Origin of the sequence: Pantoea sp. B9002, assembly GCF_013385945.1 — a bacterium.
In the GTDB taxonomy this organism is placed as follows: Bacteria; Pseudomonadota; Gammaproteobacteria; order Enterobacterales; family Enterobacteriaceae; genus Pantoea.
Genome location: NZ_JACAPA010000007.1, coordinates 1 through 51430, shown reverse-complemented (window position 1 = coordinate 51430; position 51430 = coordinate 1). Strand labels below are relative to the sequence as shown.

52 protein-coding genes are annotated in these 51430 nt (G+C 55.3%); 31 read left to right on the top strand and 21 right to left on the bottom strand.

Annotation, left to right across the window (positions count from 1 at the left end; translation table 11 throughout):
* Nucleotides 1-64: 64 nt before the first annotated feature.
* The 8 genes from HX773_RS04795 to ssuD all read right to left on the bottom strand — a co-directional run bounded on the left by HX773_RS04795 (nt 65) and on the right by ssuD (nt 9538).
* Nucleotides 65-1285 (bottom strand): acyl-CoA dehydrogenase family protein, encoded by a 1221-nt coding sequence (locus HX773_RS04795; RefSeq protein WP_176970637.1) that lies wholly within the window; start codon nt 1283-1285, stop codon nt 65-67.
* Nucleotides 1282-2721, bottom strand: coding sequence for an MFS transporter (locus tag HX773_RS04790; protein ID WP_176970636.1), 1440 nt, complete (start codon nt 2719-2721; stop codon nt 1282-1284). Before HX773_RS04790 ends, HX773_RS04795 begins: the two co-directional genes overlap by 4 nt.
* Nucleotides 2722-2898: 177 nt before the next feature.
* Entirely contained in the window at nt 2899-3774 is an 876-nt protein-coding gene (locus HX773_RS04785; RefSeq protein WP_176970635.1) for a MetQ/NlpA family ABC transporter substrate-binding protein, read from the bottom strand.
* The gene (locus HX773_RS04780; RefSeq protein WP_176970634.1) at nt 3771-4469 is read right to left on the bottom strand and encodes a methionine ABC transporter permease; all 699 of its coding nucleotides are present in this window, start codon (nt 4467-4469) and stop codon (nt 3771-3773) included. The genes HX773_RS04785 and HX773_RS04780 overlap by 4 nt, the downstream gene beginning before the upstream one ends.
* Nucleotides 4466-5485 carry a methionine ABC transporter ATP-binding protein gene (locus HX773_RS04775; RefSeq protein ID WP_176970633.1) on the bottom strand — a complete coding sequence of 340 codons (1020 nt, stop codon included), beginning with the start codon at nt 5483-5485 and terminating at the stop codon, nt 4466-4468. Before HX773_RS04775 ends, HX773_RS04780 begins: the two co-directional genes overlap by 4 nt.
* On the bottom strand, nt 5482-6876 hold the full coding sequence (locus HX773_RS04770; protein WP_176970632.1) for an LLM class flavin-dependent oxidoreductase: 1395 nt from the start codon (nt 6874-6876) through the stop codon (nt 5482-5484). Before HX773_RS04770 ends, HX773_RS04775 begins: the two co-directional genes overlap by 4 nt.
* Before the next feature lie 74 nt (nt 6877-6950).
* The gene (locus HX773_RS04765) at nt 6951-8351 is read right to left on the bottom strand and encodes an FAD/NAD(P)-binding protein (RefSeq protein WP_370463586.1); all 1401 of its coding nucleotides are present in this window, start codon (nt 8349-8351) and stop codon (nt 6951-6953) included.
* Nucleotides 8352-8365: 14 nt separating this feature from the next.
* Nucleotides 8366-9538, bottom strand: a complete 1173-nt coding sequence (gene ssuD / locus HX773_RS04760; protein ID WP_101761167.1) for an FMNH2-dependent alkanesulfonate monooxygenase — start codon at nt 9536-9538, stop codon at nt 8366-8368.
* A 274-nt stretch (nt 9539-9812) separates the two neighbouring features.
* Here ssuD and HX773_RS04755 point away from each other — a divergent pair, with 274 nt between their 5' ends.
* The gene (locus HX773_RS04755) at nt 9813-11741 is read left to right on the top strand and encodes a sigma-54-dependent Fis family transcriptional regulator (protein ID WP_176970630.1); all 1929 of its coding nucleotides are present in this window, start codon (nt 9813-9815) and stop codon (nt 11739-11741) included.
* 448 nt (nt 11742-12189) lie between these two features.
* Here HX773_RS04755 and HX773_RS04750 read toward each other — a convergent pair whose 3' ends face one another.
* From HX773_RS04750 to HX773_RS04740, 3 genes are all read right to left on the bottom strand, one after another.
* Nucleotides 12190-13161, bottom strand: coding sequence for a ParB family protein (locus tag HX773_RS04750; RefSeq protein ID WP_176970629.1), 972 nt, complete (start codon nt 13159-13161; stop codon nt 12190-12192).
* Nucleotides 13162-13168: 7 nt separating this feature from the next.
* The gene (locus HX773_RS04745) at nt 13169-14368 is read right to left on the bottom strand and encodes an AAA family ATPase (protein ID WP_008109176.1); all 1200 of its coding nucleotides are present in this window, start codon (nt 14366-14368) and stop codon (nt 13169-13171) included.
* Nucleotides 14369-15997: 1629 nt separating this feature from the next.
* Nucleotides 15998-16927: a RepB family plasmid replication initiator protein gene (locus HX773_RS04740; RefSeq protein WP_007886110.1), complete on the bottom strand. Its 930-nt coding sequence runs from the start codon at nt 16925-16927 to the stop codon at nt 15998-16000.
* A gap of 481 nt (nt 16928-17408) precedes the next feature.
* Here HX773_RS04740 and HX773_RS04735 point away from each other — a divergent pair, with 481 nt between their 5' ends.
* The 4 genes from HX773_RS04735 to HX773_RS04720 all read left to right on the top strand — a co-directional run bounded on the left by HX773_RS04735 (nt 17409) and on the right by HX773_RS04720 (nt 22250).
* Nucleotides 17409-18785: an aldehyde dehydrogenase family protein gene (locus HX773_RS04735; RefSeq protein WP_176970628.1), complete on the top strand. Its 1377-nt coding sequence runs from the start codon at nt 17409-17411 to the stop codon at nt 18783-18785.
* 183 nt (nt 18786-18968) lie between these two features.
* Complete coding sequence (locus HX773_RS04730) at nt 18969-20243, top strand: nucleoside permease (RefSeq protein ID WP_176970627.1); 1275 nt, start codon at nt 18969-18971, stop codon at nt 20241-20243.
* Nucleotides 20244-20260: 17 nt separating this feature from the next.
* Nucleotides 20261-21283, top strand: coding sequence for an ADP-ribosylglycohydrolase family protein (locus HX773_RS04725; protein WP_176970640.1), 1023 nt, complete (start codon nt 20261-20263; stop codon nt 21281-21283).
* Nucleotides 21270-22250, top strand: a complete 981-nt coding sequence (locus HX773_RS04720; RefSeq protein ID WP_176970626.1) for a PfkB family carbohydrate kinase — start codon at nt 21270-21272, stop codon at nt 22248-22250. Before HX773_RS04725 ends, HX773_RS04720 begins: the two co-directional genes overlap by 14 nt.
* On the opposite strand, the gene HX773_RS04715 is transcribed toward HX773_RS04720, so the two are convergent.
* Nucleotides 22237-22977: a GntR family transcriptional regulator gene (locus tag HX773_RS04715; protein ID WP_176970625.1), complete on the bottom strand. Its 741-nt coding sequence runs from the start codon at nt 22975-22977 to the stop codon at nt 22237-22239. The genes HX773_RS04720 and HX773_RS04715 overlap by 14 nt on opposite strands.
* A gap of 154 nt (nt 22978-23131) precedes the next feature.
* Between HX773_RS04715 and HX773_RS04710 the strand changes: the two genes are divergently transcribed.
* Entirely contained in the window at nt 23132-23365 is a 234-nt protein-coding gene (locus HX773_RS04710; RefSeq protein WP_176970624.1) for a type II toxin-antitoxin system RelE/ParE family toxin, read from the top strand.
* 147 nt (nt 23366-23512) lie between these two features.
* Entirely contained in the window at nt 23513-23830 is a 318-nt protein-coding gene (locus HX773_RS04705; protein WP_176970623.1) for a DNA-binding transcriptional regulator, read from the top strand.
* 42 nt (nt 23831-23872) lie between these two features.
* On the opposite strand, the gene HX773_RS04700 is transcribed toward HX773_RS04705, so the two are convergent.
* Entirely contained in the window at nt 23873-24058 is a 186-nt protein-coding gene (locus tag HX773_RS04700; RefSeq protein ID WP_007886101.1) for a tautomerase family protein, read from the bottom strand.
* A gap of 167 nt (nt 24059-24225) precedes the next feature.
* Here HX773_RS04700 and HX773_RS04695 point away from each other — a divergent pair, with 167 nt between their 5' ends.
* The 4 genes from HX773_RS04695 to HX773_RS04680 are packed head-to-tail and all read left to right on the top strand — an operon-like array spanning nt 24226 to nt 28869.
* Nucleotides 24226-25752, top strand: a complete 1527-nt coding sequence (locus HX773_RS04695; RefSeq protein WP_176970622.1) for an ABC transporter substrate-binding protein — start codon at nt 24226-24228, stop codon at nt 25750-25752.
* Nucleotides 25752-26687, top strand: a complete 936-nt coding sequence (locus tag HX773_RS04690; protein ID WP_176970621.1) for an ABC transporter permease — start codon at nt 25752-25754, stop codon at nt 26685-26687. The genes HX773_RS04695 and HX773_RS04690 overlap by 1 nt, the downstream gene beginning before the upstream one ends.
* Complete coding sequence (locus HX773_RS04685; protein WP_176970620.1) at nt 26684-27469, top strand: ABC transporter permease; 786 nt, start codon at nt 26684-26686, stop codon at nt 27467-27469. The genes HX773_RS04690 and HX773_RS04685 overlap by 4 nt, the downstream gene beginning before the upstream one ends.
* Complete coding sequence (locus HX773_RS04680) at nt 27466-28869, top strand: ABC transporter ATP-binding protein (protein ID WP_176970619.1); 1404 nt, start codon at nt 27466-27468, stop codon at nt 28867-28869. Before HX773_RS04685 ends, HX773_RS04680 begins: the two co-directional genes overlap by 4 nt.
* Here the strand turns inward: HX773_RS04680 and HX773_RS04675 are convergent.
* Entirely contained in the window at nt 28866-29387 is a 522-nt protein-coding gene (locus HX773_RS04675; RefSeq protein ID WP_176970618.1) for a GNAT family N-acetyltransferase, read from the bottom strand. The two genes, HX773_RS04680 and HX773_RS04675, sit on opposite strands and share 4 nt — an antisense overlap.
* Before the next feature lie 196 nt (nt 29388-29583).
* Between HX773_RS04675 and HX773_RS04670 the strand changes: the two genes are divergently transcribed.
* Both HX773_RS04670 and nadS read left to right on the top strand, forming a co-directional pair.
* Entirely contained in the window at nt 29584-29913 is a 330-nt protein-coding gene (locus HX773_RS04670; RefSeq protein ID WP_176970639.1) for a type II toxin-antitoxin system RelE/ParE family toxin, read from the top strand.
* 28 nt (nt 29914-29941) lie between these two features.
* Nucleotides 29942-30238 carry a NadS family protein gene (gene nadS, locus HX773_RS04665; protein WP_176970617.1) on the top strand — a complete coding sequence of 99 codons (297 nt, stop codon included), beginning with the start codon at nt 29942-29944 and terminating at the stop codon, nt 30236-30238.
* Nucleotides 30239-30435: 197 nt separating this feature from the next.
* On the opposite strand, the gene HX773_RS04660 is transcribed toward nadS, so the two are convergent.
* Nucleotides 30436-30984, bottom strand: a complete 549-nt coding sequence (locus HX773_RS04660) for a helix-turn-helix domain-containing protein (RefSeq protein WP_061719009.1) — start codon at nt 30982-30984, stop codon at nt 30436-30438.
* A 102-nt stretch (nt 30985-31086) separates the two neighbouring features.
* Between HX773_RS04660 and HX773_RS04655 the strand changes: the two genes are divergently transcribed.
* Nucleotides 31087-31761: an AzlC family ABC transporter permease gene (locus HX773_RS04655; RefSeq protein ID WP_176970616.1), complete on the top strand. Its 675-nt coding sequence runs from the start codon at nt 31087-31089 to the stop codon at nt 31759-31761.
* A complete protein-coding gene (locus HX773_RS04650) occupies nt 31751-32071 on the top strand; it encodes an AzlD domain-containing protein (protein WP_008109204.1) in 321 nt (106 codons plus the stop codon). Before HX773_RS04655 ends, HX773_RS04650 begins: the two co-directional genes overlap by 11 nt.
* Here HX773_RS04650 and HX773_RS04645 read toward each other — a convergent pair.
* Nucleotides 32053-32595 (bottom strand): GNAT family N-acetyltransferase, encoded by a 543-nt coding sequence (locus tag HX773_RS04645; protein WP_176970615.1) that lies wholly within the window; start codon nt 32593-32595, stop codon nt 32053-32055. The genes HX773_RS04650 and HX773_RS04645 overlap by 19 nt on opposite strands.
* A gap of 93 nt (nt 32596-32688) precedes the next feature.
* Here HX773_RS04645 and HX773_RS04640 point away from each other — a divergent pair, with 93 nt between their 5' ends.
* Genes HX773_RS04640 through HX773_RS04630 form a run of 3 tightly spaced genes read left to right on the top strand, consistent with a single transcriptional unit; the run spans nt 32689 to nt 34912 of the window.
* Nucleotides 32689-33159 carry a GNAT family N-acetyltransferase gene (locus tag HX773_RS04640; RefSeq protein ID WP_176970614.1) on the top strand — a complete coding sequence of 157 codons (471 nt, stop codon included), beginning with the start codon at nt 32689-32691 and terminating at the stop codon, nt 33157-33159.
* 43 nt (nt 33160-33202) lie between these two features.
* On the top strand, nt 33203-34171 hold the full coding sequence (corA, locus tag HX773_RS04635; RefSeq protein WP_176970613.1) for a magnesium/cobalt transporter CorA: 969 nt from the start codon (nt 33203-33205) through the stop codon (nt 34169-34171).
* 51 nt (nt 34172-34222) lie between these two features.
* Complete coding sequence (locus HX773_RS04630; protein ID WP_176970612.1) at nt 34223-34912, top strand: DJ-1/PfpI family protein; 690 nt, start codon at nt 34223-34225, stop codon at nt 34910-34912.
* A 42-nt stretch (nt 34913-34954) separates the two neighbouring features.
* Here the strand turns inward: HX773_RS04630 and HX773_RS04625 are convergent, their stop codons facing one another.
* On the bottom strand, nt 34955-35686 hold the full coding sequence (locus HX773_RS04625) for an SDR family oxidoreductase (protein ID WP_176970611.1): 732 nt from the start codon (nt 35684-35686) through the stop codon (nt 34955-34957).
* Nucleotides 35687-35845: 159 nt separating this feature from the next.
* Here HX773_RS04625 and HX773_RS04620 point away from each other — a divergent pair, with 159 nt between their 5' ends.
* Nucleotides 35846-36778 carry an AraC family transcriptional regulator gene (locus HX773_RS04620; protein ID WP_176970610.1) on the top strand — a complete coding sequence of 311 codons (933 nt, stop codon included), beginning with the start codon at nt 35846-35848 and terminating at the stop codon, nt 36776-36778.
* Nucleotides 36779-37114: 336 nt separating this feature from the next.
* Here the strand turns inward: HX773_RS04620 and HX773_RS04615 are convergent, their stop codons facing one another.
* Nucleotides 37115-37819, bottom strand: coding sequence for an SDR family oxidoreductase (locus HX773_RS04615; RefSeq protein WP_176970638.1), 705 nt, complete (start codon nt 37817-37819; stop codon nt 37115-37117).
* A gap of 105 nt (nt 37820-37924) precedes the next feature.
* Here HX773_RS04615 and HX773_RS04610 point away from each other — a divergent pair, with 105 nt between their 5' ends.
* From HX773_RS04610 to HX773_RS04570, 9 genes are all read left to right on the top strand, one after another.
* On the top strand, nt 37925-38815 hold the full coding sequence (locus HX773_RS04610) for a LysR substrate-binding domain-containing protein (RefSeq protein ID WP_176970609.1): 891 nt from the start codon (nt 37925-37927) through the stop codon (nt 38813-38815).
* 249 nt (nt 38816-39064) lie between these two features.
* Nucleotides 39065-40255 (top strand): M20 family metallopeptidase, encoded by a 1191-nt coding sequence (locus HX773_RS04605; protein WP_176970608.1) that lies wholly within the window; start codon nt 39065-39067, stop codon nt 40253-40255.
* Between the two features lie 16 nt (nt 40256-40271).
* Nucleotides 40272-41120: a transporter substrate-binding domain-containing protein gene (locus tag HX773_RS04600; protein ID WP_176970607.1), complete on the top strand. Its 849-nt coding sequence runs from the start codon at nt 40272-40274 to the stop codon at nt 41118-41120.
* Between the two features lie 12 nt (nt 41121-41132).
* On the top strand, nt 41133-41852 hold the full coding sequence (locus HX773_RS04595) for an ABC transporter permease (protein ID WP_008109228.1): 720 nt from the start codon (nt 41133-41135) through the stop codon (nt 41850-41852).
* Between the two features lie 9 nt (nt 41853-41861).
* The gene (locus HX773_RS04590; protein WP_008109229.1) at nt 41862-42548 is read left to right on the top strand and encodes an ABC transporter permease; all 687 of its coding nucleotides are present in this window, start codon (nt 41862-41864) and stop codon (nt 42546-42548) included.
* The gene (locus tag HX773_RS04585; protein WP_176970606.1) at nt 42545-43321 is read left to right on the top strand and encodes an ABC transporter ATP-binding protein; all 777 of its coding nucleotides are present in this window, start codon (nt 42545-42547) and stop codon (nt 43319-43321) included. The genes HX773_RS04590 and HX773_RS04585 overlap by 4 nt, the downstream gene beginning before the upstream one ends.
* Nucleotides 43322-43605: 284 nt before the next feature.
* A complete protein-coding gene (locus HX773_RS04580; RefSeq protein ID WP_255433175.1) occupies nt 43606-44913 on the top strand; it encodes a sensor histidine kinase in 1308 nt (435 codons plus the stop codon).
* Between the two features lie 4 nt (nt 44914-44917).
* Nucleotides 44918-45529 carry a response regulator transcription factor gene (locus HX773_RS04575; RefSeq protein ID WP_176970604.1) on the top strand — a complete coding sequence of 204 codons (612 nt, stop codon included), beginning with the start codon at nt 44918-44920 and terminating at the stop codon, nt 45527-45529.
* An 86-nt stretch (nt 45530-45615) separates the two neighbouring features.
* On the top strand, nt 45616-46086 hold the full coding sequence (locus HX773_RS04570) for a heme-binding protein (RefSeq protein WP_176970603.1): 471 nt from the start codon (nt 45616-45618) through the stop codon (nt 46084-46086).
* Between the two features lie 92 nt (nt 46087-46178).
* Here the strand turns inward: HX773_RS04570 and HX773_RS04565 are convergent, their stop codons facing one another.
* The 3 genes from HX773_RS04565 to HX773_RS04555 form a co-directional block, all read right to left on the bottom strand.
* The gene (locus HX773_RS04565; RefSeq protein WP_176970602.1) at nt 46179-46934 is read right to left on the bottom strand and encodes a molybdenum ABC transporter permease; all 756 of its coding nucleotides are present in this window, start codon (nt 46932-46934) and stop codon (nt 46179-46181) included.
* On the bottom strand, nt 46934-47857 hold the full coding sequence (locus HX773_RS04560; protein ID WP_176970601.1) for an extracellular solute-binding protein: 924 nt from the start codon (nt 47855-47857) through the stop codon (nt 46934-46936). Before HX773_RS04560 ends, HX773_RS04565 begins: the two co-directional genes overlap by 1 nt.
* 115 nt (nt 47858-47972) lie before the next feature.
* Nucleotides 47973-48533, bottom strand: coding sequence for a thioredoxin (locus HX773_RS04555; RefSeq protein ID WP_176970600.1), 561 nt, complete (start codon nt 48531-48533; stop codon nt 47973-47975).
* Between the two features lie 280 nt (nt 48534-48813).
* On the opposite strand from HX773_RS04555, the gene HX773_RS04550 reads away from it, so the two are divergent.
* The 3 genes from HX773_RS04550 to HX773_RS04540 all read left to right on the top strand — a co-directional run bounded on the left by HX773_RS04550 (nt 48814) and on the right by HX773_RS04540 (nt 51390).
* Nucleotides 48814-49083: a hypothetical protein gene (locus tag HX773_RS04550; protein WP_101761136.1), complete on the top strand. Its 270-nt coding sequence runs from the start codon at nt 48814-48816 to the stop codon at nt 49081-49083.
* 122 nt (nt 49084-49205) lie between these two features.
* Nucleotides 49206-50222 (top strand): NAD(P)-dependent alcohol dehydrogenase, encoded by a 1017-nt coding sequence (locus tag HX773_RS04545; RefSeq protein ID WP_176970599.1) that lies wholly within the window; start codon nt 49206-49208, stop codon nt 50220-50222.
* A gap of 151 nt (nt 50223-50373) precedes the next feature.
* Nucleotides 50374-51390 (top strand): NAD(P)-dependent alcohol dehydrogenase, encoded by a 1017-nt coding sequence (locus HX773_RS04540; RefSeq protein WP_176970598.1) that lies wholly within the window; start codon nt 50374-50376, stop codon nt 51388-51390.
* Nucleotides 51391-51430 lie beyond the last annotated feature (40 nt).

Sequence of the window (51430 nt, the reverse complement as noted above, 5' to 3'; positions counted from 1 at the left end):
GGGGATTCATCAGCCCTACGATTCAGGGTTTTGTAGGGTGCGCATTAATGCGCACCGGGTTTTATCATCCCTCTCCGCTGCCAATCTGCCACACACTGGTCGGTGCGGTGCCATTCACTTTCCAGTCGCCGATATCACGCGCTTTGTACACCACCGGATTATGTGACGACAGGGTGCGCGCGTTGCGCCAGTGACGATCCAGCGCTTTGCTGACGCGCGTATCTGATGCGCCCAGTGCGTTAAACAGCTCGGTGGCGGCGCGCGTCACCCATTCGCTGGCAATCACCTGCGCCTGGCCCGCTTCGGCTTCGGCTTCGGCCAGCACATTCGCTGCGGCAATTTGCGCTTCATCGCTGCTGACGTGGGCAACATATGCTGATTGCAGTGAATGTGTCGCGCGGATCACCGTGGCTTCCACCGCAAACGCCAGGCTGGTAATTTCACCGATCACCTGCAGAATCTGCGCATCCTGACGCACAGCGCCGCCGTTGCCGTGGCTGTAAACCCGATTGCGCGCCGCCACCGCCTGCGCGCCATCGCGCGCCACCGCACGACCAATTCCCGCCAGCGTTGCCAGCAAGACATGCTGATAGAAAGCGGTTTGATAACGGAAGCGAGTGGCAAAATCGTAGACGTGTTCCTGCTCGACATGAGCGTTAGCGAAACGCGTGGTGCCGCTGCCAGTTAAGCGCTGGCCAAATCCGTCCCAGTCGTCCTCACGCGTCACGCCGGGTTGGTGAGTGTTCACCAGAGCGATAACGTCGCCCTGGTTGTCATTGCGGCGCGCATAGACATCAATCCAGTCGGCGTACAGCGTGCCGGTGCTGTAAAACTTCTCGCCGCTCAGCGTCCAGCCGCTTTCGCCTGGCGTGACGCGCGTGATGACATCGCCGAGTTTTACCGTGCCAATTTCTGTCCAGCCGCTGCCCACCAGCTCGCCATCAATAAAACGGCCAAACCAGCGATCGCGTTCCGCGCTGTCCGGCTGGTTCAGCCGATCTTCGACAAAGGCGAAATGGGCGCGCAGCGCCTGCGGCAGATTCGAGTCGGCTTCCGCCAGCTCGGTTAACAGCTGGAACAGCTGCGGCAGCGATGCGCCCCAACCGCCCTTCTCTTGCGGAATGCGCACCGTGCCGAATCCCGCCTCTTTCAGCCAGTTAATCGGCTGATGCGGCAAACTACGTTCCCGCTCGCGCGCCACCGTTCCTTCAGCGATGCGCGCGAAGATCGGCCGGAAATGCGCCGCCAGCGCCTCATAATCGGTGCCTGTTGCCAGTAAGCTCATGGTGACTCCTGATGTGAAAGATCGTCGATGTCATGCAGCGTGGGCTCGTGGCGCACTGCCAGCAGGAAGAAGATCGGGATGATCGCTGCCAGCGAAACCACCCAAAACATGTTGGTGCCGAGCGCGGCTTGCAGAAGCGGCAGGATGAACAGCGCTAACGCACTGCCGATGCCGGAAAGCGCGCGGCTGAAGCCCACGCCGGTGGCGCGAATCGAGGTTGGATAGGAAAGCGCTGGATAGACCATCAGCTGCGCGCCCGGCCCGAAGCCTTCGGCAAACAACCACAAGCCGAGCATCAATACTGCAAAGACGATTCCGGCGATGGCTTCCGGATGACCAATCAACGCCAGCGCGATTAGCGCAAAGAATTGCAGGGCAAAGCCAGCAATCGCGACGTGGCGCGACGGATATTTCCACGCCAGACGCATGCCAAGCAGGCCGCCGGTAAAGGCGAACAGCGCGTTGAGTCCCAGCGATGCCGAGATGGTTTCAAACACGCCCGCGCCGAGGAACTGCGCCAGAATCGACGGCAGGAAGAAAGCAATGGCGGTGTATTCAAACGAGATACAGATGTTCATCACGCCCGCGACGATGGTGCGTTCACGCCACGGTTTCTCAAACAGCACGCGGAAACTCACTTTCGGCGCCGCAGCAGCCGGTGGCGCTTCGTGTTCTGCCTCGTGTGCGTGGATGCCGTAGGAATCACGCAGGATGCGCACCGCGGATTTCAGGTCGCCCTGATTCGCCGCCCACAGTGGCGATTCGTTCATAAATTTGCTGCGCACCGCGATGATCAGCAGCGCCGGCACCGCACCGAACAGCAGCGACGCGCGCCACAGCCAGTCAAGATGCTCTTTCGGCAGCAGGAAGTAGAGCGCGAAGATCAGCAGGAAGCACAGCGTTGACGCGGCGTACCACATCGGGCACCAGGCTGCGAGTCGCGCGGCTTTGTTGCCTTTGCCGGCGAATTTGGAGAACTCCGCCAGATATGACATCGCCACCGGCAAATCGATCCCGACGCCAACGCCCATCAGGAAGCGCGCGCCAATCAGCACCCAAACGTTTGGCGCTAAGCCCGCCGCAATCGCTGAAACCACAAAGAACAGCATGTCGGCCATAAACACTGAATAGCGGCCATATTTATCGGTCAGCCAGCCGCCCACCAGATTGCCGACAATGGTGCCAACCATAATTGAGGAGGTGACTAAGCCGGTGAGCAGCGGCGAGAGTTGAAACTCGCGCACCACATCATCGATGCCGTACGACAGCGTGGTGAGATCGTAGGCGTCGAGAAACACGCCGCCGAGCGCGAGGAACACAATCATGCGCGCGTAGTTGTCATTTTTGGTGCGAGTGTTGATCAGCCTTGCCACGTCACTGACCGAACGTACCGGTTCGGAAACCGGAATGGTGTTTTCTAAAGGAAGAGAACTCATAACGCCTCACGTTGTTGTTTTGTAGTGCAGGTGAGGTTGTTATAAGCGTTTTTCTTGCTGCGCCAAAACAACAATTCTTGATATAAATTTACATTAAAATCAATTAGATAAATGGAGTTTTGCCAACACAAAAACCCGGACACGCCTGACGCGTCCGGGTGTTCAAACCGCAAAAATTTATTCGGCTGAGACCGGCACCAACACGCCTTTTACCAGCGGATCGTCGGTGGTCTTCAACCACTGCTGGACGCGCGGATCGGAGAAGGCTTTTTTCAGCTTCTCGATGTTTTCCTGGTCCAGATAAGGCGTGCCAATCACCAGCTGAGAGGCGAAAGTGCGCGGCGCAGACGGGAAGAGAATGCCTTTTTCGCGCGGCACTTTACCGGCATCAAATTGCGAGACGTAACCAATCGCCGCATCCACCGAGTTGAGCGCACGCGGCATGGTCAGCAAATCGAGCTCTTTAAACACGAAGCCGTGCGGATTGCCGACAATGTTCTTCAGTTTGGCCGTGCGCGGCTCGACGTTGGGATCGAGCGTGATTAAGCCCTGACGCGCCAGCAACCACAATGCCTGGCCCTGATTAGCGCCGTCATCTGGCACCACGATGGTGGCGCCCGGTGGTAAATCCGCCACCGATGTGTAGCGATCGGAGTAGATGCCAAACGCCCACTGGAACAGCGGCAGCGTTGAGGTGAGCGCAAAACCGTTGGCATCCACCACTTGCTTCAGCCACCACTGATGCTGATACACGGTGGCGGCATACTGCCCTTCCGCTACCGCGCGGTCGGCTTGCACCGGATCCTGCACGCCAACCGCCTCCAGCTTCAGGCCGTAATCGGGCGCGATGTGCTCGCCAACGTATTCAATCAGCTTCTGCTCGCCCGCCATCGCCGGTTCAAAATGCACCTTCAACGTGGTGCCAAATACCACCGCCTGCGCCTGTTGCCCGCGCCAGAACCAACCGCCTGCTGCAAGTACAACGACCACTATAATCAGTAGCAGCCACGGCCAGCGGCGGGTTTTACGCAGCTCGAAATCTTGTGTTGTCATAACGATGTCCCCTGAGGATGGCGTAATGCGGTGACCAAACGGTCGCCGAGAAATTGAATGGTTTGAATTAAGGCGATTAGCACCACGATGGTGGCGATCATGATGTGATTGTCGAAGCGCTGATAACCGTACACCACCGCCAGATAACCGATACCGCCCGCGCCGATGGTGCCGGCAATCGCGGAGTACTCAATCATTGAGATCAGGTTGAGCGTCACCGCCGCCACAATCGCCGGCAGCGCTTCGCTAAGTTGTGCCGAGCGGATGATCTGCCAGCGCGAACCGCCGCACACCAGACCCACCGCCGTGACTTCACCGGGCAGCTCACGCAGCGCGTTGTCCACCAGACGACCAAAGAACGGAATGCCCGCGGCGATCATCGGCACAACGGCGGCGGGAATGCCGATGGTGGTGCCGGTGAGCCAGAAGGTGAACGGAATGATCGCCGCCATCAGCACCAGAAACGGCAGCGAACGGCCCATGTTGACGATCCAACTCAGCACCCGATGAATGCCGCGATGGGGAAACAGGCCGCGCACCGAGGTGTTGAACAGCACCACGCCGACGATGCCACCGAAGGTGACCACGAACAGCATCACGATCGCCACCATCAATGCGGTTTCGCCCAGAGCGGGTAGCATTAACGCCGGGATTTCTGGCCACGGCGTATCCTGACTCATCACTGATACGCTCATACCGCCTCCCGCAATGGCAACACGCTGCTGGAAACGCTGGCAACTAAGCCCAGCTGTTCCAGCTGCGATAGCAAACGCGCCAACGGCACGCGCTCCTGCTGATAGTGAATGCCCACCTTGAGGCGGCCAGCTTGCAGACCATTCACCTGCTCGACGTGCGCGCCGAGCAGATCAATACGCAAACCAAACTGCTGGCTGAGGCGCGAAATCCAGTCGCTGGCGACTGGCACATCGGTGCGATAGCTCAGCTGCAACACCAGTTCGGCATCGCCCGCCTGCGCCGCCAGCGGGAACAGCCGCTGTCCCAATAGCGAATCGGGTTGTGCCAGCAGCGCTTTCACCACGCCGTACTGCACGATTTGGCCGTCGCGAATCTCCGCTACCGCATCTGCCGCCTGACGCACCGCGTCCATTTCATGAGTGATCAGCACAATCGCCAGCTTGTAGTCATCACGCAGTTTTTTCAGCAGGTCGAGCACGGTGACGGTGGCTTCGGGATCAAGCCCTGACGTCGCTTCATCCGCCAGCAGCACCGACGGGCGCAACGCCAGCGCCCGCGCGATACCAATACGCTGCCGCTGACCACCGGAAAGCTGGCCGGGATAAGCTTTGGCTTTGTGGCTGAGGCCAACACTGTCGAGCAGTTCGCCCACGCGCGCGGCGATATCGCGATCCACCACGCCAAGATAGTGCAGCGGCAAGGCGATGTTCTCCCACGCGGTTTTGCGTTGCAGCAGCGCGGAGGACTGGAACACGGTACCAATTGAGCGACGCGCCTGACGCAGCGCTTCGCCATCCAGACGAGAAAGATCGCTGCCGTTGACGCGGATGCTGCCAGCGCTCGGTTGCTCCAGCAGGCTAATGCACTTCGCCAGCGTCGATTTACCCGCGCCGCTCGGCCCAACTACCGCGGTGATATTGGCTTGCGGCACTTGCAGGCTGATGGATTTCAGTATCTCGGTGATGCGGCCGTCGGGCGCGCGATAGTGTTTACTGAGCTGATCTATTTCGATCATGAGACCTCCTGCGGCGTGGAGGATTTAACGCGATAGCCCGCGCCCGGATGCGGTGCCTGCAGCTGCGGACCGGCAGCGAATAACTTCTCGCGCAGCGTGCCCTGCGCGTACTCTTTTTTGTAGACGCCGCGCTTTTGCAGCTCCGGGATCAGCAGCTCCACCACATCTTCAAAGGTTTCATGCGTCAGGGCGTAGGCGAAGTTGAAGCCATCCACGTCAGTCTCTTCGACCCAGCTTTGCAACTCATCCGCGACGGTTTCCGCGCTGCCGACAATTAGCGGACCAAAACCGCCGATGCCAACCCAATCCGCCAGCGCTTTTACCGTCCACTGACGATCGGGATCGGCGGTGGAGAAGGTTTCGACCGCCGATTGGATGGCGTTGGTGTGGATATATTTCAACACCTGATCCGGCTGATACTGGCCGAAGTCGATGCCGGTCCAGCCCGATACCAGCGCCAGCGCGCCTTCGTAGCTGACCCATCCGGTGTACTCTTTCCATTTCGCCTGCGCCGCCAGATCGGTTTCGCCAACAATCACGGTTTGCAGATTGAAGATTTTGATGCTGTAAGGATCGCGCCCCGCTTCTGCCGCGCGGCGGCGAATATCGGCGACGGTTTTCTTCAGCAGCACTTTCGACGGCGCGGCAACAAACACGCATTCGGCATGTTCTGCGGCAAACTGTTTGCCACGACTCGATGCGCCCGCCTGATACAGCACCGGCGTGCGTTGCGGTGAGGGTTCGCACAGGTGAATGCCCGGCACGTTGAAGAAAGTGCCCTGATGATTGATGGGATGGATTTTACGCGGGTCGCTGAAGATACGGCGTTCGCGGTCACGCAATACTGCATCCTGTTCCCAGCTGCCTTCCAGCAGCTTGTACACCACTTGCAGATACTCGTCGGCGTAATCGTAGCGGCTGTCGTGATCGGTTTGGGTTTTATGCCCAATGTTGCGCGCCCCGCTCTCCAGATAGGAGGTGACGATGTTCCAGCCGATGCGACCTTTGGTCAGGTGATCGAGCGTGGATAAGCGGCGCGCAAACGGATACGGATGCTCAAACGACAGCGACGCCGTAAGACCAAAGCCGAGGTGTTCGGTGACCAGCGCCATTGGCGTAATCAATGCCAGCGGATCGTTGACCGGCACCTGCGTCGCCTGGCGGATCGCCGCATCGCCGTTGCCGTTCAGTACGTCGTAAACGCCGAGCACGTCAGCGATAAACAGGCCATCAAACTTGCCGCGCTCCAGCAGGCGCGCCAAATCGACCCAATACTCCAGATCTTTATATTGCCAGGAACGGTCACGCGGATGCGCCCACAGGCCCGGCGACTGATGTCCGACACAGTTCATATCAAATGCATTCAAGCGAATTTCACGTTGCGATGGCATAGCAATCTCCATAGCGAGGCCGTGATCGTGTTACGACCCGGCGTTCGTCAGTTAATTTTTAGGATGTTGAGAGATTAAAGCGCTGAAGGGGGACATCGCTCGGCGGGAGCGATTTGCAGTTCTTGTAAAATATGCTTCGCCACAGCGGCGGCGTGATCGGCAACCTGCGGCAATCCCATCAGTTCACCGAAGCGCGCACGCGCAGCGGGACCGACGACAAACAGTCGCGCGTTGGGCTGGCCGGTAACATTAAGCGTGTGCGACTGGCTGTCGACATCAATACCAAAACCGAGCAGGTCAGCGCGGATTAACCCTTGCTGGCTGAGCGAGTGCAGCAGCGGCTGGCTGGCGGTTAAGGCTTCATGGCCGGGACCGGTGGTGACAATCAGATGATCGAGACGATGGGTTTCGCTGGCGCCAACGCGCGTGCGTAGCGTGATGTCCAGCTGGTTGCCGACATCAGAGATTTCGCTAAGCCGCGCGGCCAGCACCTTCAAACTGCCCTGCTGACGACGTGCGCTGATCACCGCTGACACCTGCGGCGCGATGCGATAGCGATGCACATCCCACCACGAGCGCAAATGACGGACAAAACGTTGCTGCTCGCGCAGCGGAAGCGATTGCCAGATATCCTGACCTTGCACGCGCACCTGATCGAGCACGCGCTGCCACGGCAAATCCTGTTCAGCGGCACGCGCAACCTCGGCGCGGATATGTCGCAGCCACTGACGTGTGCTGGACGCTTGCTGCGGGGCTAACGTCCATTCCGGCCACTCACCGCTCAGGTTATCGCGTGAAAGCTGTCCACGGCGCGAGAAGGCGATTAACGGGCCACGATGCTGTCGGGTGCCCAATGAAGCCACCACATCCGCCATACTCAAACCGGTGCCGATAATCGCTACCGCGGATTGAGGATTGATGGCGTCCAGTACGCCGTGCTGCCACGGATTGGCAATCAGCGCCGGATGCGCCGAGAACGGTTGCAGCGCACGCGGCAATGATGGCGGCGGATGACTGATCGCTAACGCCAGCACATCACCTTGCAGCGTTTCGCCGTTGCTGAGCAACAGCTGCTCGCCTTCCCACGCCACGGCGCTGGCCTGAACGTGGCGCAGCGTGATGTGCGGATACGCCTGCGCAGCTTGCGCAAACTGTTCTGCCAGATAGCGACCGAACAGGCTGCGCTGCGGATAGACCGCGCCGTCTTCACAGTGCGCTACTGAATCCAGTGAACATTCCGGCTGTTGGCGATACCAGCGGTCAAACGCGCCCTGCTCTTCACCGCTTAACTGCATGCGCGAAGCGGGCACGTTGATGCGGTGCGCCGGCTCCTGCGTAGAATAGGCAACGCCGCCGCCGAGACGGGCGCGCGGTTCGACCACTGTAATCAGTAATCTGCTCGATGAGGTTCGTGCAAGATGAATCGCCAGCGCTGTGCCGCTAAAGCCACCGCCAACAATGATTACCCGAGCCATTGCCTTCTCCTGCATTAGCTGGCGCTCGTCTGTTTTGACGGACGCTTATCGCCACCAATGGTTTCACCAAACGGGCCGGTGTTAATGGTGCGTTCACGCTGCTGCTGCGCGTTAGCCAGCGGTAGCAGCGGTAACAGCAACTCGGCCACGCGATGTGCTTCTTCCAGATGCGGATAACCGGACAGAATGAAGTTGGTGACGCCTAACGCCTGATATTCACGGATACGTTCAGCCACTTGCTCTGGGCTGCCGACCAGCGCTGTGCCCGCGCCACCGCGCACCAGACCCACGCCAGCCCACAGATTCGGCGAGATATAAAGATTGTCACGCGAGCCGTTGTGCAATGCGCTCATCCGTGCCTGACCGGCAGAATCCATACGCGCAAAGATTTTCTGCGCCTGCGCGATGGTCTCTTCATCAAGATGACCAATCAACTTATCTGCCGCCGCTTTGGCTTCTTCTTCAGTCTCGCGCACAATCACATGCAAACGAATGCCATATTCCAGTTTACGTCCGCGCTGCTCTGCACGTGCGCGCACCACTTCCAGCTTCTCGGCAACCTGCGCTGGCGGCTCGCCCCAGGTGAGATAGGTATCGATCTGTTCCGCTGCTACATCAATCGCCGCCTCCGATGAACCACCAAAATAGAGCGGCGGACCCTTTTCCTGCACCGGCGGGAACAGCACTTCCGCGCCTTCAACGTGAATATGTTTGCCTTCGTAATCCACTTTCTCACCGCGCATCAGGCGGCTGTAAACGTCGAGGAACTCTTTGGTGACTTCATAACGTTCACTGTGGTTGAGGAAAATGCCGTCGCCTTTGTTCTCAATTGGATCGCCACCGGTCACCACGTTAATCAATAAACGTCCTTCAGACAGACGATCAAGCGTGGTTGCCATGCGTGCTGCCAGCGTTGGCGGCTGCAGGCCTGGACGCACCGCCACTAAATAGCGCAGACGTTTTGTGATGGGCGCTAACGCCGAGGCCACCAGCCAGGAATCCTCACAGCTTTTGCCGGTAGGAATTAATACGCCGTAAAAGCCAAGATTGTCGGCGGCTAGCGCCACTTGCTGTAAGTAGGGTAAATCGACCGGGCGTCCGCCTTGCGTGGTGCCGAGGTAGCGTCCATCACCGTGCGTCGGTAAAAACCAGAAGACATTAATTTTATCGTTCGCGGAATCGGCCATTATGCTTTTCCTATATAACTTTATTAAAAAATGATCATTTTGAACTGCTTATTTGGTTATATAGCTGTTAGCAGAAAGCGTGCCAGGTTGTTAACTGGCGCGAATCGCCGTATTTCAGAGGGTTAGCGTTGTTGCTTTCGTCATATCGAGTTGCAATTGCAACTCTGACGCAACAGCTATTGCTGCATATGCAACTGCTTATGCTTTTTACATGGTGTTAATAGTCAGCATGAGCATTTAGGTTAACGATATGCTCGTTACAGGACTCATTGCCATGTTAACCACCTATAGCCACACCGATTCACCGCGCTTAGTCGATCCCGCTTCTCTGGCGTTTCAATCGCTGCTGGATAAATTCGCGCCCACAGATGCCACCGTTCTGATTGTCGGCGAAACCGGCACAGGTAAAGAAGTGGTGGCGCGCTATCTGCATCATCACAGCCAGCGACGTCACGGCCCTTTCCTCGCAGTTAACTGCGGTGCTTTGACGGAAAGCCTGGCTGAAGCCGAGTTGTTTGGCCATGAGAAAGGCGCTTTTACCGGTGCGACGCAGTCACATCCCGGCTGGTTTGAATCAGCGCAAGGCGGCACTTTGCTGCTGGATGAGATTGGTGAGCTCAGCCCTTCACTGCAGGTTAAATTATTGCGCGTGCTGCAGGAGCGTGAGATTACGCGCGTGGGCTCGCGTAAAGCGATCAGGGTGGATGTGCGGGTTATCGCGGCTACGCATGTGGATTTGGCGCAGGCGATTCGTGAGCGACGCTTTCGCGAAGACCTGTTCTATCGCCTGAATATTGCGGTGGTGCCATTGCCGCCGCTGCGTCAGCGTCGTGAAGACATTCCGCTACTGGCGCAACACTTCCTCGCCCTCTACGCACGACGTTTAGGCCGTCCGGCACGGCGTCTTTCGCCTGATGCGCTTGAAGCGCTGCGCGAATACAGCTGGCCCGGCAATATCCGTGAACTGGAGAACACACTACATAACGCCGTATTGCTGAGCCGCGAAGAGACGCTGACGCCCGCACAGCTGCGACTTGCTGGTTACAGTGAACATGGTTTTAGCGAGTCCAACGATTCCACGCTCGACAGTTTTCTTCAGCAGCAGCTAACCAGCCAGCCGCAACAACTGTTTGATCGCGTTATCAGCAGCCTGATTAGCAATGCGCTGTCGATGACAGATCAGAATCAAACCCAGGCCGCGGCGCTATTAGGTATCAGCCGCCACACCTTGCGCACGCATCTGGCGAATCAGGGAATGATTAAAGGAAGGCGCAAAGCGCCGGTAACTGCATCAACATCCAATGTGCACGGGACGCAGGAGCGTGAGTTGCGGATTGGCTATCAGAAGTTTGGCAATCTCGGGGTGTTAAAAGCCCGTCAAAGCCTCGAACACTGTTTCGCTCAGCAAGGCATTAGCGTGTTGTGGAGTGAGTTTCCCGCCGGGCCACAGCTGCTGTATGCGCTGCAAAACAACGAAATCGACTTTGGTACGACCGGCGAAGTGCCGCCGATCTTCGCCCAGGCGAGTGGCAATGCGGTGACTTATATTGCCTGGGAGCCGCCAGCGCCGAGCAGCGTTGGCATCGTGGTGCCGCATGACAGCGATATTCGCACCATCAGCGATCTGCGCGGTAAGCGCATATCGGTTAATAAAGGCTCGAACGTTCACTGGCTACTGCTGCAGTTACTGGAAGAAGCGGGCATTGGTCTGGATGAACTCAAAGTGGTGTATACGCCGCCGAAATATCCGCTGACCGCCAGTGATTATCTTTCGGTTGATGCCTGGATGATGTGGGATCCGTTGCTCAGCGCTGCAGAGAGCAATCCCGAGCTGCGGGTTTTGGTTAATGGTGAAGGGCGCGTACGTAATCATCAGTTCTATCTGGCGCGGCGTGATTACGTTGAACAGCACGATGACATCCTCAGACAGCTGGTGGAAAGTTTGCAGCAAACGGGTTTGTTCATCGATAGCCATCGCCACGAAGCGTCTATGTTATTGGCTCAGGAGCTTGGCTTGGAAATCGCATCAGTTGAACGTGCCTTGACTCGTCGCAGCCACAAAACGCGTGCAATGGCCTTCGAAGTGATCAAAGAGCAGCAGACCATCGCCGATCGATTTTATGCGTTGGGGCTGATTAATAAACCGGTGCGCGTGCGCGATGCGGTCTGGCAATTTTCATCAGCGCTAGCGTTGATTGAGTAAGGTTAGTCTTGAAAGTTATCCACGTTTTCTGTGGATAAATCATTGAATATCATCTGGCTAATCTCGCTTAGGGACTTTTGATGATGGCTGAAATTACGGACTTTATTGGCGATTTCAGCCTGAAATTTTATCTAAAACTCCTTATGTTTCATATTAATAGAGATGAAATCGCTTAGGCGAGCAGATGAAATTTCATTCGGTGGTTTGACGGTATTTCTGCTTTGACTGGCTGTTGCCGCTTTAGCGCACAGCTGGTTAAATTGGCTGCAGTTAGTTAATCGGCATTGGTGATTTATTAACGAATACTTTGGGCTGCTGGCTGAAACTGTGGCGATTTCAGGCTGAAATTTCCGCAGCGACAATCGATATTTCATACAGTTAGCGATGAAATGGCGCTGGCGAGGCAATGAGAAGGGCATAAAAAAACCGCCCGGAGGCGGCATTTCACTTACTGATTAAGATACTTATTGAGCGTCTCGTTAATCACCTTATCCAGCTCTTCCTGCAACTCTTTTGACTGGCGATTAAACTCGTAGCTGAACATGCGTCCTCGCGTTTTCTTACGCGCAAAACGATCTTTATCGGCGAAACTCCATAATGGCGTCGCCACGGTTTTGTCTTTCGCCGGTGACTGAATCAGCGTCTGGCTGCCGTTACGCACTAAACGCAGAATGCCATTCTTCACTTCGTCTTCGGCCAATCCATCGCGCGCGCATACAGTATCAACATCCATACCGATAGTATCGATCAGGGCATCAACGGTTTGTCCGGTTTCCTGCAGCTTCTCATACGCCTGCAGCAGCGATTTATAGTCAGGATAGGTCAGCTCAGAATGATTCGGGAACAGCGTCACCAGCTCGAGCGGCACGCTCGCCGCCTGCAATGCACGCGTTACTTTGGCTTGTGATAAGCCTTCAGTTTGCGCAATCTCTTTCTGCGACAATCCACTCTCTTTAAGCGACAGCAAACGCATGCCTACTTCACGCAGATTGTGCTCACGTGCGGTCTGAATATCCTGCGCTAAACGACGCGCTTCTTCCGCCGAGATAGCGACGTCAGTGACCAGCACATCCAGCCCGGTTTTGCAGTGCAGAGCCGCTGCACGACGACGTGAACCATCGAGAATCTCAATGCGGTCGTCACGCTTTACGCCAATCGCCGGGAAAAATTGCTGCAATTTGATGGTGCGAATGATATCGCGCAGCGATTCTGGCGTCAGGCCAGACTGATCGCGGCCATTGGTTTCCATCTTAACGAAGGTTTTCTCTTCAATTTCCTTCGCCGGGATGTGCTCCAGCGTGAACAGGGCGCGTTTACCCGTCGCCAGAATAAATGTCTGAGAATGGCCATCGGCGCTTTCCTCAGTTTGCAATGGTGTCTGGCTGAAGGTTCGGCCAATGGTGATTCTTTTTGCGCTCATAGTAACCTCAGTTCAGGCGAATGAATTCAATACGGTCAAATACGGCTTTCGCGAAATCTTCCGCCGCTGAACGCGCATTCTTTAAGGCTTCAGTGCTGCCCACGTAGGTTGATGGATTGGCTGAGATAACCGTATCAAACGACTCTCCGCAGCGCTCAAAGCCATCCAGACGCGGCAATGCAGCATCAAGCATATCGCCGCCAAAAATCTCTTTCGCCAGGCTGTGACACAGCTTGTGGTCCGCTTTATTCGACAGTTTAGACATAAAGCCAATGTTGCCCTGCAAACGGCAGGCTGCACCCGATTCTTCAATGATGCCAATCAACTCCGGCAAACGCGTTAAGTACTTCAGCGTGGAGTGGAAATCCACCTGCGCGGGCGGCACCGGCGTCATCAGTAAGTCTGAAGCTGCAATGGCATTCTTCAGGAAGGCATCAAGATGCGGGCCGCTGTCGATAAAGATAAAGTCATAATCTTTCTTCAGCTTGGCCACCACGTTGTCATACAGCACCGCGTGGATGTTCTGATCGGGCAGGTGAGCGGCACACAGCTCTTCCCAACGCGAGGCAATAAAGGCGTCATCAATTGACGCCGGCAGCACATCGACGCCCGGAATAATTGAGGAAACGATAAACTCGTTGAGCAACTCTTCGCGGCTGACGTTCTGCAGCATCGCCTGTGCGGCGGTCGCTTCCACTAATCCCACTGAACGTTGATGGTTCAGGAACATGGTGGCGGAAGATTGCGGGTCCAGATCGATGACCAGAATACGTAAATCTTCAAACAGCAGATGCGGATGCGCACGTAAGGCATGTGCCAGCGAAACGGTAGAAACCGTTTTCGAAACGCCGCCCTTGAGATTGCCAACAAAGATGCTGAAGGCTTCATGGTGGCGATCGCGGTACTTAGGAACACCGCGATGGTGATAGATATCGATGATGTTCTGAATCGACATCGCATACTTGGTTGAGCTGCCCGCTGCACGTTTATCGAACGGATAACCGTTCTCTTCCATCTCGTTGACAGCGTAATCCACGCTCGCACGCGTCAGTTTAGGCAGTTTGGCTAACGCCGCTTTAGCGTAAACCTGATAGAACGTGTTTTCCCGCAACTCTTCTTTCTGCGCCTGAATCTGTTCAGTCAGGCTCATCAGCATTCTTTCTGAACGTTGTGCAACCTTCAGAACTTGCTTCTCATCGTTAGCCATACTTGCTCCACACATGTAGGATTTATGACTTTATACATAAATCCAGCACACGAGGCAAATATATATCTTCTACACAGGAAGAATAAGTTATGTGAAAACACCTTGATTAAGAGCGGTTTAACGCAAAGATTCACTGTAATCAGCGATCGTAATTTAGTCATTCCGTTTTTTTGTACGATTTTGCACCGCCGATTTTATGTTCATTGGGACAAAGATTCACTGTAGTCAGTAGCGGATTTCTATTCTGTATGCTTTTAAACAGAGAAAGGAGAAGGGTGATTGCGGCTGAAATTGCTGGAACATTCACTGTAATCAGTTAGCCGATGAGCGTCGATGTTCAACATTCACTGCAATCAGTAAAAGGTTCACTGTAATCAGCAAGCAGTGGCTGAAGATTCACTGTAATCAGTAGATGCTGTGTGGAAGTAAAAAGCAGGCGAGATAATAACGGTAAGTATCAGGCTAGTGGATGTTCACTGTAATCAGTAAATCCCGAAGACTTTTTTACGTAACGCCAAACGTTCACTGTAATCAGTAAAAGCCTTGTACTCTTCATCAGCAAAGATTCACTGTAATCAGCAGAGGTTATCGCGCTTCGATTTACCGTTCACTGTAATCAGTAAGTCAAATCGGCCAGACTGAGAGAACATTCACTGTAATCAGTAAAAGTTATGACGCTGTGCAGAACGTTCACTGTAATCAGCAAAGCCAGGCAAGCATGTTAAGACAAACGTTCACTGTAATCAGTAGAGCGTCATTTGCCGACAAACGGATGTGCCTGAAATCGCCATAAGCGATACAGCGAAATACCCAGAATGTTGTCTACAACATTCACTGTAATCAGTACACGTATCACGTTAAATGGCTTGCTTGATTACAGCTGAGTTAACGTAATGTTCACTGTAATCAGTAAAAACACACTGCAGATCTAAACGCCCAACGTTCACTGTATTCAGTAAAAACGACGCGTTGAGCGAGTTTGTTTCATGCTGCAAACTCGGCAGGGCAGGGGGACGAGTTGGTAACGTTCACTGTAATCAGTGACAGCGTGACGTGCGCTTCAAGCAGCATATAAGCGTCAGTACAGACGTCTCTCGCTACCATTCACTGTAGTAAGAAGACAGGCCAAACGTTCACTGTAATCAGCGTTGTGACCAACCCTGTCACTTTTACTGGCTGTATTAACAGTTAAACTGCTGATTACAGTGAATCACGTTAGAACCGGCTTTGTTGATACTTATAAATCATGAAGTTGCATTTGATCGTTCACTGTATTCAGCACGCAGCGCTGAGATTAGCATTCACTGTAATCAGTGAAAGCGATCGCTCGAACAAACGTTCACTGTGATCAGTAGAAAGGCGGTGAAAAGGGAATCAGAGTGAAGAGTTACCGCCCTTGTAAGTACTCACTATCTTTATAAGTAGCTAAGAAAGGCTACCACGTGGTTGAAGACATCACAGAAGACATGACAAAAGCAGAAGGCTTCTGATTACAGTGAACGTTGCTGATTACAGTGAATTACGCGAGGACAGCTGATTGCAGTGAATGTTAGCGGAACAGCATGTGTCACTTTTGCTCAAAAAGTGACACAGCTTGAAGGGGATTACTGACTACAGTGAACGGCAAAATCACTCTTCAAACTCGATATCTTCCAGCGAATCGATACTTTCAAGATTGCTGATGCCGTCGAGTTTTGGCGTCCTGCTGTGGATGATGAAGAACACCGAGCGGCCGCGTTTCACTTCCGAATAGTCGAGATAGCCGATCTCTTTGAGCTGTTCCATCGCACGTCGCACCACGTGGTTTTGCGTGGTGGTTTTCGAGCCCAGGTTTAAACGCATACGCAAACGCGCCAGAGAAATGGGTGCCGGATTCGTTGGCAAACTTTCGAGATAGGTATACAACGCCTGAGCCGATTCTTTACGCTTCAAACGTGAAATGGCTCGCAGCTGAAGTAACACTTTATGGTCGAAATTATAGAGCTCGAACAACTTCGGATCGGCCTGGATGCGCACCAGATCCTTTTCACGATCGTAATACGCCGATTGCACAAGGTGAGTGTGATAGGCTTTGCCATTACCTTCAAAGGACAACGTATTGGTCGCAATGCGTCGCAGAGAGGCATCTAAGCGCTTACGTAGCGCAGCCGAAGAGTTTGCCGAAGGGATCCCGCACATCTTAACGAAATCGATAAACGGCAGCGTCACGGTGTCGCCCTTTGACGGATAACGCGAGAAAGACTGAATAATACCGGCCCAGGTTTTGAAATCATTATCCATGTCCAGCCTTGCGCCGGTAATGGTAATTTTTTCATAGCCTTCCGATTTCACTAAAGAAAGGTTCTTCAGCTCTTTCGTTGCATCCGTCGATGCCATCGCGCCTGACTTACCGCGCGCGGTGGACTTCAATGTAGGAACAAACAGACCAAGGCGCATTAAAGCGACCGGTTGTACGGTGTTATTTTTATTGGGGTGGAGTTGAATAACTTCACCGCTGTTTTTTGTCACCGACAGAAAAGGCTCGAGTAACGCCTTGTTTTCACTCTCTTTATCTGCCATAGCCTGAGATCTTCATTCTGTGGATGAAAAGGGTCGTTTTCTGATTACAGTGAACATTAACACTGTTTATAGTGAACATTCTACTCTCTATAGTGAATAAACTACTGACTCCAGTGAACACTTTACTCATTATAGTGAACGCGATCACCTTCTGAGCCCTTGTGGGGTGCGGCCTGCGACGATCGGGGATCTCTTAGGATCTCTTTAAGATCTCTATATGATCTTTCTTTAAGATCTAATCACTGTATAACTTAATAACGCCAGGACTGAAGCGGCTTTAGACCGGCAAAATGTTTAAAACAGCCCTATCGCAATAACATCCTGTTTGATCCCACCAAATCATCAGTTATAGGCGATCAGGATCCTTCAACTTCTCCATAAATGAACAACTTCCTCATTATTATTCATTTTTAAGAAACTATATCCCGGCGTAAAGTGACCTTCATCGAACATCACATCACTTATGACGAGGACATCATTCATGACTGACAACGTTATCTCCCGCAATCCTACTACCGGCGAAATCCTCGCAACCTATCCGCTGCAGAGCGCAGCCGAGTTGGAAGCCACATTGCAGCAAAGTGCTGATGCCTATGCAGAGTGGCGCTATACCGCAATGCCACAGCGAGTGAAAGTACTTCGTCAACTGGCAGAACAGATTCGCCAGCGTCAGGATGAGCTGGCGACGATGGCCACGCTGGAAATGGGCAAACCTATCGCTCAGGCTCGTGCTGAAGTACTGAAATGCGCCAATCTCTGTGACTGGTATGCAGAGCATGGCCCGGCGATCCTGGCCGACAAACCCACGCTGGTGGAAAACCAACAAGCGTGGCAGTCATTTCGTCCGCTCGGTGTGATCCTCGCCGTGATGCCATGGAACTTCCCTTACTGGCAAGTTCTGCGCGGCGCAGTCAGCATGTTGCTGGCGGGCAATACCTATGTGCTGAAGCACGCGCCAAGCGTAATGGGATCCGCCAACCTGATGAAGTCACTGTTTGATGCCACTGAACTGCCTAAAGGCGGCTTTACCGTGATCAACGTCGATAACGATGGCGTTTCAGCCGCGATAAAAGATCCGCTTATTGCCGCTGTAGCAGTAACCGGCAGCGTGCGTGCAGGCGGTGCAATTGCAGCGCAAGCCGGTGCGGTACTGAAGAAAACTGTACTGGAGCTGGGCGGCGCGGATCCTTTCATCGTGCTGGCGGATGCAGACCTTGATGCTGCAGTGGCCTCAGCGGTCACAGGACGCTATCAGAACACCGGACAGGTTTGTATGGCAGCCAAGCGGTTCATCATTGAAAAAAGTGTCGCAGAAGCGTTTGAGGCGCGTTTCAGCGCAGCGGTGCAGGCATTGAAGATCGGTGATCCTTTGGCAGAAGAAACCTACATCGGCCCAATGGCGCGTTATGATCTGCGTGATGAGCTGGATAGTCAGGTACAGCAGACCATCAAGGAAGGCGCACGTCTGGTATTAGGCGGCCATAAGATCGACGGCCCAGGCAACTATTACGCCCCGACGATCCTCGCCGATGTCACACCAGCCATGACTGCTTTCCAGCAGGAGATCTTTGGGCCGGTTGCTGCAATTACCGTCGCTCGTGATGCACAACACGCACTTGAACTGGCTAACGACAGCGAATTCGGCCTGAGTGCAACAGTGTGGAGCGGTAACGAAGCGCTGGCCAACGAACTGGCGGAAAAACTGGAGACTGGCGCGGTATTTATCAACGGCAATGGCGCATCAGATCCTCGAGTTGCGATTGGTGGCGTGAAGAAGAGCGGCTATGGCCGTGAACTGTCGAGCTTTGGCGTCCACGAATTCTGTAACATTCAGACGGTTTGGAAAAACCGCCGCTAAGTATTACAGGGCGCGTCAGGCGCGCCCTCATTTCCATCCCACGCATCCAGTTACCTCCCGTCTCAGACCGTTGCACATCGGTTAAAATGTTGTGGACGAGTTCAAAAAATCCATCAATGGTATTATAAAGGTATTATTTCTGGTGTTAGATTTGCCTCCACCTACACCGGGGAGTCCTTTTAAATGAAAACAACAATCCCAAAACTGTCGTTCATGATGTTTCTTGAGTGGTTTATCTGGGGCGCATGGTTTGTGCCGCTCTGGGCATTTCTCAGCAAAAACGGCTTCTCGCCGGTTGAGATCGCCTGGTGCTACGCCTGTACTTCGATAGCCGCCATCCTGTCACCGATCCTTGTCGGATCGCTGGCCGATCGCTTCTTCCAGGCGCAAAAAGTGTTGTCGCTGCTGACGATTGTCGGATCGATTTTGATGTTCTTCGCAGCCCAGCAAACGCATTTCGGCGGTTTCTTCCCGCTGCTGCTGCTGTATGCACTCACTTACATGCCAACCATCGCCTTAACCAATAGCATCGCGTTTTCGCACGTCGCGGACGTGGAGCGTGATTATCCGCGCATTCGCGTCATGGGCACACTTGGCTGGATCGCGTCCGGCATCGTTTGTGGTTTCCTGCCGCCGCTGCTGGGCTATGGCGATATCTCAGCCAGCAACGTGCCATTATTGATCACCGCCGCAAGCTCGCTGTTATTGGGCATTTTTGCCCCGACGCTGCCCGCCACCGAGCCGAAAAGCACCGGCAAATTCAGCCTGCGCGTGGCGCTTGGTCTGGATGCGCTGCATCTGCTGAAGGATCGCAGCTTCCTTGTGTTCTTCGTCTGCTCCTTCCTGTTCAGCATGCCGCTGGCGTTTTACTACATCTTCGCCGAAGGCTATCTGACGGAAGTCGGCTTGCCGCACGCTACCGGTTGGATGACGCTCGGCCAGGTTTCAGAGATCTTCTTCCTGCTGGCGCTGCCGTTCTTCATCAAACGCTTTGGCATTGGCAAAGTGCTGTTGCTGGGATTAACCACTGCCGCACTGCGCTATGTGTTCTTTGTGTTCGGTGGCGATCAAAACATGCTGACTTACGGCTTGCTGTTCATGGGCATTCTGCTGCACGGCGTCAGCTACGATTTCTACTTCATCACCGCTTACATCTACGTTGATAAGAAAGCGCCAGTGGCAATGCGTAATGCCGCGCAAGGGCTGATCACGCTGGCCTGTCAGGGCATCGGCAGCCTGCTCGGTTACCGCCTTGGCGGCTATCTGATGCAGGAAATGTTCGCCTACGACCAGCCCCGCAACGGCCAGACCTTTAACTGGGCCGGCATGTGGATGTTTGGCAGCGTGATGATCGTAATGATCACCATCGCCTTTATCGTCCTGTTCCGCGACGGCAAAAAACGCAGCGATGAACTTACCGCTTTCGAAAATTCAGCAACCGCTGACAGCCATAAATAAGGGATTTCACCATGACGATGACAACGCAGGAAAAACGGATTTTAGGCGCGTTTTACGGCCAGGCGCTGGGCGATGCGATGGGCATGCCATCGGAATTGTGGCCGCGCTCACGCGTAAAGCAGCACTTTGGCTGGATCGATCGCTTCCTGCCAGGTCCGGCTGAAAACAACGCCGCCTGCTACTTTGGCCGTGCGGCCTTTACCGATGACACTTCGATGGCGCTGGCATTGGCTGATGCGATCCTGTCTCATGATGGCGAGATCAACGCGGAAACCATTGGCGCGAATATTTTGCAGTGGGCTGAGTCGTTTGATGCCTTCAACAAGAACGTGCTTGGACCGACCTCAAAAATCGCGCTCAACGCCATGAAAGCCGGCACGCCGGTGTCGCAGCTGGAAAATAACGGCATGACCAACGGCGCAGCGATGCGCGTGTCACCGCTCGGCTGTCTGCTGCCAGCTCGCGATTTATCCGCTTTCATCGATGCCGTGGCTCTGGCATCGAGCCCAACGCATAAATCGGATGTGGCGATTTCTGGTGCGACGGTAATTGCGTGGGCTGTTTCACGCGCCATTGACGGTGCCAGCTGGGCAACGATCCGCGATGAACTGCCCGCGATCGCTCGCGCGGCGCAGGAAAAGCGTGTCACCACCTTTAGCGCGTCGATGGCGGCACGCCTCGAACTGGCGTTAAGCGTGGTCGCGCAGGGCAGGGGCGTGGAATCCACCCTGCAGCAGATTTACGATCTGGTGGGCACCGGCACCAGCACCATTGAATCAGTACCGGCGGCGATTGCGATGGTGGAATTGGCCGAGACCGATCCCAATCGCTGCGCGATCCTTTGCGCTAACCTCGGCGGCGATACCGATACCATCGGCGCGATGGCGGTGGCCATTTGCGGCGCGCTGCACGGTATCGACAGCATCGACGTTGCCTTGAAAGCCGAGTTGGATGCCGCTAACGCGCTGGATTTCACCCGCTACAGCGCTGCATTTACGCGTTTCCGCCAGCAGCGCGAGGCCGCTTATGCTAACGCCTGATGATCTGCAGAGACTTGAAGGCCGCCTGCCGGTGTGTGTGATTGGTGCGGCGGTGGTTGATGTGATTGCTGATGCTTACTCGTTGCCCCATCGTGGCAGCGATATTGAGCTCCACCAGCAAGGCGTCAACGTGGGCGGCTGCGCGCTGAATGTGGCGATTGCGCTGCACCGGCTTGGCATTCCTTCCATCAATGCGCTGCCGCTCGGCAACGGCACATGGGCGAGCATTGTGCGGCAGAAGCTGACGGAATATGGCATTCACAGCGTGCTGGAAACGGCGAAGGGCGATAACGGCTGGTGTTTAGCGTTAGTGGAACCCGATGGCGAGCGTACCTTCTTGTCAGTGAGTGGCGTGGAAAATCAGTGGGATGCGGCGCTGCTCGGCACGCTGCCGCAGCCGGCCAATCGCTGGATCTACCTTTCCGGCTATCAGCTCACCAGCAAAAGCGGTGATGTGCTGATCGACTGGCTGGAGCAGCAAAGCCAGCCGTATCAGCTGCTGGTGGATTTCGGTCCGCGTCTGGCGGATATCGGTGATGTGCAATTCGAACGCATCATGGCGTGCCATCCACTGATTACAGTGAACAGACAGGAAGCCGAACTGCTGTGGCATGAACGTTTGAATCAAACAGAACCCTTTGATGCGAAAAAGTTAATGACGTGCTGGCAACAGCGATTTGGTGACGCGATGGTGGTGCGACTTGATAGCGAAGGCGCCGGTTTCGTTAACGCGGAGTCGCAAGGCTGGATACCGGCGCTGCCGACAAAAGTGGTCGATACCATCGGCGCAGGCGACAGCCACGCGGGTGGATTATTGGCGGGATTAGCGTCGGGTTGGTCGCTGGCAGAAAGCGTTGCGCTCGGCAACGCGGTGGCGTCTTATGTGGTGTCACAGCGCGGCGGCGATTGCGCGCCCGATCGCGCCACGTTAACGGCTTACTGGCAGCAGCGCCTTACTCCGCAATAAACACATACATATCGCTACGACAGTAGCTAATGCTGTACTCCAGCGGATTGCCCTGCGCATCTAACGCCAGCTGCTTGATCACCAAAACAGGCACGTTGTCGGGCAGGGCGATCTGCTGCTGCAGCGCCTCATCAGGCATGCGAGCACTCACTCTGCTTTGCGATTTTACCGGCAGAATTTGTTGCTGGTGGAAATAGTCGTACAGCGAAATACCAATCTCATCCGCATCGGCGATGTAGCGCGCCGGCACCCAGGATTCTTCTACCGACACCGCTTGCTGATCGACATAACGAATGCGCTTGAGTAAATACACGTCGCTGCCTTTGTTCAGCCCCAATTTCTCAGCGATTTCTGCATCGCAATGGATTTTGCTTTTGTTAATCCATACGGTGTCGGGCTTTTTACCACGCAAGACCGCTTGCTGCGACAAGCCTTTCGGCTCTTTAAGCGAATACTCGAACTGGCTGCAGATTTGCGTGCCGTAGCCACGCGAGCGCAACACCACGCCCTCTTTTTCCAGCGCATCCATGGCTTTACGCACGGTAATGCGCGAAATGCTCAGCGACTGGCTGAAGTCACGCTCACTCGGCAGGATCTCTTCATGCACTAACACGCCGTCGCGCACCGCATCTTTGATTGCAGTGGCAAAGCGTTTGTACAGCGGCGTGCGGCTGTCATCGGCAAGGGTAGAAGTAAGCCGCGAAAATAGTGCAGTTTGGTCGGTCATAGCGGGCGTATTCACTCATTTTGGTAAGCGGCAGAACGTCTATGATACTGACTTTCAGGCGATTGGGATACGCCAGCAAGCGCATGAAAATTGATCTTACCCGTAAGCATGACTATAGTAATGCTTACGGGTAAAAAGTGGCAAGGAAGCGACTATGGGAATTTATCTCACGCCAGAATTTCAGGAAGAGCGTTTAAAAGCACGCATCAACGATAAAATTTTGTGTAAGGCAGCGATGTCCATTTTTGCCGGACTTCACGGCGATTGCCTGGGCCGATTTACTTATAAGAAGCGAGTCGGTTTACCTGGCGTCGGTGCTTCTCATGGGGCGCGCTGCATAGTTTTTTCAATGATGGGAAGAATCTTTACTTCTTTGATATGTATTTAAAAAGCCAGCTTTCGAAGAAGAAAGGCAAAGAGTTAGAAGACGATGAAATTGATGCCTATTGCAGCATCGCGCGAGATTTCATTGCTATGCCCGACGAGCTAATCGAGGCGTTAGTTAAAGTTAAAGAGTTGATTGAGGTAACCTGTAATGAGTGATCGTTTAAAAAAAATCCAGAGCATGGCGCAACGCTATAACCAGCTTGGCGCAGTGAAAGATGAAACAGTTGCCGAAATTAACGCTGCTATAGAAGCGCGTAACATTCCTCCAGTACGTACGATGAGTGGTATAGAAATTAAAGCGGTGCGACTGCGCTGGAATATGTCGCAAGCAGCGCTGGCGTTAACCACCGGAATGTCAGTGGAAAGTGTATCCAAGTGGGAGCGCAACGAAAGCAAGCCAAACAAAGCGGCATTACGCATTCTCAACACGATTGAAGATAAAGGGCCAGCCGTCTTTATCCTCTAAACAATAAAAGCCCCATTGGGGCTTTTAGGCATAAATCCGAACTCAACGCTCATCAAACGGCACGCCGCCTTTCGACTTATGATGTTTTGGCGTTTCGATGATGGAAACCGTTACTGAATTAGCATCGATCTCAAACGAATCTGCCACCGCCGCGGTGACGGCTCTCAACAACTTCTTCTTCTGCTCAACCGTGCGACCTTCTGCCGCATACACAACGATTTCTGGCATATCTGCTGCTCCTAAAAGTAAACGTTCGTTTTCAGCATACCGCAGCCAAAGCGTTGCGTGCAGCGTCAATCCTCCGTCTTCGCCCGCAATCTGTGTTGAAATGTGTATTGTTATGTTATAACGTAATTAACTCATTTAATATGTAGCGGCTTCAGTCGGAAATCATAATGAAATCAATGAAAAAATTGCTTATCGCTTCGGCGTTAGGCCTGGCTTCTTACGCCTCAATGGCGGCTGAACATCAGGATAAACCGGTGCGCATTGCGGCACCGTTCGAAATCAAAGGCGCCGATCCGGCGCTCTCCGGCGACATTTTGTTGCGAATGGATGTGGTGGAAACGCTGGTGGAAGTGAACGAACGCGCCGAGCCCATTCCGGCGCTGGCGCAAAGCTGGCAGGTATCGGCAGATGGACTGCAATGGCAATTGAATTTGCGTCCCAACGTGCGTTTCCATGATGGATCGCCATTGGATGCCGCCGCGGTGGTGAAATCACTCAACACCGCGCGCAGCAAAGCGGGTCTGCTGGATAAAACGCCGATCACCGCTATCAGCGGGGAAGGGCAACGCGTCACCATCACCTTGAGCGAACCATTTACGCCGCTGCTTTCGGTGTTAGCAGAAAGCCGTTCCCAGATTCTGGCGTTGGCAAGTTGGGATGCGCAGGACAACATCACCCGCATCATCGGCAGCGGCCCGTTTATGCTGACGTCATTCCAGCCGCCGCAATCGCTGGCAGTAAAACGTTTTGACGATTACTGGGGCGAAAAGCCGGCGATTGCGGCTGCCAGCTATCTCTCTTCCGGGCGCGCCGAAACCCGCGCCTTGCTGGCGGAAAGCGGCGACGCGGATTACGTATTCAACCTGGATGCTGCCAGCCGTCAGCGTTTAGCACGCAAGCCAGCGCTGCAACTGCCTGCTATCCCGGTGCCGCGCACGCTGATGCTGAAACTCAATGCGAGCGATCCGCTGTTAGCCGAACAGCCGGTGCGTGCAGCGATCAGCATGGCGATTGACCGTAACGCGTTGGCGATGGCGGTATTGCGTTATCCGGGCGCGGCCAGTCAGTTATTCCCGCCGAATATGGGCGAATGGCACAACAGCGCACTGCAACCGCTGCAGTTCATTCCGCAGCAGGCGGCACAGCAACTGCAGGCGGCGGGCTGGAAAATGGGTGCAGATGGCGTATTAACACGTGACGGTCAGCGTTTCAGTGTGACGCTGTTGACGTTCCCCGATCGTCCCGAACTGCCGCTGATCGCGATGGTTATCCAGCAGCAGCTGCGTAAAGTCGGCATTGAAGTGAAAATCAACTCCACCAACGCCAGCGAAATCCCGGCGCAGCATCACAGCAATCGTCTGCAACTGGCGCTGTTTTCCCGCAACTTTGCGCTCACGCCTGACCCAACCGGCACGTTACTGCAAGATTATGCGGAAAAGGGCGGTGACTGGGGCGCAATGAACTGGCATCCGACTGGTTTTAGCGCGGCGTTGCATACCTTGACGCAATCCACCGATGCGGCCGAACGTGCGCAGGCACGAAACCTGATCACTGCGTCCTTACAGCAGGATTTACCGGTGATCCCGATTGCCTGGTATCAACTCGCGGTCGCCATTAACAGCAAGCTGAAAAACGTCACGCTCGATCCATTTGAACGTCACTTTGGTCTGCGCCAGATGCAGTGGGAGCAATGATGTTCAAACTTGTTGGCTGGCGCGTAGCGCAGGCAGGTTTTGTGGTGTTGGCGGTGGGATTACTCACCTGGTTTTTAGTGCAGTCCTTGCCCGGCGATATGGCATGGCGTATTGCCAGCGGACGTTATGGCTACGATCGTGTGGATGCCAACGCGGTAGCGCGGGTGCAGCAGGAACTGAGCGGATCGCTGCAGCAGGGCAGCGCGTTGCTGCACTGGTTATTGGATCTGCTGCAATTCAACTTTGGTCGTTCGCTGGTCTCCGGCGAACCGGTGATGGATGAACTGCGCTGGCAGCTGAGTCAAACGCTGGCGCTAGCAGGTTCATCGCTTTTCCTGACGATTCTGTTCACCTTGCCGCTGGGTATTTGGGCGGGATGTCACGCCAATGGCAAGCTCGACCGCGCATTGTTCTGGCTGAGCGCGCTACTGAAATCGGTGCCGCATTTTGCGCTTGGTATGCTGTTGATTGTCCTGCTGGCGCTGCAGCTCGATTGGCTGCCCAGCGCTGGCCACGGCGAGCTGCGTCACTTTCTGTTGCCATCGTTGACGCTGGCATTGTCGCTAACCGCGGTGGGCGTGCGCGTGGTGCGTGAAGCCACGTATCAGGTTGTCAGCTCGGGCTATTACCGCTGGGGCGCGCAGAAAGGATTAGCGCCCGCAACGTTATTGCGGCGTCATGGATTGCGCAACCTCGCATCGCCGGTATTGACCTGGTTCGGCATGCAGTTTGTCTGGTTGGTGGAAGGCGTGGTGGTGGTGGAAACGCTGTTTGCCTGGCCTGGCATTGGTCACGCGCTGGTGCATGCTATCTTCGCCCGCGATGTGCCGGTGATTCAGGCCAGCGCCATGACGCTCGGGCTGCTGTTCGTGCTGCTGAATATGCTGGTGGATGCGGGTTGTCATCTGCTTGATCCCAGAGGAGCGCGCGCATGACAATTTCATTTTCGCGTCTGATTGGCCTGCTGCTGTTGTGTTTGCTGCTTGGCTTCGCCTTCCTGCTGCCCCTGATTCATCACGGCGATCCGCTGGAACAGGATCTGCTGCAAATGCTGCACACGCCGAGCGGCGGCAATCTTCTCGGGTTCGATCATCTTGGTCGCGACATGCTGCCGCGCCTCAGTGCCGCGTTGCGCCTTTCGCTCGGTCTCGCGGCGTTGTGTGTGATGAGCGCGCTGCTGGCGGGCGTGCTGGCTGGCGTATTCAGCGCGCTGTATGGCGGCTGGCTGGATCGCCTGCTCAGCATGCTCGGCGACATGTGTCTGGCGCTGCCGGGATTGCTGCTGGTGCTGCTGTTAGCGGCGATTGCGCCGGATTCTCCCGGCATGTTGTGGCTGGGGATCTCGCTGGTGCTGTGGGTGGAGTTCTTCCGCGTTACGCGCGCAACCTTGCGCCCGATTGTGCAGGCGCCCGGCATGCAGGCCTCAAAGCTGCTCGGTTTTTCGGCGTTCTACCGTTTCCGCCGTCACCTGTGGCCCGCGTTAGCACCGGTATTAACCACGTTGACTCTGTTCTCGTTCAGCAGCGCCATCATGGCAGTATCGGCGCTTGGCTTTATCAGCGTCGGCGTACGTCCGCCCACGCCAGAACTGGGATTGATGATGACCGAACTGCTGCCGTTCGCCTGGGAAGCGCCGTGGCTGTTAATGCAGCCGGTAATCGCGCTGTTTCTGCTGTTGATCAGCCTGAATCTGTTAGTGAAAGAGGATCGCAAATGAAAGGATTACAGGCTATCGGCATCGCTGTCACAGCCGCCAGCGCCACGCTGGTGGAACCGGTTGATTTCACCTTGCAGCCCGGACAACCGCTGACTTTGCTAGGTGAAACCGGTTCAGGTAAAAGCCTGCTGGCACAAGCAATCATGGGCATTTTGCCCGACGATTTACAGGCCTGTGGCACGCTGATCATCAACGAACAACGTTTTACCCTGCCGCAGGATGCCGGTTTGTTGCGTGATTTATGGGGCCGCACGTTAGCGTCGTTACCGCAGGAGCCGTGGTTGTCGCTGGATCCCACCATGTCAGTGCTGCAGCAGGTTGCGGAAGGCTATCGTTATGTTCGCGGACAGGCGAAAGCCGCCAGCGCCAGCGCCGCCCGCCGCGATTTACATCAGCTTGGTTTACAGGACGCAGCACCTCGTTTTCCGTGGCAACTCTCCGGCGGGATGGCGCAGCGCGCCGCCTTTGCCGCCGCACGGGCAGGCGGCGCGGAGATACTGATTGCCGATGAGCCAACCAAAGGACTGGATGTGGCGCGTCGCGATGAGGTTGCGGCTTTGCTGCGCCGGGAAGTGGCCGACGGCGGCACACTGCTCACCATCACCCACGACATCGCGCTGGCCCGCCAGTTGGGCGGTGAAGTGATCGTGATGCACAAAGGCAAGGTGATCGAAAAGGGCAGGGCGGAACAGGTGTTACATGCGCCCCAGCAGCGCTATACGCGTGAATTACTCGCCGCCGATCCCGCTGCCTGGCTTGCACGACAACAAACCGTTATTGGCAGTAAACCGGTGGTGAGCGCTGAGGGCCTCCGCTTGCAGCGCGGCGGTAAATCGCTCGGCGTACCGCAAAACTTCAGGCTGCACGCCGGGGAAATCGTTGGATTACACGGTGCCAGCGGCAGCGGCAAAAGTAGCTTTGGCGATGTGCTGCTCGGGGTGCTAACGCCGCAGCAAGGCAAGGTGACGCGCCATGCTGCCGTCGATGCGCTGAAATACCAGAAGATTTATCAGGATCCGTCAGCGCTGTTCCCACCGACCCGCACGCTGGCGCAAAGCCTGGACGATGTATTGCGCCGTCATCGCATCGCCTCCACGCGGCGGGATGCGCTGATGGAGCAATTAGCGCTGGCGCCAGAACTGCTGACGCGTCGGCCCGCTTCACTGTCGGGCGGCGAGCTGCAGCGCTTCTCGCTGTTACGCGTGATGCTGCTGGATCCGGTATTCCTGTTCGCTGATGAACCCACATCGCGTCTGGATCCGCTGGTGCAGCAGCAAACCATCCAGCTCATCACCTCGCTGGCGCGCGAGCAGCAGTGCGCGGTGTTGCTGGTGAGCCACGATCGCGATCTGCTGGAAAAGGGCACGCATCGGGTGATCGCGATGGAGGCGGTCGCTTAACGTTCTGGCGGCTGGCTATCGCCGTGACCGAGTGAACGCTGCATCACTACGGTATCGAGCCAGCGGCCATGTTTGAATCCCACCGATTTCATTACACCGGTGTGCTCAAAACCGAGCGCCCGGTGTAATCCCAGCGATCCGGCATTCGCGCTATCGCCAATAATCGCGATGATTTGGCGAAATCCCGCCGCTTCCGCCAGCGCAATGGCTTTTTGCAATAGCGCGCGACCAATGCCTCTGCCGGTTTGCTGCTGATCGAGATAAATCGAATCCTCCAGCGTAAAGCGATAGGCATAACGCGGGCGATACGGCGCCAGATAGCAATAACCCAACACCTGATCATCCTCCTGCGCCACCAGCCAAAAACCGCCGCGCTGCTGCACATCCTGCACGCGATTCTGCATTTCGCTCGCCGAAGGCGGTTCAGTTTCAAAGGTCGCGGTGCCGTGCAGCACATGCCAGGCGTAGATTTTCTGAATGGCAGCGGCGTGATGAGGTCGGGCGGGAATAATGTCCATATGTTCCTGATTCTTAGCGGAGAAGATCACAGCATGCCACCGCGCCGCACGCGAATCATCGGATTTAATAATAGGAAATTCTGATGGTTGATCCACTAATCGCTTTTGGGACGAAACGTATCATCACGAATTCTCTTGGGTAGTACCCTGTACGATAATTTACTGGAAAACAGTACGAGGTACGACTAAAGTGAGCATTAGCTATCTGGAGTTTATCGAAACTCGCGTTTTTTCTAAGGCGCGCAAAGTATTGCTTGAAGATGATGATGAATTTCACGAATTGCAGTGTTATTTACTCGATCATCATGACTTAGGAGACACAATTAGGGATACCGGCGGTTGTAAGAAAATACGCTGGAGTCGTTCAGGAATGGGCAAGCAAGGTGGCACAAGGATTATTTATTACACCAGATTGCTATCGGGAAGAATTTATTTACTTCTCATCTACCCTAAAAACGTCAAAGACGATTTGAACGAGGATGAGAAGGCGACGCTTAAAGTTTTTACAAGGCAAATCAATTTGTAACTCTGCCATTGCCAGAATGGGACAATTTATGGACAAACAACTTTTTAACGATTTACTCGAAAGCATGCAGGAGATGGTCGCGATAGAGAAAGGACAAGAAATCCCGGAAACAAGCCGCGTCCACCGTCATGTGCTCCCCGATGTAAAACTCATCAGAAAAAATGCGGGTCTTAAGCAAGCTGAGTTTGCTGATGCGATGGGTGTCAGCGTAGATTTGATTCGCAGTTGGGAGCAGCAACGCCGAAACCCAACAGGCCCCGCCTTAAAAATGCTTTTTTTGATCGAACAGCAGCCACTTCTGATTAACGCGCTGCGAGCAATCTAATGATGCTGATCGTAGGGTCGCCATTTATGGCGTAATGCTCGTCAGTTAAGTATCTTTCGGTCACCATAAATGGCGACCCTACAAAGGATTGGCGCGTTTTTCGTAGGGTGCGCATTCATGCGCACCTGCATACATATGCAAACTAATGCTTAACTGAGCTGCATTACGCCATTTATGGCGACCTGGCCAACCCAAAATCAATTTTGCTCCGACAGCTGCACCGCCATGGTATCCGCCTCTAAGGCTTCGAAAACATGCGGTTCGTCGGCAGGATAGCAAATGTAGTCGCCTGGATGCAGTTCGACCGGCGCATCGCGCGGCCCCACCAGTGCACGGCCACGCGCAATGATCACATGTTCCACCGAGCCCGGCGGATGCGGTTTTGAGTCACGCGGTGCGCCCGGTTGGCTGGTGACCAGATAGAGATCGCGGCGTCCGCCGGGCGGGCAGCTTGCCAGCAATGCCGCCTGATAATCCGCCATCTCCGCTGAGACGATCATGCCTTCGCCACGGCGAATCACCTGCAATCGCTTCACCTCCGGCTCCATCAAACGCGCGAAAGGAATATTCAGCGCCACACACAGCGCCCACAACGTTTCAAGGCTGGGATTGCCATTGCCCGCTTCGAGCTGCGACAGCGTGGATTTGGCGATCCCGGCGCGACGCGCCACTTCTGTCAGTGAAAGCCCCGCGCGCTGACGTTCGCGCAGTAATCCGACAGCAATAATATCAATTGGCGTGGTCAAACCCTCTCCTGTTCTTTATATCGAACGATTTGTTCGTCTTGTAAAACATTTCTTGCGCGTTCATTATAACGGCTTTCCTGTTCGATATGAGATCAAATTGTGATGCGTCTGGGTGCAGTGCCGCTTGATCGCGGAGTAATAAAAGCCATATTCCTGGTTTGTCTGGCCGACGGTATTGTCGGGCTTTCTTACGGTTCGCTGGCGGCGGCCGAAGGTTTTCCGCTGTGGGTGCCGATTGCGCTCTCAACGCTGGTGCTGGCGGGCGCGTCGGAATTCCTGTTTATCGGCATCGTGGCGGGCGGCGGCAGTCCGTTGACCGCAGCGGCGGCCGGGTTGCTGGTCAACGCACGTCATCTGCCGTTTGGCATTGCGGTGAAAGATCTGGTTGGCAAAGGCAGCCGTAGCCTGCTGGGATGCCACATCATGAATGATGAAAGTGTGGTGTTTGGCATTTCCCAGTCGAAGCTGGCGCAGCGCCGTGCCGCGTACTGGATTTGTGGTCTGGGGATCTTCACCATCTGGCCGCTGTCGGTGATTGGCGGTGCGGTGATCGGGCGCTTTATTCCCGATGTCTCGGCCATTGGTCTGGATGCGGTATTCCCGGCTATCCTGATTGCCCTGATATTCCCGGCGCTGCGTCAGCGTCGCACGCTGATCCCCGCGACACTCGGCACCGCGCTGTCTGTGCTGGCGACACCGTTTGTGCCAGCAGGCATGCCGGTGCTGTTTTCACTGCTGGGATTACTGAGCTGGCGGGAGCGTAAAAATGCAAAATAATCTGATCATCGGCGGCATCGCGCTGCTGGCGGTGGGCACTTATGCGATCCGCTTCGCCGGTTATCGCCTGGGCAGCCGCATGCAGATGTCGGATCGCGCACGCAATATGCTGTCCGATGCTGCCACCGTTTTGCTGCTGGCGGTGGCCGTTACCACCGCGCTGTTTGAAGGCACGCATTTTGCCGGCGTAGCGCGCATCGCCGGCGTGCTGTTCGCGGTGTTTCTGGCCTGGCGCCGCACGCCACTGATCCTGGTGATTATCGGTGCTGCGCTGATGACTGCGCTGCTGCGTTATTTCGGCGTTCCCTGATCGCGCCAGGTTTGGGCGCGTAATTCATATACCAAACTGGCGGGCGCGCCCGGAATATCATATACCTGCCCGTAACAGCGCAGTCCCGCCTTTTCCAGCACCTGCTGTGACGCGAGATGATCCTGACGCACTGCCGCGTCAATTACCGGAAGTTGGCATTCATCGAAGCCGTACGCGATCACCGTGCGGGCAAACTCGGTGGCATAACCTTTTCCCCATACCTCTTTCGCCAGACGATAGCCAAGATTATTTACCGGCTTGCCAGCAAACTCGCGCACCGATAAGCCACCAAATCCCAGAACCTGATCCGACTGTTCCCGCAGGCAAATTGCCCAGTTGCCGAAGGGAAAGGATTGCCAGTGCGCCAGCCAGCGATTTAGTACCTCTTGTGCAAAAGCTAAATCGGGAAACGGGCCCGCTGGATTAAACGTGTTGGTTTCAGGATCGCCGTAGATGGCAAACAGGCGCTGAACATCGGTTGGAGCAACTGGACGAAGAAACAAACGTGTTGAATTAAGCTGCATTGTCGTAACCTTTTGTAGCCGGAATCGGCGTTATCTTCCTGAAGAGTTTTGCTACTGTGATACTCCACGGATTACTAGCATAGAGGAAAACGTATGAAACCGCGTTTAGCCCGCTGTGATGAAACGGCCGTGCTGTGGCGCATCCGAAATCTTGCCATTCGCCACGGTTGCCAAAGCGTTTATCCCGCTGATGTGATCGCCGCATGGACGCCCGATGCGTTGCCGTCCGGCTATTTCGAGGCGGTAAAAAGCAATCCGTTTTATGTGGTCGAGGATGCGGAATATGGCGTGGCCGCGACCGGATTTCTCGATCTGCACAGCGGCAGCGTTGAAGCGATCTTTACACTGCCCACCTGCAATGGCAAAGGTTATGCCAGCGCTATCATGCAGGCACTTATCGATGAAGCGCGTCAGCGTGGTTTTACTCAATTGACGCTCGCCGCCACGCCCAACGCCAGTAGTTTCTATCAGCGCCACGGCTTTCGCGTGGTGCGTGAAGCGCTTTATCCCTCGGCGCTGGCGCAAGCCGATCTTCCCTGCGTCGAAATGGTCCGCGAGCTTTAAGGCTAAAATGAAAAACAGTGCAAACAACAAGGACGGCGCGAATATGGTTATTAACTGTGTAGCGTACCGCCACGGCAAGCGCGAAGAGCATGTCGACATCGCCGATATTAGTGAAGTATTAAAAGAAGAGAAATCCTTCGTCTGGATGGGTTTGTACCAACCCGAACCGGCCTTTATGCAGACGCTGCAGCAGGAGTTCAGCCTGCACGAACTGGCGATTGAAGATGCGCTGGTGGCGCATCAGCGACCGAAGATCGAGCAGTATGGCGATTCGGTATTTATCGTGGTAAAAACCGCCCACATGGACGATTTGCAGCGCATCACCTTCGGCGAAACCCACTTCTTCCTCGGCAAAAACTTCCTGATCACCGTGCGTCACGGATCATCGGAAGGTTATGCAGACATCCGCACCAAAGCTGAAAAGAACCACGCATTACTGTGTGAAGGTCCGGGTTATGCCCTTTATTGCATCCTCGATTTCATCGTCGATAACTACAGCAAAATCACCGAATCACTTAACGATCGCATTAGCGGGCTGGAACAGGGCATGTTCACCACGCGTTTTGACAGCGACGCGCTGCAAAACGTTTATCACCTGCGCCGTGAACTGCTGGCGCTGCGTAACGCCGCGCTGCCAGTGACCGAAATCTGTCAGCAGCTGGTGCGCTTCCATGAAGATATCATTCCGAAAAATCTGCGCGCCTATCTGCGTGACGTGCAGGACCACGCGCATCATGTGATGATCGATGCGGAAGATATGCGCGAAATGCTCACCAGCGCGATGCAGGTCAATCTGGCGCTGGTGTCGGTGCAGCAAAGCGAAGTGAATAAAAAGCTCGCCGGTTGGGGCGCGATCCTGATTGTGCCCACCATTATATTCAGCATGTACGGCATGAACTTCCCCGATATGCCGGAGTTGCACACGCACTTTGGTTATCCCGCAGTGGTGGGCATAACCGTCATAATCTGCTGCGTGATGTGGTGGCGGCTGAAAAAGGCCGGTTGGCTATAACCGTTAAATGCCTGCATTTTTTCAACAACTTCCTGCAACCCGGAGTGAAAGATGTCCTTTAATATTGGTCTGCTGCTGTTCCCCAACCTAACGCAACTCGATCTCACCGGTCCATGGGAAGTGTTTGCCCGCATGCCCAACGTTACCAATTATCTGATATGGAAAGATCGTCAACCGGTGATGTCGGATCGCGGGCTGGCGATCGTACCCACCGTAACTTTTAGCGATTGCCCGCAACTCGATTTGATCTGCATTCCCGGCGGTCCCGGACAAATTGCGCTGATGGACGATGCCGAAACGCTGGATTTTGTCCGTCGCATGGCGGAGAACGCAAAGTGGGTGACTTCGGTGTGTACCGGTTCGCTGGTGTTAGGTGCTGCGGGATTGTTGCAGGGATATCGCGCGACGTCGCATTGGGGTTCGCTTGATCAACTGAGCTTGCTCGGTGCCACGCCGGTGGCGGAACGCGTGGTGCGCGACCGCAACCGCATCACTGGCGCGGGCGTCACTTCGGGCATTGATTTCGCTTTAACCGTAGCGAAAGAGCTGCTGGGGCGTGAAATCGCGGAAAACATCCAGCTGCAGATGGAGTACGATCCAGCGCCGCCATTCCATTCAGGTTCGCCACGCAGCGCCTCGCCGCAACGTTTGGCCGAGGCAAAAAGCCAGATGCAGGATTTTATTGCTCGGCGCCGTGCGGCGACCGAAAGTGCCGCAGCGCGACTCAAGCGCGACCAGTGAAAGCTGGCGATTTCAGCCTGAAATCGCCACGGGTTTTAGCGCTTAATGTGCGCTGGCAGTAGGGCGCACGGTGATTTCACTGGTGTCCACCTCGCCAGGCTGATCGATGGCCCAACTCACCGCTTTGGCAATCGCTTCTGGCTGGAGCGCAATCTGGCGATAACTCTTCATCGCTTCACGCGCGGTGCTATCGCTGATGCTATCCGCCAGTTCAGATTCGACTACGCCAGGATTGATCACCGTAACCCGCAGATGCTGCGACTCCTGACGCAGGCCATCGGAAATAGCGCGTACGGCGAATTTAGTCGCGCAGTAAACGGCAGCGGTTGGCGAAACGCTCAGCGCGCCAACCGAGGCGATATTGATAATGTGACCAAACTGCTGCGCCTGCATGGTCGGCAGCACCGCAGCAATGCCATACAGCACGCCGCGAATATTGACGTCCAGCATCAAATCCCATTCATCGACTTTCATTGAGCTCATCGGTGACAACGGCATTACGCCCGCATTGTTGATCATCACATCAATACGGCCATATTTCTCCAGCGCAAAATCGGCTAACTGCTGAGTATCGGCGCGCTTAGTCACATCGGTGGCAAGATAATCCACGCTCGCGCCGGCAAAACGCAGCTCGTCACATAGCGCCTGCAGACGATCGGTGCGGCGCGCGCCGAGCACCAGCTGATGATCTTGCTGCGCCAGATGACGTGCAATGCCTTCGCCAATGCCGCTACTGGCACCCGTCAAAATAATCACTTTCTTCGCTGTGTTCATGATGCATTCCTCGTTGAGTTGACGAGGCTATTGTTGATAAATCACTCAATGCGCAACAGACCGGATTGTGGCGCATCTTTGCCTGATCCTCTCGCGTGCATTGTGCAAACAGCAGCTTGATGGCTATGCTTTGTCTGAATCTCTCAGCAGAAATCACTCATGTCGCAATCCGTACAACAGCGCACCTGCGCCTTACTCAGCCAGTTAGCGCGTCAGGAAGGCTATACCGAATCACTGCTTGATAGCGTGCGCTTTATGCGTGCCGATCGGCAGTGGGCGCGCACGCCGGTGCTGTATGAGCCGAGCATCATTATTATTTGCCAGGGATCGAAGCGAGCTTTCCTCGCCGACAAGATGTATCGCTATGATGCGCAGCACTATCTGGTGTTGTCAGTGCCGCTGCCATTTTCTGCCGAGACGGAAGCCACATCAGAAGAGCCGCTGCTGGGCATTGCCATTCGTCTGGATGTTGCCATGGTAGCGCGGCTGGTAGCGCAACTGGCCAGCAGTAAAACGGCGGTAACCGCTGCGCCAGCGGGCATTATCTCCACACCGATCAACAAAACGCTGGCGGAGAGCACGCTGCGTTTACTGGAAGCGTTAAGCGATCCTCTTGAAGCCAAAGTGTTGGGGCCCGCGCGCGTCGAAGAGATCTGTTTTCGCGTATTGATGGGCGAGCAGGGCGGCGCGGTACGTGCGGCGTTAACCTATCAAGGCCATTTTGGTCGTATCGCGCGGGCTTTGCAGCGTATCCACGCCGACTGGCGTCAGCCGCTGGATGTGCCGCACCTGGCGAATGAAGCCGGTATGAGCGTGCCGCGTTTCCATCTGCATTTCAAAACGGTGACGCAAACCTCGCCGATTCAATATCTAAAATCGCTGCGGTTGCATCAGGCGCGTTTAATGATGATCCGCGACAATCTCACCGCTGCTGGCGCCGCAGCGCGCGTCGGCTATGAAAGTGATTCGCAGTTTAATCGTGAGTTCAAACGGATGTTTGGTCGTAGTCCGGCAGAAGAGGCGCGGGAGATGAAGCGGGCGTTTGAGTTGTTACCGCCGGAGCAGCTGTCCGGCCGATTACAGGCGCATTAAATTAACGAATGCTCATGATGGCAACGACCATCAAAATCCAGAATACCGCGCAGCCGGTAAACATCATTTTCCAAACCACACTGCGTTCTGCTGTCATTAGAGAAGAAAAACGTGAACGTAAAATGGATTGCATAGCGACCTCGAATCAGAATTTTAGAAGAAAGTTTGCAAGCTGAAACAGGAAGTTTCTGTCAGCGGATAAGACTATTCTGACTCTTTGCGGTGGGTGAAATCGACAAGACCAGTCTTGTTTTTTGCCTGAAATCTAAACGGCAGATAAAGAAAAGCCGCGCAGGTCAATGATCTCTGCGCGGCTGAAAAGTAAATGTTTACTGACTAAACGCTACGCGTCACGCCACCATCAACGCGAATATTCTGAGCGGTAATATAGGCCGCGCCGGGTGAAGCGAGGAAGGCGATGGTCGCCGCCACTTCTTCAGACGTGCCGTAACGCTGTAGTGGCACGCTATCCCGGCGTTCATCGGTTTTCGGCAAGCTATCGATCCAGCCTGGCAACACATTATTGATGCGGATGTTATCGGCCGCGTAGCTATCGGCGAAGATTTTGGTGAAGGATGCCAGGCCGGCGCGGAACACCGCTGAGGTCGGGAACATATCTGTCGGTTCAAAGGTCCACGCCGAAGAGATATTGATAATGCTGCCGCCGCCCTGTTTCTGCATAATTGGCGTCACCAGACGCGTGGCGCGCACCACATTCAAAAAGTAGGTTTCCATGCCGAGCTGCCACTGATCGTCGGTTAATTCAAGAATTGGCGCGCGCGGACCATGACCGGCGCTGTTCACCAGCACATCAATACGGCCCCAGCGCGCCAGCGTTTGATCAACCAGATTCTGCAAATCCTCTACCGACTGATTAGAACCGGTCACGCCCAAACCGCCCAAACGTTCCGCCAGCGCTTCACCTTTGCCGGATGAGGAGAGGATCGCCACTTTATAGCCGTCGCTCGCCAGTTTCTCGGCGGCTGCTGCACCCATGCCGCTGCCGCCGGCGACTATTACTGCGACTTTTTCTACTGTCATCATTGATCTTCCTGTTAATTAAAAATCGATTAAATCCAGTATAAAAGGTAATTTCAGCAGCAGAGAGTCAGTCTGTTTGTCATTTGACGATAGGAAAACTACAGGATGAGTCAGGGATTCAACGAACTTCCGCCGCTCAATGCGTTAAAAGTGTTTGAAGCGGTGACGCGCCATCTTAACTTTCGCCTGGCGGCGGAAGAGTTAGGCGTAACCCAGGGCGCGGTGGCGCAGCAAATTCGCGGTCTGGAAGCCAGCCTTGGGCTGAAATTGTTCGATCGATTGCCGCGCACGCTGGCGCTGACCGGCGCGGGTGCGGGCTATGCGGTCAGCATTCGTCAGGCGTTTGAACTGATCGATGAAGCCACACGCACACTGCGCCCGGAACCGAATCGCTTAACGTTGAGCGTAACGCCCACCTTTGCCAGCCGCTGGATGCTGCCGCGTTTACCGGGCTTTACCGCCGCGTGGCCGGATATCGATCTGCGCGTGCTGGCTTCAGAGCGGCTGGTGCAGTTTCATCATGAAGGCGTTGATTTAGCGGTGCGTTACGGCAGGCCGCCGTTTGGGGCGGGTCTGGATGCCACCTTGCTGTTTAGCCAAACGGTATTAGCGGTGGTGAGTCCTACGCTGCTGGCCGAGCTGGGCGATCCGGCCGAAAGCGATAACTGCCAGCGCTACGCCTTGTTGCACGATGGTCACCATTTGTGGCCCGCATTTCTCGCGTTTACCTTCCCGAATTTATCGCTGCATCATCAGCATCATCTGCGTTTCAATCAAACCGCGCTGGCGCTGGAAGCGGCGATCAGCGGGCAGGGCATGGCGCTCACCAGCCCGCATTTTGTGCAGAACGATCTAGCCAGCGGACGTTTGGTAGCCGCGTTTACGCAGCAAATGATTATGGATGCCGGTTGGTATCTGGTGTGGCCGCGCCGTCCGCGCGAGCAGGCGCCGGTGATGGCGGTACGCGATTGGCTTTTAGCGCAGGTTAGCGGCTGATATTTGTTCAATAACGAAATCAGTAAAACTGATGATCCGCGCAGGATCATGAATGTTATAACTGCTTAATGATGCAGACATGGGGTTTTATCCTGTCAAGGCAGTGAATTAGCAAAATATCGCGAAAATTCAGCAAGTAAAGCAAAGGATTGCGCGTTGCATTCTGTCGGGTGCTGTGAATAAATACGGAGTCAATTTTAATAAAAATGCCATAAAGGCCAGGCTCGCGCCTGAAAAAGATCATTGCATATGACCGATCATAAAGATGTTTTAGCCAGGGACATCAGCGCCAAAAGCGAAAGCATGCAGGCGCATCTCATCGCCATCCGCCGTGACATTCACGCGCATCCGGAACTGGGTTTTGACACCGTTCGCACTGCCCACATCGTGGATCAGGAACTTCTGCGCCTCGGTCTGACGCCGAAAACCGGCGTCGGCAGAACCGGCGTGATGGTTGATATTGTCGGCGCGCATCCCGGTAAAACCGTGCTGTTACGCGCAGATATGGATGCCTTGCCAATCCACGAACAAACCGGCTTGCCCTTCAGCAGCCAGTATCCCGGTAAAATGCACGCCTGCGGCCACGATATTCACACCGCGACCATGCTTGGCGTGGCGGCGATTGTGCCGCACTACCGCGCGCAGCTGCATGGCACTTTACGTTTGATTTTCCAGCCTGCGGAAGAGACGCCCGATAGCGGGGCCGAAGCGATGATCGCTGATGGCGCGGCAGATGGCGTCGATCTGGCCATTACGCTGCACAACAAACCGGAACTGGCCGCCGGTGAAATCGGCTTAACGCGCGGCGCCAGCACCGCTTCCAGCGATGAGTTTGATGTGGTGGTGCACGGTAAATCAACGCACGCCGCCCGTCCGCACATGGGAACCGATCCGATCATTGCCGCTGTCAATCTGGTGAGCCAGCTGCAAACCATTATTTCGCGCGAACTCGATCCCGCCAATTCAGCGGTGCTGACCATCGGTCACATTCATGGCGGCACCACTCACAACATTATTTCCGATAGCTGCCTGATTCAGGGCACGGTACGCGCCAAATCACCGGCGGCGCGTGCGCACATCGAAGAGGCGTTCAAACGCATCTGCGCGGGCGTCGCGCTGTCGCTGAATGTGCGCGTTGAGGTCAATTATCAGCGCGGCGTACCGCCGTTGATGAACGACGATGCGCTGATTGATGCGCTGGAACCGATTTTGTCGCATCAGTTTGGTAAAGCGATTATCGCCAAACCGAGCGCCAGCTTTGGTGCCGAAGATTTCTCGCTGTTTACCGAGCGCGCGCCCGGCTGCCAGATCCACATTGGATCCGGCGCACCGGGACGCGACGACCATCTGCACAATTCGGATTACCAACCCGACGAGCGCAGTATCCATGCCGGCACGCAGGCATTAGCCCGTTTAGCCATTGATTTACTCTCAAAATAACGAACTTCGAGGTTTTATGATGATGCGTAAAGGACTGTTTACCGCTTCTGTGGGCATGCTGCTGCTTGCCTCTTCTGCTCTGGTGCAGGCAAAAGATTTTGGCACGCTGAAATTCGCCACTGAGGCGGCTTATCCGCCGTTTAACCAATCTACGCCGAACGGCAAAATCGTCGGTTATGAGCCGGATATGGTGGCTGAAATCGCCAAACGTGCCGGTTTCAAATACGAAATCGTGGCGCAGAAATGGTCCGGCATGATTCCGGGTTTGGTAGACGGCAAATATGACGCAGTGATCGATGCCGTGACCGTCACGCCGAAGCGTGAAGAAGTGGTGGATTTCTCACGCCAGTACACCGTGAGTGTTTCTGGTTTCGTCACCCTGAAGGGCAGCGCGGTTGATACCTTGCCCGGCAATGGCGAAGTGGTGCTGGCGGATGACGAAGCCGCGATGACCAAATCTATCGATGCGCTGAAAGCCAAATTCAAAGGCAAAACCATCGCGGTACAGGTTGCCACCATTCAGGCGGACTTCCTCAACAAATATCTGGCGGATGTAGCAACAATTCGCACGTATCAGGCTGGCCCGGAAACCTTCGCCGATCTGCTCAACGGCCGCGTTGATGCGGTGATGGCGTCACGCACCAACCTGAATGCCTATGTGAAAAAGCATGCGGATACCGTTAACAGCACCGGTTACGGTTTCTCGGGCGGCGTGCTGGGCCAGGGTTCCGCTATCGCGATTCAGAAAAACAATCCAGAGCTGAAAGCGGCGCTGGATTCCGCGTTAAATTCAATGATCAAAGATGGCACGCTGAAGCAGCTGTCTGAAAAATGGTTTGGCGAAAACGTCGCACCTAAAGAGTAATTCCAGGCGCTTATGGCTATTGATTGGCAAATCTTAGGTTTTGGTGACGAAGGTTGGGGCGGCGTGTTGCTTAACGCCGCCACGGTGACCGTCACCGTTTCATTGTGTGCATGGCTGCTGGGCGCAATCCTCGGCAGCCTGCTGTGTTGGATGCAGATTGGTGGAGGGCGCTGGCAGCAGCGGCTCGCCAACGGCTACATCACGCTGTTTCGTGGTGTGCCGGAGCTGCTGGTGATCTACCTGTTCTATTTTGGTGGACGTCAGGTGGTGTCGTTTGTCGGGGAAAGTCTTGGCCTGCAAGGACCGTTTGATGTGAACGGCTTTGTCGCTGGCGCGATCGCCATCGGCCTGATCTCCGGCGCCTATCAAAGTAGCGTGTTCCGCGGTGCGTTCTACGCGATCCCGAAAGGCACGCTGGAAGCCGCAACGGTAACGGGCATGGGCCGTTTGATGCTGTTCCGCCGCATGATTGTGCCGCAGGCGCTGAAAACCGCGCTGCCGGGCATGGGCAATCAGTGGCAATCGGTGATCAAGGAGTCGGCGCTGGTTTCGGTCACCGGTTTGGTGGAAACCATGAACCAGATCTCCACCGCCTCCAACTCGACGCAAATGCCGTTCTTCTTCTACAGCGTTGGCGCGGTGATCTACCTGATCATCACCACCTGTTCCGATTTTGTTTTCCGCTATGTGGAAAAAGTGGCCATGCGCGGGCAACAACGCGCGCGGTTGTAAGGAGCCACGATGGATGTCACTTTCCTGCAGCACACCTTAGCTGCATTGCTACGCGGCCTGCCGCTGACGCTGAATCTGGCGCTGCTGTCGCTGTTGGGCGGCGGCGTATTGGCGCTGCTGCTCAATCTGCTGCGGCAGAATCGCTTCGGAAGCTACGTTACGCGTTTCTATGTTTGGGTGTTTCGCGGCACGCCGCTGCTGATTCAGATTTTCATGATCTATTACGGCCTCGGCAGCTTGCCAGCGGTACGCGAAAGCGTGTTGTGGCCGCTGCTGCGCGATCCTTACTGGTGCGGTTTGATTGCGCTGGTGCTCAACGATGCGGCTTACACCTCGGAGATTCTGCGCGGCGGGCTTAACGCGGTGAGCGTGCAGTCACTGGAAGCCGCCAAAGTGAGCGGCATGTCGCGCTTCACCACGCTGCGCCGTATCACGCTGCCGCTGGCGGTGCGTCAGGCATTACCGGCTTACAGCAATGAAATTATCTCGATGATCAAATCGACCTCGCTGGTCAGCACCATCAGTCTGATGGAGATGACCGGCATCGCTGATTCAATCGTCTCTGAGACCTTCCGCGCGCTGGAGGTGTTTATCAGCGCGGCGATTATTTATCTGCTACTGACCGTGCTGGTGAGTAAAGCGGTGGCGCTGCTGGAGCGCCGTTTGTCCCCTTATCACGTTGGAGCACGTCCATGAGTAAACCCACTATCGCCCTGAGTCATCTCAGAAAAAGTTATAGCGGGCACGAAGTGCTGCACGATATCAGCCTGACGGCGCAGGATGGCGACGTGATTTCACTGATTGGTGCCAGCGGCTCAGGCAAAAGTACCTTGTTGCGCTGCATTCCGTTTTTAGAAGTGCCGCAGGGCGGGGAAATTGCGGTGGGTGACGAAGTGGTCACTATCGATAATCCCGATGAGAAGCTGAGCCGCGAGCAGCAGCGCCGTATCAAGCTGATGCGTATGCAGCTCGGATTTGTCTTCCAGAGTTTCAATCTGTGGCCGCACAAAACCGTATTGCAGAACATCATTGAAGCGCCGATTCATGTGCAGAAGCGCAACAGTAAAGAGGCGATTGAAGAGGCCGAAGCGCTGCTGCAAAAAGTGGGTTTATACGAGAAACGTAACGCGTGGCCATCGCAGCTTTCGGGTGGTCAGCAACAGCGCGTAGCGATTGCCCGTGCGCTGGCGCAGCAGCCGAAAGCCATTCTGTTTGATGAGCCGACTTCCGCGCTTGACCCCGAGCTGGTGGGCGAAGTGTTGCGCGTGATTCGCAGCCTGGCGGAAGAGGGGCGCACCATGATCATCGTCACGCACGAAATGGGCTTCGCGCGCGATGTATCGAACAAAGCGGTGTTCCTGCATCAGGGCAAGATCGAAGAAGCCGGTTCGCCGCAGCAAGTGTTCAGCGATCCCATCTCCGCGCGCTGTCGCGCGTTTGTGAGCAGTCACTTAAATCGGAATAGTTAATAACAGCTTCCTTTCTGTTTGCACCAGCTCCATGAGCGAGCTGGTGCACCTTATGTTTTCCCTTAATTTCCTCGTAATTAAAGCCATTGCTGTTGCAACTGTTGGTCCGAATAGCAGCGACCACGCGCCAGGCAGACTTCTGAAAACACATGCTGACCGGGAAAAGTCGTTGAATCCCTCAACGGCGCAGGTTACAACGTTTGACTTTAGTCAGGCCTCCTTCGATGGAGTATTTCTTTACTGCATAACCACGGAACTCTATGCCGCACACTTACCGACCATGGATGAAAAGGTATTGGCTGGTCTGGCTACTGTTAACGCTGATCACCTTGATAGCGTTATTTGCCGATCAAATTTTGCAGCAGCAGCGTGTCGGCGAGGCGCATTTTAATCAACAGTTTAATCGCCTTGCGACCTATCAAACGCAAAACGAAACGCTGCTGCCGCTGCTGAATGGCGATGAAGACCTCGCCTCTTTGCAGAGCAAATTCCCGCAGCTTGTCCTGCTGGAGCACACTGTAAATCGCCCGTTAACCGCGCCGCGTATCGAAGAGATCAGCGGCGGGCGCTATTGGCTCTACAATCCTTATCGCCAGATCCGCATGCTGATCGATTTGCATTTTGCGCTACAAACCTCGGATGTAGCGCTGGCGCTGGCTTTTCATATCCACGCACCGCCCGCCATGCAAACTGCGAACTATTCGGACACCGCGCGCTGGCAATGGCAGCGGCCGTTCATCAATCACTATCAGCCATTCCTGCTGAAAGGCAGCGCCAATCCTGACTGGCGTGCGCTGCATGCGCTGCCATTTACCCTGGCGCTGCTGTTGTGGCTGGTGATTGGCGGATTGGGCTGGTGGCTGCTGCGTCACTGGCGTCAGCACGTGGAGATGCGTCTGCGCGCCGACTATTTTCAACGTACCCGACGTGAAGCGTTGGGCGAGTTTACCGCTGGCATCATTCATGAAATCAATCAGCCGCTGACGGCCATCAACACCTGGCTGCACAGCAGTCAGCTGCTGCTGAAGCAGGGCAAGTACGAGAATCTGCCGCAGGCGCTCAATGCGATGAACCTGCAAACCGAGCGGCTTGCGGCGTTGCTGCAACGCTTTCGTGACATCGTGAGCGAGCGTCCGGTGGCGATGACGGCCGTGAACCCGGAAGCCGTCTGGCGGCGCGTGACGGTGCTGCTGCAACAGGAACTGGATGACGGCGATGTCGCGCTGCGGCAGCAGTGGCAGCACGGTCAGGCAAAAGTATTGAGCGATCCCCAATGGCTGGAACAGGTGTTTCATAACCTGTTGCAAAACGCCATTCACATGCAGCAAGGACGTCCCGATGCGTGTGTAAACATTGCCTCTGAGCCTATTCCACACGGCATCAAAATCATCATTAGCGATAACGGCCCCGGCTTCTCGGCGGAAGGATTAGCGCAGGCTTGCATGCCGTTTTACAGCTCGCGCGCCAACAGCATGGGACTAGGCATGACGCTGGTCGAGAGCTTGATGTTACGCATGAACGGCCAGCTGCGGCTGGCAAATCGCGCTGCAGGCGGCGCGGAGATTACCTTAATTTTCCAACTGGCGGAGTAACGGAATGGTCGCAAAGGTTTGGTTAGTGGATGATGATTTATCCGTGCGTGAATCGCTCGGTTTTCTGCTTAAGACGCTGGATTACGACGTGGCAGATTTTGCCGATTTGGCCGCATTTGAAGCGGCTACGCAGGCGCAGGAACCGCTGCGCGGCTGCTTGCTGTTGGATGTGCGCATGCCGGGCATTAGCGGCCTGAGCTGGCTGGCGGAGCAGGGCGATCGCCATCCGCTGCTGCCGGTGATCATCATGACCGGTCACGGCACCATTGATGCCTGTCGTCGCGCATTTCGTCAGGGCGCGTTTGAGTTCTACACCAAGCCGCTGGACATAGAACCGCTATTGGAAACCATTCATCTGGCATTCAACGAAAGTGAACAGCGTGCCGAGCGCTGGCAGTCGCAGCAGGGTTTGCAGGCGCGGTTTGCACTATTATCGGCGCGTGAAAATGAAGTGATGCAGTTGATGATTGCCGGGCAAACCAGCAAAGAGATCGCGCGTGATTTATCACTTTCGCCGCGCACTGTGGAAGCGCATCGCGCGGCGGTGTTTGCCAAGCTGGAACTCAATAATCTCGCACAGTTGATTCACGCCTGGCAGCAGTTGAACCAGGTATAACTACCAGGCCGAACGGGTAATCGCCCGAATATTTCTTTTCTCAGCCGCGTTTTACAGTGTCACTCACTATTAAACAGGAGTGACACATGAACATCCGCCTTTCTCTGATTGCCGCTGCGGCGGCCTTTGTATCCTTCGGCAGCCACGCTGCATTAACCGAATCCAACCTGTCACTGGCTGACGCACAGAAGCTGGCGAGCGCCGCGATTCAGTCGTGCGCGGCGAAAAACTACAACGTGGCTGTGACCGTGGTTGATCGTGCTGGTGTGGTGAAAGCGGTGCAGCGCATGGATAACGCCGGTCCGCATACCGTTGAAGCCAGCCAGATGAAAGCCTACACCGCGCTGAGCACCAAAAACCCGAGCGGTAAAGTGATGGAAGCCGCCCAGAATAATGCTGGTGCGCAGAACATGCGTGATATCCCAGGCTTCCTGCTGCTGGCGGGCGGTGTGCCGGTGAAAAGCGGCGATCAGGTGATTGGCGCAATCGGCATCGGCGGCGCACCAGGCGGCCATCTGGATGAAGCCTGCGCGATGGATGCGTTGAAAGTCATGTAGGGTCGCCATTCATGGCGACCAGGTGCGTATAAATGCGCACCCTACGAAAACCCCGCCAAACAATTGTAGGGTCGCCATTCATGGCGACCTGGTTACATGCGGCGCGACACTGCAAAACAGATTAGCGGCATCGGCAAGGTAAACAGCAGCAGCAACCACAGCAGCACATATACTGCATCGATGCCGTTATTTTGCAGATTGTTATACAGCTGAACCGGCATGCCCTGCGGGAAATAAGCGAAGATCATCACGATGCCAAACTCGCCCATGGCACGCGCCCAAGCCAGTGCGCTGGCCGTTGCCAGTCCCGGCGCGGCAAGCGGGATCGACAAACGCCAGAAACGCTGCCACGGCGATGCACCCAGCGTGCGACCCGCTTCCAGAATATCCTTCGGCACAGCGGCAAATGCGGAACGCGCGGTGGTGACGAAGTAGGGCAGCGCGCCGTACCATTGCGCGAGAATAAATGCAGCCGGATTGTTGACCAGCGTCCAGCCAAATTTCTCCAGCAGCTCGCCCGGCAAACTATAGGGTCCGTAAGCGCTCACCAACAAAATGCCCATCGCCAGCGGCGGCGTCAGCAGCGGGATCATCACCAGCAGTTCGACGATTAACCGTGCCCGACCGCGTGCCTGTGACAGCCACCATGCTAGCGGCAATCCACTGACAAAAATCAGCAACAGCGCGATCACCCCCAAACCTAGCGACGTGGCGATAGCATTGCCATCGCCCCACGCCAGCTGCAGATGCTGCCAGTTTGTGACGCCAATCAGCGTGAGAAAAGGCACCGCCAGCAACAGCAGTGCCGGTAGCGACAGCCACAGCGCGGTGGTGTGACGGGTTTTCATTATCGGTAGATCGAACCGCCTTTCGGCGCGGCATAGCCATTCTGTTTAAACAGCGCCTGACCCGGCTGACTCAGCATAAAATCAACAAAGGCTTTGCCGGCTGAGGCGCCGTGCGGGGCGTTTTTCAACACCGCGGCGTAGTAAACCAACGGCTGGGTGTGCAGCACTTTGTCGTTGCCCGCGCTGTCTTTCACGCTGAAACTCACCGTGTCATACCACTGTTTTGCCATCGCCGGATTGCTCAGATTAATCTCGTCGGGCAGTGCCACATACGGCAGATGCGCGGAGATCACTTCGCTCTCGTAACCGGCTGCAGCATCAACCTGGCCGCTCTCCAGCCGCGTCAGCAGGCCGCCTTCCAGATGGGTTTGCGCCGGATTTTGATAGCCGCCCATAATTTTGTCGGCGATGCCCGGCTGCTGGTAATACTTCTCAGCTAGCAGCAGGGTAAAGATGATGTTTTGACCTTTCGGATCGTTGATCGGATCGGTGCGACCAAACTTAATGCCCGGCGTTGCCAGCACCTTCAACCAGCTGGCATCGCTGCCTTTGGCCTGCGCGAACTGCTGCGCGAATTTTCCTTTCGGGCTGTACGCCACCACCATGCTGGTGCTCGCCACCGGAATCGCATCATCAATCAATCCGGCATCTTTCAGGATCTGCATTGGTCCCGGCGTGATTGAAACAAACACATCGGCGGTGATTTTCTTGCTCGCCAGCAAACGCGCCATGCCATAAGCGCCCTGACCCTGACCTTCATACCTGCCGTTATTTTGTTTAGCAAAGGCTGGACCTAATGATTGGTCCATCACTTTGCCCATAGAACCGGCATAAGTTACGCGGATATCGGAATCCGCTTGTGCATGCCAGCTAACGCCCGCGCCGACAGTCAGCAGCAGCACAGTGAGGTGAGTAAATCGCATTCCCTTTCTCGCTATATAATTAGGTAAATAGCGATTATCGGAATTGAGGCAAGCAGTGCAAGCGAAAATCTATTGCGAAATCATACCAAAGGCCCGCCGCAACGGGCCGATGCGGTTAAGCGAGGATGCGTTTCGCCCAGGATTCGATCTCGTCGCCGCTGCCGATATCCAACTGCACCAAACCGTTGGTGATGAAGGTCGGAGAAACGTGGATACCGTTTTGCCGCGAGTATTTGCTGTGCCATTTAATCTCATTCTGCAGCTCGGCACGCAGGAAGGGTTCGCGCGCGTTAACGCCGCTGTACTGCTCCAGACGATCGAGAATCTGATGCGGCGTGGCGTCCATATTCGGGCCGTGGCTGTGATCGGTAAACTCGAACTCTTCGCGATGATCCGCCACCGCTTGCAGCACCTTTTTGGCCGCTGCTTTGCCTTCCGGCAAGGTTGAGGCGGCAAGGATGTAACGCACAATCACGCCGGAATACATATGCCACGGCTGTGATTGCAAACGGATTTTTAACGTCATCTTCTCTTCGCCCACCAGTTGCAGCAGCGCGTCCAGCTTGTTGAATGCGCGCACGGAGAACGGGCAGGTCGGTTCCAGAAACACTTCGAACACTTTCGGGCCGTGGCCCCAAACCAGCGGATCGGCGTGTAATGCGGTGGATTGGCTCATGGTAATTCCCTGTTGCAGCGATAAAAGTTGCCTTACTTTGGCAAAGCCCTGCGCGGACAGCCAGCGCAGGCTTGTGCTTTTTTGTTACAAGGCCATTCGATGGCTGCAAATGTAGCGAAAAAAAAATCGTTTTATAGATCCGCGAGCTACAAGAAACTCAGCCTACAACGGCCTTGCACAGAAAATAAGCGGCTATAGTTAATCCTGTTTCAATCTTCTTACTTGTAGCATTTTTGATTCATTTGCCTGGAGCCAAACGTCAAGAGCATCGAGGTTCAATGTGTTTGCCAATCTCTCCTGGAAAATCATTCATCAGGTTCTCAATGAAACCATTGCCGAGTTAATGGATGAACACCAAACGCTGGACGTTCCCACTCTGCGCGAGCGGCTGCTGGAGATGGCGGAAAGCGAATCCGATGAACTTATGGTGTTGTGTTACTGGCAAGCGAGCAAAGTGCTGACGCGCTTGCCGCCCACGGTGACCGCCAGCCAACTGATTGAAGAGGCGCGCGTCGCGTACCGCACGCCGCTTAATCACGATCCGCTTTAACCCTTGATGCTTTTCAGCGGTTTAATCGCGTTAAAGCGGCTAAGTGACGGATTTATGGTCAAGAGCGGCAAACACGCTCTGCTAGACTTGCCCTGTCAAAAACGTGGATACAGAGGACAGTAATGAAAATCAAAAGTTATGCCGCCTTGAACGCGGGTGAAGCGCTGGTGCCTCATGAGTATGAAGCCGGTGAGCTGGCTGCTGAAGAGGTGCAGGTTGAGGTCGATTACTGCGGTGTTTGTCACTCAGATTTGTCGATGATTGATAACGAGTGGGGCATCTCCTCGTACCCGGTGATTGCCGGCCACGAAGTGATTGGTCGCATCAGCGCGTTAGGCGACGCGGCGCAGAATAAAGGCTTGAAAGTGGGCCAGCGCGTGGGCATCGGCTGGACGGCGAAAAGCTGCCAGCACTGTAATGCTTGTATCAATGGCGAGCACGTCAACTGTGAGAACGGTTCGGTGCCAACCATCATGAACAAAGGCGGTTTTGCCAGCCATCTGCGCGCCGACTGGCAATGGGTGATCCCGCTGCCAGAAGCGATGGATTACACCTCGGCGGGTCCGCTGCTGTGTGGCGGCATCACCGTGTTTAAACCGCTGTTGATGCATCATGTCACCGCCACCAGCCGCGTCGGCGTGATCGGTATCGGCGGCCTGGGCCACATGGCGATTAAATTGCTGCGTGCGATGGGTGCAGAAGTGACGGCATTCAGCTCCAACGCCAGCAAAACCGAGTCAATCAAAGCGATGGGTGCGGACCGCGTGGTCAACAGCCGCGACCCGCAGGCACTGAATGCGCTGGCCGGTCAGTTTGATTTGATCATCAGCACGGTGGCGGTGGATCTCGACTGGGCGCCGTACTTCCAGGCGCTGGCTCCGCACGGTAAATTCCACACCGTCGGCGCAGTGATGAAGCCGTTTGAAGTGCCGGCGTTCAGCCTGATTATGGGCGATCGCGCGGTGACCGGTTCCTCTACCGGTTCGCCAGGCCAGCTGCGTTCACTGATGAAACTGGCATCGCGTGCGGATATCGCGCCGCAGGTGGAAGAGTTCCCGATGTCTAAAATCAATGAAGCGCTGGATCACGTACGCGCCGGTAAAGCCAATTACCGCGTGGTGCTGAAAGCCGATTTTTAATCCGTTGTACGGTGCGCAATAATGCGCACCGATTTACCTATCGCACCTCCCTCCCAAACAGCATCCTCAGCCTTAATCCCCTGATTGTTCGGCATATAATTACGCATCGCTTTGATAAACTGCTGTCAGCCACTCCAACTCGAGGACAGCAATGAAGATTTCCAGCTATGCCGCTCTGCAAGCGGGTGAGGCGCTGGTGCCTTACGAATACGATGCCGGTCCATTGGCCGCCGAAGATGTGCAGGTCGCGGTGGATTATTGCGGCGTCTGCCATTCTGATTTGTCGATGATCGATAACGAATGGGGCGGCTCGCGCTATCCGCTGATAGCCGGTCACGAAGTGATTGGCCGCGTGGTGGCTTTGGGTGAAGCGGCGCAAAACAAAGGGCTGCAAATCGGCCAGCGCGTGGGCATTGGCTGGACGGCGAAAAGCTGTCAGCACTGCGATGCCTGCATTGAAGGCGATCAGGTAAACTGCGAAAGCGGCAAAACCTCGACCATCAATAATCACGGCGGCTTTGCCAGCTATCTGCGCGCTAACTGGCAATGGGTGATTCCGCTGCCGGACGCGCTGGATATCGCTACCGCCGGCCCGTTGCTGTGCGGCGGCATTACCGTGTTCAAACCGCTGCTGATGCACAACATCTCCGCCACCAGCCGCGTCGGCGTAATCGGTATTGGTGGTTTGGGACACATGGCGATCAAGCTGTTGCGGGCGATGGGCGCACACGTTACCGCGTTCAGTTCTTCAGCCGCGAAAACCGATTCGATTAAAGCGATGGGTGCCGATCGGGTGGTGAACAGCCGCGATCCGCAGGCGCTGAGTGCGCTGGCAGGGCAGTTTGATCTGATCATCAGCACCGTGGCGGTGGATCTGGACTGGAAGCCGTACTTTCAGGCGCTGGCGCGCCGTGGCGCGTTCCACACCGTTGGCGCGGTGATGAAGCCGTTTGAAGTGCCGGCGTTCAGTTTGATTGTTGGCGACCGCGCGTTAACCGGATCCTCAACCGGTTCACCGGGCCAATTGCGTGCCTTGCTGAAACTGGCCTCGCGCAGCGATATTGCGCCGCAGGTGGAAGAGTTCCCGATGTCGCAGGTGAATGACGCGCTGGAACATCTGCGCACCGGGAAAGCCAATTATCGCGTGGTGTTGAAGGCCGATTTTTAAGGACGGTGCGGTTGGTAATAAGGTCGCCATGAATGGCGAC

Coding starts and splice junctions, on each gene's coding strand:
- HX773_RS04795 (WP_176970637.1), bottom strand. CDS start 1,285: ATGAGCTTACTGGCAACAGGCACCGATTATGAGGCGCTGGCGGCGCAT.
- HX773_RS04790 (WP_176970636.1), bottom strand. CDS start 2,721: ATGAGTTCTCTTCCTTTAGAAAACACCATTCCGGTTTCCGAACCGGTA.
- HX773_RS04785 (WP_176970635.1), bottom strand. CDS start 3,774: ATGACAACACAAGATTTCGAGCTGCGTAAAACCCGCCGCTGGCCGTGG.
- HX773_RS04780 (WP_176970634.1), bottom strand. CDS start 4,469: ATGAGCGTATCAGTGATGAGTCAGGATACGCCGTGGCCAGAAATCCCG.
- HX773_RS04775 (WP_176970633.1), bottom strand. CDS start 5,485: ATGATCGAAATAGATCAGCTCAGTAAACACTATCGCGCGCCCGACGGC.
- HX773_RS04770 (WP_176970632.1), bottom strand. CDS start 6,876: ATGCCATCGCAACGTGAAATTCGCTTGAATGCATTTGATATGAACTGT.
- HX773_RS04765 (WP_370463586.1), bottom strand. CDS start 8,351: ATGGCTCGGGTAATCATTGTTGGCGGTGGCTTTAGCGGCACAGCGCTG.
- ssuD (WP_101761167.1), bottom strand. CDS start 9,538: ATGGCCGATTCCGCGAACGATAAAATTAATGTCTTCTGGTTTTTACCG.
- HX773_RS04755 (WP_176970630.1), top strand. CDS start 9,813: ATGTTAACCACCTATAGCCACACCGATTCACCGCGCTTAGTCGATCCC.
- HX773_RS04750 (WP_176970629.1), bottom strand. CDS start 13,161: ATGAGCGCAAAAAGAATCACCATTGGCCGAACCTTCAGCCAGACACCA.
- HX773_RS04745 (WP_008109176.1), bottom strand. CDS start 14,368: ATGGCTAACGATGAGAAGCAAGTTCTGAAGGTTGCACAACGTTCAGAA.
- HX773_RS04740 (WP_007886110.1), bottom strand. CDS start 16,927: ATGGCAGATAAAGAGAGTGAAAACAAGGCGTTACTCGAGCCTTTTCTG.
- HX773_RS04735 (WP_176970628.1), top strand. CDS start 17,409: ATGACTGACAACGTTATCTCCCGCAATCCTACTACCGGCGAAATCCTC.
- HX773_RS04730 (WP_176970627.1), top strand. CDS start 18,969: ATGAAAACAACAATCCCAAAACTGTCGTTCATGATGTTTCTTGAGTGG.
- HX773_RS04725 (WP_176970640.1), top strand. CDS start 20,261: ATGACAACGCAGGAAAAACGGATTTTAGGCGCGTTTTACGGCCAGGCG.
- HX773_RS04720 (WP_176970626.1), top strand. CDS start 21,270: ATGCTAACGCCTGATGATCTGCAGAGACTTGAAGGCCGCCTGCCGGTG.
- HX773_RS04715 (WP_176970625.1), bottom strand. CDS start 22,977: ATGACCGACCAAACTGCACTATTTTCGCGGCTTACTTCTACCCTTGCC.
- HX773_RS04710 (WP_176970624.1), top strand. CDS start 23,132: ATGGGAATTTATCTCACGCCAGAATTTCAGGAAGAGCGTTTAAAAGCA.
- HX773_RS04705 (WP_176970623.1), top strand. CDS start 23,513: ATGAGTGATCGTTTAAAAAAAATCCAGAGCATGGCGCAACGCTATAAC.
- HX773_RS04700 (WP_007886101.1), bottom strand. CDS start 24,058: ATGCCAGAAATCGTTGTGTATGCGGCAGAAGGTCGCACGGTTGAGCAG.
- HX773_RS04695 (WP_176970622.1), top strand. CDS start 24,226: ATGAAATCAATGAAAAAATTGCTTATCGCTTCGGCGTTAGGCCTGGCT.
- HX773_RS04690 (WP_176970621.1), top strand. CDS start 25,752: ATGTTCAAACTTGTTGGCTGGCGCGTAGCGCAGGCAGGTTTTGTGGTG.
- HX773_RS04685 (WP_176970620.1), top strand. CDS start 26,684: ATGACAATTTCATTTTCGCGTCTGATTGGCCTGCTGCTGTTGTGTTTG.
- HX773_RS04680 (WP_176970619.1), top strand. CDS start 27,466: ATGAAAGGATTACAGGCTATCGGCATCGCTGTCACAGCCGCCAGCGCC.
- HX773_RS04675 (WP_176970618.1), bottom strand. CDS start 29,387: ATGGACATTATTCCCGCCCGACCTCATCACGCCGCTGCCATTCAGAAA.
- nadS (WP_176970617.1), top strand. CDS start 29,942: ATGGACAAACAACTTTTTAACGATTTACTCGAAAGCATGCAGGAGATG.
- HX773_RS04655 (WP_176970616.1), top strand. CDS start 31,087: ATGCGTCTGGGTGCAGTGCCGCTTGATCGCGGAGTAATAAAAGCCATA.
- HX773_RS04650 (WP_008109204.1), top strand. CDS start 31,751: ATGCAAAATAATCTGATCATCGGCGGCATCGCGCTGCTGGCGGTGGGC.
- HX773_RS04645 (WP_176970615.1), bottom strand. CDS start 32,595: ATGCAGCTTAATTCAACACGTTTGTTTCTTCGTCCAGTTGCTCCAACC.
- HX773_RS04640 (WP_176970614.1), top strand. CDS start 32,689: ATGAAACCGCGTTTAGCCCGCTGTGATGAAACGGCCGTGCTGTGGCGC.
- corA (WP_176970613.1), top strand. CDS start 33,203: ATGGTTATTAACTGTGTAGCGTACCGCCACGGCAAGCGCGAAGAGCAT.
- HX773_RS04630 (WP_176970612.1), top strand. CDS start 34,223: ATGTCCTTTAATATTGGTCTGCTGCTGTTCCCCAACCTAACGCAACTC.
- HX773_RS04625 (WP_176970611.1), bottom strand. CDS start 35,686: ATGAACACAGCGAAGAAAGTGATTATTTTGACGGGTGCCAGTAGCGGC.
- HX773_RS04620 (WP_176970610.1), top strand. CDS start 35,846: ATGTCGCAATCCGTACAACAGCGCACCTGCGCCTTACTCAGCCAGTTA.
- HX773_RS04615 (WP_176970638.1), bottom strand. CDS start 37,819: ATGACAGTAGAAAAAGTCGCAGTAATAGTCGCCGGCGGCAGCGGCATG.
- HX773_RS04610 (WP_176970609.1), top strand. CDS start 37,925: ATGAGTCAGGGATTCAACGAACTTCCGCCGCTCAATGCGTTAAAAGTG.
- HX773_RS04605 (WP_176970608.1), top strand. CDS start 39,065: ATGACCGATCATAAAGATGTTTTAGCCAGGGACATCAGCGCCAAAAGC.
- HX773_RS04600 (WP_176970607.1), top strand. CDS start 40,272: ATGATGATGCGTAAAGGACTGTTTACCGCTTCTGTGGGCATGCTGCTG.
- HX773_RS04595 (WP_008109228.1), top strand. CDS start 41,133: ATGGCTATTGATTGGCAAATCTTAGGTTTTGGTGACGAAGGTTGGGGC.
- HX773_RS04590 (WP_008109229.1), top strand. CDS start 41,862: ATGGATGTCACTTTCCTGCAGCACACCTTAGCTGCATTGCTACGCGGC.
- HX773_RS04585 (WP_176970606.1), top strand. CDS start 42,545: ATGAGTAAACCCACTATCGCCCTGAGTCATCTCAGAAAAAGTTATAGC.
- HX773_RS04580 (WP_255433175.1), top strand. CDS start 43,606: ATGAAAAGGTATTGGCTGGTCTGGCTACTGTTAACGCTGATCACCTTG.
- HX773_RS04575 (WP_176970604.1), top strand. CDS start 44,918: ATGGTCGCAAAGGTTTGGTTAGTGGATGATGATTTATCCGTGCGTGAA.
- HX773_RS04570 (WP_176970603.1), top strand. CDS start 45,616: ATGAACATCCGCCTTTCTCTGATTGCCGCTGCGGCGGCCTTTGTATCC.
- HX773_RS04565 (WP_176970602.1), bottom strand. CDS start 46,934: ATGAAAACCCGTCACACCACCGCGCTGTGGCTGTCGCTACCGGCACTG.
- HX773_RS04560 (WP_176970601.1), bottom strand. CDS start 47,857: ATGCGATTTACTCACCTCACTGTGCTGCTGCTGACTGTCGGCGCGGGC.
- HX773_RS04555 (WP_176970600.1), bottom strand. CDS start 48,533: ATGAGCCAATCCACCGCATTACACGCCGATCCGCTGGTTTGGGGCCAC.
- HX773_RS04545 (WP_176970599.1), top strand. CDS start 49,206: ATGAAAATCAAAAGTTATGCCGCCTTGAACGCGGGTGAAGCGCTGGTG.
- HX773_RS04540 (WP_176970598.1), top strand. CDS start 50,374: ATGAAGATTTCCAGCTATGCCGCTCTGCAAGCGGGTGAGGCGCTGGTG.